This window comes from Aeromonas sp. Lyrl_2 (assembly GCF_051948815.1).
Classification (GTDB): domain Bacteria; phylum Pseudomonadota; class Gammaproteobacteria; order Enterobacterales; family Aeromonadaceae; genus Aeromonas; species Aeromonas veronii.
The window spans coordinates 56672-113301 of sequence record NZ_JAYJLJ010000014.1; the positions used below are offsets into that span (position 1 = coordinate 56672).

Consider the following 56630-nt stretch of genomic DNA (forward strand, 5'->3'; position numbering starts at 1 on the left):
AGAGCGGCAGACGGGACGGTAGAGGACATCACCGATCTCAAGAGGGTCGAGCAGGCGCTGAACGCTATGCGCCGACAGCGAGAAGAGTTGGCCAGCCACGTTCCCGGTATGCTTTACCAATACCGTCTTCGTCCGGACGGCAGCTCGCACTTCCCTTATGCCAGCGCGAGGATACAGGAAATATACGGGGTTGCACCGGAGGATGTTGTTGAAGATGCCACGCCTGCGTTCGCTGCGCTCCATCCTGAAGACCGCGACCGTGTGCATGAAACCATACGGGCGTCGGGGCAGTCACTCGCGCTTTGGCATGACGAGTACCGAGTGCAGTTTCCAGACGGTCGGGTGATCTGGGTCGAAGGCGAGGCGTCGCCTGAAGCCATGCCTGATGGGAGCATCCTCTGGCACGGCTATATCCATGATGTCACCTCACGCAGAATATCCGCGGAAGAGCTTCGCCTTGCGGCTAAAGTTTTTGAGCACGCAGGAGAGGGCATCCTCGTTACCGACGCTCAAGGCCACATAGTCAACGTCAATTGGGCGTTTTCCGTGATCACTGGTTATGCGCGGGAGGAAGTAATGGGTCAGACACCTCGTCTGCTCGAGTCCGATCGCTATGACGATGAGTTCTATCAGACCGTTTGGCAGGCTCTGCGTGAGCACGACTATTGGCACGGAGAGCTCTGGTGCCGACGCAAGAACGGCAGTCAGTTTGCCGCGCTGCTGACGATCAGTGCAGTCCCGGATACGCGGGGCAATATCGAGCATTACGCAGCCATGTTTTCCGACATCACAGGGCTGAAGGAGAACCAGCAACAGCTTGAACGCGTTGCTCATTACGACCTGCTCACCGGCTTGCCCAATCGACTATTGCTTGGAGACCGCCTTAAGCAGGCCATTCGTCAGACACGTCGGCGTGGCATGCACCTGGCGGTTGTCTTCATCGATCTGGATGAATTCAAGAAGGTCAACGACCAGCACGGCCACGGAGTCGGCGACAAATTGCTTTCCGTCCTGTCCAGGCGTATGGCGCAGGTGTTGCGCGAAGACGATACCTTGGCCCGTCTTGGTGGTGATGAGTTTGTCGCTATTCTGGTCGACCTGCCGGATATTTCCGTCAGCGTACCGATTCTCGATCGCCTGATCGAGGTGGCTGTACAGCCCGTACCGATTGGTGACGCACTGTGCGAGGTGAGCGCGAGTATCGGTGTGAGCTACTACCCGCAAGGCGAAGATATCGACGCCGACCAACTGCTGCGGCAGGCAGATCAGGCTATGTATCGTGCCAAGCAAGCCGGCAAGAATCGATATCACGTTTTCGATACGGAGAAGGATTGTACTCTGTGCACCCGTCACGAAGGATTTGACAGCATAAAGAATGCACTTGCCAATGGGCAGTTTCTGCTTTATTTCCAACCTAAGGTCAACATGCGCACCGGTGAGGTGCTGGGCGCCGAAGCCTTGATCCGCTGGCAACATCCGACGCGTGGCTTGTTATCTCCTGCCTCCTTCATACCCATCATTGAGAACCATCCGCTCGGGATTGACGTGGGGGAATGGACCATCGAGGCTGCGCTGACCCAGATCGAAGTTTGGCGCAAGGCCGGCCTTCATGTCCCGATCAGCGTGAATATCGGTGCGCGGCACTTGCTGCAACCGGACTTCATCATGCATCTACGGGGTATGTTGTCACGACATCCCGGCGCCCAGCCGCAAGACCTTGAACTGGAAATCCTCGAAACCAGCGCCGTGGAGGACTTCGTTCAAGTGTCTCAGTTGATGGCGCTGTGCGAGAGGATGGGATTGCGTTTTGCCCTCGACGATTTCGGCAGCGGCTATTCATCGCTGACCTATCTGAAGCGCCTGCCCGCGCACCTGCTCAAGATCGACCAAGGTTTTATACGCGGCATGCTCGAGGATCCGGACGATATCGCCATCCTCGATGCGCTACTGGCACTGGCAAGCTCGTTTGGCAGGAACTGCATCGCGGAGGGAGTCGAATCCATTCAGCATGGTGAAATGCTGCTGCGTATGGGATGCGAGTGGGGTCAGGGCTATGCCATCGGGCATCCGATGCCAGCGCATGAATTCGAGCAATGGCTACACACCTGGCAGGTACCCTTATCCTGGAAGGGATTCAAACCTGACAGTCGCTCCGCGCTGCCCGTGCCGTTCACATACGCCGACCACCGGGTCTGGATTTCCCAGATGATCGACTATCTGTCAGGCAAGGCCCAAGTGCCCCCTCAATCCGAAACACTCCAATACTGGCGGGATCAAAGTGGCCGCCCTACGTTCTTCGGCAAGGATCCTGATGATCAGGTCGATGTCCTGCATCAGAGCATCCAGCAGTTAGCGCACACCCTGAGTGAAATGAAAAATGCCGGCCGTGTCGAGGCATTGAGGGCTGGCATCGACAAGTTGCAACGTTTGCAGGCGGATCTGCTGGGATTGCTGCCGCCAGACCAGAAGCCGAATTGATGCCATGCATGGAACAAAGGTTTGACGTGCAAGAGGCTGATCCACCCATCGGCGGCGCCACGGACGTGCAGGACGTTATGCGCTGGGTGGCTTCGCAATTGCCCCGGCAATCCAGGTGTAATCGAGTCGTCTTCTCGGACTCCCCGTTCCATTAACGTTTCATTGAAAGAGAGAGCAACGCTTATGCATAAAGAATCTGGCCACACGACCCTTGACGAGATGCGCTCCCAGTGGCGGTTGATGACGGTTTACGAGCGCTTCGAGCAGGTCGTCGCCCTCGTTCTGTCGGCGATAATTGCCGTCATCATCGTGGTGTCGCTGTTCCAGCTCATCGCCATCGTCTTCACGCTGCTGGTCCTCGATGCCTTCAATCCCCTGGATCACAAGGTATTCCAGAGTGTGTTCGGCATGATCATGACGCTCTTGATCGCGATGGAGTTCAAGCATTCCATCGTGCGCGTGGCGCTGCGTCGGGACAGCATCATCCAGGTCAAGACCGTGATCCTCATCGGCCTGATCGCGCTGGCACGCAAGTTCGTGGTCCTCGACCCCGACACGAGTCCCGCCAAAATCGCCGCGCTGGCAGGCGCCACACTGGCGCTTGGTACCACTTACTGGCTGCTGCGCGATCGCGACGACCGCGCCGCCGAGACATCTGAGCATGACCCGTCATCATCCCAGTGACCCGCGCGCGGCGTTGTTGCAACACCGCTGGCTCAACCGCCTGCAGACCGGGCTGTTGGTCCTGGCCCTGGTCGGGATCGCAGCCGCCGCAGGAAGCCTGCTGTTCGGGGAAAGCGGCCTGTGGCTCGCGCTGTTTGCCGTTGCAGGCACGCTGCTGCTGGAGCCGGCAGCCGCGTCGGCGCTGACCCTGCGCCTGTATCGCGCGCGGGCACTGCACCCGCACGAAGCCCCGGAAATTTGGGCTCTGTTGCGCGAGCTGTCCGCCCGTGCCGGTTTGCCCGCCACGCCGGTGCCGCACTACGTGCCCAGTGCCGTCGTCAACGCCTTCGCCACCGGCTCCAAGCAGCATGCATCGATCGCCCTCACCGATGGCCTGCTGCGCAACCTGAGTTCGCGCGAACTGGCGGGTGTGCTCGCGCACGAGGTCGCGCACATCGCTAATGAGGATCTGCGTGTCATGGGGCTGGCGGATTCCGTCAGTCGCCTCACGAGCCTGCTAGCGATGGTCGGACAGATCGCTATTGTGTTCAGCTTGCCCGCACTGCTGGCCGGCGCGGTGGCGGTCAATTGGCCTGGACTGCTTCTGCTGATCGCCTCGCCCCAGCTGGCCCTACTCGCACAGCTCGGCCTGTCTCGCGTGCGTGAGTTCGATGCTGACCGCCTCGCGGCGGAACTGACGGGCGACCCGCACGGGCTGGCGTCCGCGCTGGCGAAAATCGAGCGGGTCAGCCGCTCCTGGCGTGCCTGGCTGCGGCCGGGATGGGGCAATCCCGAGCCTTCCTGGTTGCGCACCCATCCGGCAACGCAAGATCGTATCTCACGCCTGCTGACGTTGGCGCCTGGACCCGTAACAGCCTTGCCGTTTCACGCGCCCCATTTCTTGCCGGAATCCGCTGTGACGCCGCGCCCGCCGCGCTGGCGCCCGAGCGGGCTATGGCGCTGATTGCCTATCAACAGGAGACTTCTCATGGCCTACCCTGACCCGTACCCACGCCCCGCACCGGATCCCTTCATCCGGCGCTGGCTCGTCATCACTGCGTGCGTTGCAGCACTCATGCTGTTCTGGCAGTTCCTGCCCGCCATCGAAGCCTGGTTCAGCCCGCGCCAAGCCGCTGAGCGCACCGTCACGCCGCGTGGCGATCTGGCCGCTGACGAACAGGCCACCATCGAACTGTTCGAAAAATCACGCGCCTCGGTGGTCTACATCACCACCGCGCAGCTGGTGCGCGACGTCTGGACGCGCAATGTCTTCTCCGTGCCGCGTGGCACCGGCTCGGGCTTCATCTGGGACGACGCCGGCCACGTCGTCACCAACTTCCACGTTATCCAGGGCGCGTCCGAAGCCACGGTCAAACTCGCCGATGGCCGCGACTACCAGGCCGCGCTGGTGGGGGCGAGCCCAGCGCACGACATCGCCGTGCTCAAGATCGGCGTCGGTTTCCAGCGCCCGCCCGCCGTTCCGGTCGGCACCAGCGCAGACCTCAAGGTGGGACAAAAGGTGTTCGCCATCGGCAACCCCTTCGGCCTGGATTGGACACTCACCACCGGCATCGTCTCGGCGCTTGACCGCACCCTTTCCGGCGACGCCAGTGGCCCGGCCATTGACCACCTGATCCAGACCGACGCCGCTATCAACCCCGGCAATTCCGGTGGCCCGCTGCTCGATTCGGCTGGGCGGCTGATCGGCATCAATACCGCCATCTACAGTCCGTCTGGCGCCTCGGCCGGCATCGGCTTTGCGGTGCCGGTCGATACCGTCATGCGCGTGGTGCCGCAACTCATAAAGACCGGCAAGTACATCCGTCCGGCGCTGGGCATCGAGGTGGATGAGCAGCTCAACGCGCGTCTGCAGGCGCTGACCGGCAGTAAGGGCGTATTCGTATTGCGCGTGACGCCGGGCTCGGCGGCGCACAGGGCCGGGCTCGTCGGCGTCGAGGTCACCGCAGGCGGCATCGTGCCCGGCGATCGCGTTATCAGCATCGACGGTATCGCCGTCGACGACGTCACTACATTACAGGCCCGGCTAGACGACAAGAACGTTGGAGATGTTGTGGTCTTGTTAGTGGAGCGGGCCGGCAAGACTCGCGAGATGCTTGTGGAACTACAACCGGGAGTTTGATGGAAAGTGGGTCATGGATCTGCACAGCGAAGCAGCCAAGCGACTTCAGCCTTGCGCCGAACTACGAGCCCTAGCTAGTGCAGTGGGGGGAAGGCTGTTTAGGTTAAATGGATATAAGGGTGTCATTTTTGATTGTGTTTCCTGATTACCCATGATCTTCAGCCAGCTTCAGCAAGCGGTATGGCATAGGCGGCGTGATCGCCGCAGCAGCCCCAAGCTTGGCGAGCATGCCGCTAAGGTCAAAGCGATTGTTGAAGCGGAAGCAGTATTCAGCGAGATGGCGGGGAATGTGCCTCTGGCCAAGCTTATGGCAGCTCCCGTGAAGCGAGTTTTTGATGTTGCCGAGCATCGTGTTCACCCAGCGAAAGGCGGCGTGATCCAGCAACTCCAAACGCCCGCCCATGGTGAAGCCCAGATGGTTGCAAGTGGCGCGCTCAACCGCTCGAAAGCATTTGAGGCCGTCAGAGATGACCAGACTTCCCGGCCCCAGGTGGCGCTTAGCCCAAGCACCTATCTCTTTGGTTTTGAAACCAGAAACGACCGTCATGCGCATGGCTATCGGGTGTCCAACTTCGTTCAGAGCAACTGCCGCTACAAAAGGTGTCTTGCCTGCCGCCCCTCGTCCTCGTTTGCCACCGCGTCGTTCGCCGCCCCAGTAGGCGTCGTCGAGCTGAATAATGCCGTGCAGAGGATGCCGATCATCCGCTTCTTTCATCGCCTGCAACAGTTTGTGCTTCACCATCCAGGCCGTGTTGTAGTTGACGCCAAGCTGGCGATGCAGCTCCATGGCAGACAGACCGGTCTTGGAGACCGTCAGCAGATGAAGCGCCAGGAACCAGGTGGTCAGCGGCAGCTTGGTGCAGGCGAAAATGCTGCCACTGATCAGCGAGCTCTGGCTGCGGCAACGGTTGCACTGAAGGACGCGGGGACGATGGTGAAGGCGGCAAAAGGTCGTATTGGAGCAGTTTTTACAGACGAAGCCTTGGGGATAACGCCACTTAAAGAGAGCTTTCTCGCACAGCTCTTCCGTGCCGTACTTCTCCAAAAAACCGTTTACGCTCAGACCCTTCTGATACTGAACTTTGTTCTTGGCCATGGCCGTGCTCTCCGCCCGGAAACTGTATGCGCATACAGTATAGGCATGGCTGCATAACATGGGTAATCAGGTTGTGTTTTTAAAAGAAGGTGTTGATTTTTTTGGGTAAGCATTTAGGGCGTCCAAGGGTTGGAGCAGTTGGCACGGATGAGAGAGCTTAATGCTCGCTAGGGATTGGATCTATGTGTTTTTTCTGACTGACTGCTTACGTGTTGGAACGGGCAACATCGGAAAAGGATGAATCTTTATTTTCACCATTTACCGTATTTTTCGAGCCTGGGCGAAAATTAGGATGATACTTTAGCGCCCTTAATCATTCTCCCATGAAAGGCAAAACGATCCAGTCTCGGGTGTAAGTGCTCACAACATACTGATATAAAAGGGATTTTTTATGAATAGGAGAGCGCGCGACGTTTCTCTCTGTTTTTAGGGTTAGGATGAAACTTTATTTGCATCCCACAGCTGCTGGACTTGCGTCTGGCCCAATATCAGCAGCGCAAAATCGCATCGGCAGCCGCCATTTCCCCTGAGCCCTTCACAACTATCCACGATGAGGAACAGGCGCTGGCGCCTGATGGCAAAGCGCGTCAGGTGACCCTGATTTAAGGCTGGCTATCCGATAGCACGATCAGTGTAAAAACCAGCAGTGTGAAAACAATCAAGGCGCCAGTGGCGCCTTGATTGTTTGATGAGATGGTCGGTCACCGCTGGCCATTACCTAAACAGCCATTCCATATCGTCCTCTTCCTCATCCCACCTCATTTGCTTCTGATCCCAGCGGGCCGCCAGATAGGGTTTGAGGGTCTGCAGGGTGGTGATCTCGGCCAGCTGGGCAGTCAGGTGGTCGATATCACGCAGCAAATAGTCCCGATGTTCGGCAAAGGCCTGCTCGGTCTTTTTCTTGGATGATTGCTTGAATTTGTGCAGCACCGCGCCCATTAGCCCGTCTTGCCCGCCGTAGTAGCTGACTTCGAGCTCGCGTAGCTGGCGTTTCAGCATCGGGTTGAGGTAAGCGAGGTTCTCGTCACTGAGCAGGTTATCGAACTCGGGCAGGTGGGTGTGGGCCAGCTGCAACAGGGTGAACATCTCTTTGTTTTCCCAGGCCTGGCTGAGTTGGCCCATGATGCGGGTCTTTTCCGCCTGCATGACGGGGTCGGGTTCCCGATCCGGGTGCAGCGCCAGGGCGAGCTTGCGATAGAGCTGCTTGAGGCTGGATTTGCTGAACAACTGTTCGATGCGCGCCTCTTCCTCTTGCTCACGACGTGTGCGCGCGTGGGCAAAAGCATCTTGCTGCTCAGTGCCGAAGAGAGGCTCATCGGCAAACAACTCATCATCGTCGAAGCGGGCATCCTCTTCTTTATCGACGGTGTTGCACTCTTCGGCCATATGCTGGCGCGCCGCATTCATCATGTACTCGTTCAACCGATCGGGGTTTTTGAGCATCTCGCGCAAGGTATCGATGTCATCGGGGCAGTGGCCACAAGTCTCCATCAGCATCTGGGTAAGAACGTCACACTGATAGTCGAGCTGTTCGTCATCCATGTGCAGGGCGGTATTGGTTTGGATTTGGTGAAAGAGGGGAGCCAAATCCATCTCGCCACGAAACGGATTGGACTCGATATAGCTGATGAGATCGTGGATCCAGTGGTGCAAGGTCTCCCGCTGCCACAGGGTAAAGCTCTTGCGAGCCGTAAAATCGACCAGGCGCTTGGCGAGGGCAAAGATGAGCTCGCACTGTTGACGCTCAAGGGGTTCTATTTCGCTGGTGAAACGCTGATAGATATCGCGGCCGTTGAGGGCTTGCTTGTCGATCTTTGCCTGTAGCTTTTCGAGCGCTTGCCAGTTGCGGTGGAAGAGATCGAGGGCGGGGTTGCCCGTCGCGGGGGAGGGCTGGCGAGCGGGCTGCTTGCGACCCGGATGACGAAGAGACATAAGCCGCCTCCATGGGCGTTAATTGATTCGCTAAAACAAAAAACCGACGCGGGGCCGGTTTATCGCCGCGCATAAATTGCGCGAAGTCTGCCTTGCTGATGAGTTGCCGGCCATATTCAAGCCTTTCATTTCTTTCGCAACAGATAGCAACAACAGAGAAATAATGGGGTGGCTGATGGGGCTCGAACCCACGACAACCGGAATCACAATCCGGGACTCTACCAACTGAGCTACAGCCACCACTGAAATCATCGCCATTTTGTGTCTGCCAAGGCGTGGCCAAGGTCATCTTGAGATAATCTGCCGAATGGACGATAAGTCACACTCTTCGTCAATAACTCAATGATTTAAAACACATTTTAAATGGCGCGCCCTGCAGGATTCGAACCTGCGACCCACGGCTTAGAAGGCCGTTGCTCTATCCAACTGAGCTAAGGGCGCTTTGTATCAACACGTCTTAAGAACGAGTCGATGAACATGGTCGGTGATAAAGGATTCGAACCTTTGACCCTCTGGTCCCAAACCAGATGCGCTACCGGACTGCGCTAATCACCGAAAATCCCTGACCAGCATATCGACATGAGTCGTACTGGGCAACGGGCGGGCATCATAGCCAAGCGTAAGGGCCAGCGTCAACGACTTTTTCCCCCAGTAAATTCAAGTGCCTACTTATTGCCCGCTACAGGTCTGGCGTGCGTCTGCCGCTAACATCCCGGCTAAAAAAATGCGACAATGCGCGGCAGTTGAACACATGGTGAGTGGAGAACGATGTCTGCCAAAATCATAGATGGAAAACAGGTTGCGCAAACGATTCGCAGCCAGGTCGCGGCGCAAGTCCAACAGCGGTTGGCGGCAGGGAAACGGGCTCCAGGGCTGGCAGTCATTCTGGTGGGGGCGGATCCCGCCTCTCAGGTCTATGTCGGCAGCAAACGTCGGGCGTGCGAGGAGGTGGGTTTTCTCTCCCGCTCCTATGATCTGAGTGCAACCGCCAGTCAGGAAGAGCTGCTGGCGCTGATTGACCAGCTGAATGCGGATAGCCACGTAGATGGCATTCTGGTTCAGCTGCCGTTGCCGGATCACTTTGATACCACTCAGGTGCTGGAGCGGATCCAGCCTGACAAGGATGTAGATGGATTTCACCCGTATAACGTCGGTCGTCTGGCCCAACGTATTCCGGCGCTGCGCCCCTGCACTCCGAAAGGGATCATGACACTGATCGAGACCACCGGCGTGAAGACGCACGGTCTGCATGCTGTCGTGGTGGGAGCGTCCAACATAGTGGGGCGTCCCATGACTCTCGAATTGCTGCTGGCGGGCTGCACAACCACGACCTGTCACCGCTTTACCCGGGATCTGGAAGATCAGGTACGCCGTGCCGATCTGCTGGTTGTCGCAGTCGGCAAGCCCAACTTCATCCCTGGGGAGTGGATCAAACCGGGGGCACTGGTGATCGATGTGGGCATCAACCGTCTGGCTGATGGCTCGCTGGTCGGGGATGTAGAGTTTGAGACGGCGCGCAGCCATGCCTCCTTCATTACCCCGGTACCCGGTGGCGTGGGCCCGATGACGGTCGCCAGCCTGATGGAAAATACCCTGATCGCCTGCAGTGAATATCACGACTGATCATGGCTGGTGATAACCCTGTGATCCTGTGAGGAGGCAGGATTCGCCAGAAATCTGACAATAAAAAACCGGTTGCTCAGAGAGGAACCGGTTTTTTATTTATCCAACGGGTGTTATTTACATATTTTGTGCTTCGTTTGGCACAATCACAGAGGCGTGATTTCCTTTTGGCCCCTGTTGCAGTTCAAAATTGACAGCCTGACCCGCTTTCAGGGTCTTGTAGCCCTCCATTTGAATCGTGGAGTAGTGAGCGAATATATCCTCACCGCCCCCTTCCGGACAGATAAACCCAAATCCTTTTGCGTTGTTAAACCACTTAACTGTGCCGGTTGCCATACTTCTACATCCTTTTATTGATTACCCAGAAGTCGTTGAGTAACCTGCGCCAGCCCTTTATAACTAGGGACATGGGCCCATAGCAGACGGGCACAGATTAGCAAGTAACCAATCTAGTCTAACTTTTGAGCGAGTCAAGAAGTTGTTAACAGCTGATGTGATCTGGTTAACAAGTCTATTGACAACCTTGTGTTAGACGGTAGTAATCTAGAGGTACCAAAGCGCGATTATGAGCAAGCAGAAAGAACTCTTTGCTAATGAAGAGATTGCAGAAGCAGAGAAAACAAAGCTGCAGCCGCCACCCATGTATAAAGTTGTGTTGAACAACGATGACTACACCCCGATGGAGTTCGTGGTGGAGGTGCTGCAAAAGTTCTTTGGTATGGATTTGGACAAGGCGACTCAGGTCATGCTGAGTGTGCATTATAGTGGTAAGGGTGTCTGCGGCATGTTTACCGCAGAGATCGCCGAAACCAAGGTTGTCCAGGTCAACACCTATGCACGTAACAACGAACATCCACTGCTCTGTACTATGGAAAAGGCTTGAATCTGATGACTTGATGGCGAGTGTGACACCACATTGTAGCTGTACTAGGGGAGGTGCCTATGTTGAATAAAGATCTAGAAAAGACGCTGAACGAGGCTTTCAAACTGGCCCGTGACGAGCGCCACGAATTCATGACCGTCGAGCACCTGTTGTTAGCCCTTCTGGATAACAGTTCAGCCCATGAGGCGCTGAGCTCCTGTGGTGCCGATGTCGAGCAGATGCGCAAGGAGATCCGCGCATTTATCACCCAAACTACTCCGCTCATACCGCGCGACGATGAAGATCGTGAAACCCAGCCGACACTGGGCTTCCAGCGCGTGTTGCAGCGTGCCGTCTTCCATGTGCAATCCTCCGGCAATACCGAAGTCAGCGGCGCCAACGTGCTGGTCGCTATCTTCAGTGAGCAGGAGTCACAAGCTGCCTATTTCCTGAAAAAAGCCGAGATCAGCCGTCTCGACGTCGTCAATTTCCTCTCCCACGGTGTGCGCAAGGACAGCAAGCCGGATCTCGGCAGCAATAACAATCCCGAGTCTGATGATGATGTCTCGGCCGCACAGATCGAGAGCTTTGCCACCAACCTGAACCAGCTGGTGCTGGAAGGGCGCATCGATCCGCTGATTGGCCGTGATCAGGAGCTCAACCGTACCATTCAGGTGCTCTGCCGTCGTCGCAAGAACAACCCGCTGCTGGTGGGTGAAGCTGGCGTGGGGAAAACCGCCATTGCTGAAGGGTTGGCCTATCGCATCGTCAAGGGGGATGTCCCCGAGGTGATTGCGGGCAGTACCATCTATTCGCTGGATATGGGTTCTCTGCTGGCGGGCACCAAATACCGTGGTGATTTCGAGAAGCGCCTCAAGGTACTGCTCAAGCAGATTGAGCGTCAGGAAGGGGCTATTCTCTTTATCGACGAGATCCATACCATCATTGGTGCCGGTGCGGCATCCGGTGGTCAGCTGGATGCGGCCAACCTGATCAAGCCGCTGCTCTCCAATGGTTTGCTCCGCTGTGTGGGATCCACCACTTATCAGGAGTACGCCCAGATCTTCGAGAAAGACCGTGCGCTGGCCCGTCGCTTCCAGAAGATCGATATTGTCGAGCCGACTATCGATGACACCACTCGCATCCTGATGGGGCTCAAGAGTCGCTACGAAGCCCACCACGGTGTACGCTATACCGCCAAGGCGATCCGTGCAGCTGCCGAGCTCTCCGCCAAGTACATCAATGATCGTCACCTACCCGACAAGGCGATCGATGTGATCGACGAGGCGGGTGCCGGTCAACGGTTACTGCCGGCGAGCAAGCGCAAGAAAGTGATCAATGTGCAGGAAATTGAGTCCATCGTAGCCAAGATCGCCCGCATTCCGGAAAAATCAGTCTCCTCTTCAGATAAAGAAGTACTGAAGAACTTGGAACGCAATCTGAAGATGGTGGTCTTTGGTCAGGATAAAGCCATCGAGGTGCTGACCGATGCGATTCGCCTCTCTCGTTCAGGTTTGGGTAACGAGCGTCGCCCGGTTGGTTGCTTCCTCTTTGCCGGTCCTACCGGTGTTGGTAAAACAGAGGTGACCCAGCAGTTGGGCAAGGCATTGGGTGTCGAGATGCTGCGCTTTGATATGTCCGAGTACATGGAGCGTCACACCGTCTCACGTCTGATTGGTGCGCCTCCCGGCTATGTTGGTTTTGAGCAGGGTGGTCTGCTGACTGATGCGGTGATCAAGCATCCTCATTCCGTTGTGTTGCTTGACGAAATTGAGAAAGCTCACCCGGACGTATTCAATCTGCTGTTGCAGGTGATGGACAACGGCACCCTGACCGACAACAACGGGCGCAAGGCGGATTTCCGCAACGTGATTTTGGTCATGACTACCAACGCCGGTGTGCAGGAGACCCAACGCAAATCGATTGGCTTCCAGCAACAGGATTTGAGCCACGATGCCATGGCGGTGATCAACAAGACCTTCAGTCCGGAGTTCCGTAACCGGCTTGATCACACCATCTGGTTCAACCATCTCGATATGACGGTGATCCATCAGGTGGTCGACAAGTTCATTGTCGAATTGCAGGTTCAACTGGATGCGAAGGGAGTTTCTCTCGAGGTGTCCGAGCGTGCCCGCCACTGGTTGGCAGAGAAGGGATATGACAGAGCCATGGGCGCCAGACCGATGGGGCGGGTAATCCAGGAGCACCTCAAGAAACCCCTGGCCAACGAGATCCTGTTCGGTTCACTGGTTGACGGGGGAATTGTGAAGGTTGAGTTGGTAAATGACAGCCTCAGCTTTGATTTTCAGGTCAATGTTGAAGCTGTTTCCCACTAAGCGTCAGTGATCAGAAAACGACAAAAAACCCCAACCGAAAGGTTGGGGTTTTTTGCTGAATTCCTGGCTTAGCGAGAGCGGAAAACAATACGTCCCTTGGAGAGATCGTAGGGAGTCAGTGCTACCGTTACTTTGTCTCCAGTCAGGATACGAATGTAGTTTTTGCGCATCTTGCCTGAAATATGAGCGATAACCACGTGACCATTCTCCAGTTCCACACGGAACATGGTATTGGGCAGGGTTTCGAGAATAGTGCCCTGCATCTCAATACTGTCTTCTTTAGCCATTGAATCCTCTTGATAAGCCACAACAAAAAACCGCTGGATCATGCCGGATTTAAGGCTATGTGTAAAGTTTACTCGGGCTTGGTGTCGATATTTTTCCATTCCCCCTGAATTAACAGCTCATGAGGGAGGTAATTGCGTTTGTAATTCATCTTGCGACACGCCTCTACCAGATAGCCAAGATAGAGCCAGCTTCGCCCGGTTCGCCTGGCCAGATCGAGCTGGCAAAGGATGGCAAAGGTGCCCAGGGAGCGATCGGCATAATCCGGATCGAAGAAGGTGTACATGGCGCTCAAGGAGTGGGGTAGCAGGTCTGTGGTGGCCACGCCGATAAGACGGCCCTCCTTGCGCATCTCCAGATAGAGTGGCGGCATCCAGTCACAATGGAGAAACCCGCGATACTGGCTGCGGTTGGGGGGATACATGCTGCCATCGTGGTGGCGTTCGCGGATATAGCGTTCGTAGAGCAGGTAATACTCGGGTTTGTCATCGTAGCTCAGGACGATCTCGATATCTTTGTTGAGCTGGCGGATCCGTTTCTGGCCGCGGCTGGGGCGAAAGCGTTCGCTGTGAATACGAAGGGACTGGCAGGCATGGCACGCCGGGCAGTGGGGGCGATAGATGTCGTTGCCACTGCGGCGAAAACCGGCAGTCAACAATCGCTCGTAACCGTTGGCGTTGAGCAGATTGTGATCCATCAGCACCAGCAACTGCTCCTGTTCATGGTCCAGATAACTGCAGGGATGCTTGGGAGTCAGCCCTACTTTTAGGATCACTTCTTCAGTCATAGGCTGATCTCCCCCTCTTGCCAGCAGGAAGCCAACAGTGGTTGATGGCCAAGGCGCGCCAGCTCGGCCAGGAAACGGGCCCTTGGCCACTCCTCGATACCCAGGGTCGCCAGAAACGGGTTTTGCATCTGGCAATCGATGATGGCGCCGCGATGGCGGGCGAAGTGGCGACAGAGTGCCACCATGGCAAGTTTGGCGCCGTTATCAATCCGGCTGAACATGGATTCACCGCAAAACAGTCGGCCGATAGAGAGGCCATACAGTCCCGCTTGCAGCTCTCCCTCCTGCCAGATCTCGATAGAGTGGGCATGACCCAGCCGATGCAACTGCTGGTAGGCCTCGATCATGGGTTGGCTGATCCAGGTGCCATCGGCAGTGCGACGAGGGGCGGCGCAGGCAGTGATGACTTCATTAAAGGCGCGATTGACGGAAATATCGAATGGGGTACGGCGGATAATCTTCTGCAGTGTCCGCCCCACATGGAGTTGGTCGGGACGGATCACCCCGCGCGGATCAGGTGACCACCACAGGGTTGGCTGGTGTGGTTCATTCCACGGGAAGATCCCCTTGTGGTAAGCTGCCAGCAATCTGGCAGGGGAGAGATCCCCGCCGATCGCCAGCAAGCCGTTGGGCTCTTCCAGCGCATGGCTGGGGTCGGGAAACCAGCAAAGCTCATCATCCAGTTGGGTAAGATAGCGAGACATAAGGCAACGAGGTTCATAGATGAAGGCCATTATCCTGATAGTATCCAGCTTGCTCTGCTTTGTCACGGCGCCCGCCGGGGCGGAGGTCTACCAGCGCAATACCGCGCGGCCGGTCAATCAGGTGGTGTTTGGTCAGGTCGAAACGGTGCGCAATATTACCCAGCGCCAGATCCTGGAGTCCGAGCACTCTGGCTGGAAGACGCTGGGTGGTGCCGTGTTGGGCGGCCTGCTGGGCAACCAGTTTGGCGGCGGTCATGGCCGTGAAATCGCCACCGCCGTCGGGGCGCTCGCAGGTGCTGCAGCTGCGCAGCAATACCAGTCCGGGGGAACCGTGGTGGAAAACAAGTTGGTGGAGCTGCTGATCCGCAACGAGCAAAATGCCCTTATCAACGTGATCCAGGATTATGATCCCGCCATGGTCTTTGCCAATGGGGACAAGGTGCGCATTCTCTACTTCGATGATGGGGTGCGGGTCGACAAGACTTACTGACTTTCGATAGTCATGGTGATGGGGAGACTGTGGCAGGGAAGGAACCCGCAGACTCTCCTGCTGGAAAGTCTGTCGGGCGGTAATACACGGGACTGATGCCCTGAGGATTCAGATAGTTATCTCTTGAGAGACTATCTTGTCGCGACCGGTGTTCTTTGCCTGATAGAGCAGCCGATCCGCTACGCTCAGCGCCTCGTCCATGGATATCCGCCCGACGCTGACCACGCCGTAACTGGCGCGAACAAAGAGCGGGGTTTCCGGTGACAAAGGTTGCTGGCGCAGCTGCTGACGCAGCCCTTCAAGACGCTTGATCAACACGGGGACGGTACAGTGAGGCACCATCATGGCAAACTCCTCTCCGCCAAAGCGGGCGATCATGGCATCGGGGAAGAACTGGGTCAGTAGCCGGGTCAGATGGCAGAGCAGTTGATCGCCGATGGCATGGCCCCAGTGATCGTTGACCTGCTTGAAGTGATCCACATCGAGCACACAGAGTGCGAGAGGCGTCTGCTGGCGCTGATGCTCTTCAAACCATTTTTGCCCTTCGTTGAACCAGTAGCGCCGGTTGTAGAGACCGGTCAGGTAGTCACGATTGGCTGATTCCTGAATACTGTTGAACTGCTCAAGGGCTTCCAGATTGTGGCTGACCCGACACTGCAGCTCTTCCGGCTCGAACGGCTGGTTGAGAAAGTCGTTGGCGCCCTGCTTGAGATAGCGAGCAGAGAGACCGCGCTTGTCCGAGACCGAGATCCCGATAATCGCGAGCTGCTGCTTGCTGTAACGCTCTCTCAGCATCCGCACCAGACTGATGCCATCGATATCCGGCATGTAGTAGTCGACCAGTGCCAGCCGGATGTCCGGGTGTTGCTCCAGCATCGCCATCGCTTCACGGGCATGACTGGCCTCATGCACCTGCAACAACTGCTTGCGCAACTGGGCCATGGTGCGGTGACGGGAGGTGCGTGAGTCGTCGACCACCAGCACTTCGATGGACTGGTTGAGATAGAGGCGGTGCACCAGACTGACGGCATATTGCAGCGAGTGGCGCGAATCCTTCATCACATAGTCCAGCACGCCGGTTTCCAGCCAGGCGGCACGTTTATCCTCGCTGATGTCGGCAGTGAGGATCACCACCGGCAAACCTCGAGCCAGCAGCTCGTTGACCGCTTCGCCACGGGGCGCATCCGGCAAGGTCAAGTCCACCAGCGCGACCACATACTCCTCTCCCCGACAGTGACGGGCACCTTCGAGGGTATCGAAGGCGTCAATCTCGAGGCCAGTTTGCTGGGCAATGGCCTGAGTCAGCATACGGCGGATGGTCAGGCTATCTTCGACAATCAATATCTTCTGTTTCATTAGACTCCTTCAAATAAAAAAGGCATACCGACTGGTATGCCTTATATCACAACTGCGCTTATTTATTGCGCGTCGAGGTAGCGTTCGGCATCGAGGGCTGCCATGCAGCCGGTACCGGCAGAGGTGATCGCCTGACGGTAGTTGTGGTCGGCCACGTCGCCGGCAGCGAAGACACCTTCAATGCTGGTCTGGGTGGCAAAACCGTCGAGGCCGCCACGTACCTTCAGATAGCCGTTTTGCATCTCCAGCTGGCCATCGAAGATCTGGGTATTGGGCTGATGGCCGATGGCGATGAAGACGCCCATCAGCGCCAGCTCGCTGGTGCTGTTGTCCTGAGTGTTGCGCAGGCGCACACCGGTGACCCCCATCTGATCGCCCAGCACTTCGTCCAGGGTCTGGTGGGTGTGCAGCACGATGTTGCCGCTCGCAACTTTGTCGTGCAGACGCTTGATCAGGATCTTCTCGGCACGGAATTCGTCGCGGCGGTGGATCAGGTGCACCTTCTTGGCGATGTTGGCCAGATACAAGGCTTCTTCAACTGCGGTGTTGCCGCCGCCGATCACCGCCACTTCCTGATTGCGGTAGAAGAAACCGTCACAGGTGGCACAGGCGGAGACGCCGCGACCCTTGAAGGCCTCTTCGGAGGGCAGACCCAGATACTTGGCGGAGGCGCCGGTCGCGATGATCAGGGCATCGCAGGTGTATTCGCCGTTGTCGCCCTTGAGACGGAACGGGCGCTGAGTCAGTTCGACACTGTTGATGTGATCAAACAGGATGCGGGTATCGAACTTCTCTGCATGGGCTTTCATGCGCTCCATCAGGGCAGGGCCGGTCAGCCCTTCCGGATCACCTGGCCAGTTCTCCACTTCGGTGGTGGTGGTCAGCTGACCCCCTTGCTGCATGCCGGTGATGAGCAGGGGATTGAGGTTGGCGCGGGCGGCATAGACGGCCGCGGTGTAACCGGCCGGGCCTGACCCTAAGATCAGCAATTTGCTGTGAGTGACTTGGCTCATGATGTCATTTCCGGGATGTGATGAGTTTGCGCGATTGTAGGTAATTCGTGATCCGGGGTCAAAGGCTGGTGAGTCGATTGCACTAATCGTGTTCACAAGGGGTGACATGCAAAATAAAGGAATAAAAAAACCGCCCATCGCGGGCGGATTTTCACTCATCTCCAACTGGCGCAGGCCAGCGCAGATCAGTTCAGCAGGGTCAGGGGATCCGTGTAGGCAAGGCCATGTGCCACGGCCACTTCCTTGCAAGTGAGCTTGCCCTCCATCACGTTGAGCCCGTGCAACAGGTTGGGGTCGCTCAGCAGTGCCTGACGATACCCTTGCTGGGCCAGCTTGATGATAAAGGGGAGGGTTGCATTGTTGAGCGCCACGGTCGAGGTGCGGGCCACCGCCCCCGGCATGTTGGCGACACAGTAGTGCACCACCTCATCGACGATATAGGTCGGATCCTGGTGGGTGGTGGCGTGGGAGGTTTCCACACAGCCGCCCTGATCGATGGCCACATCAACGATGGCAGAACCCGGCTTCATGCGCGCAATGTGGTCACGGCGGACAAGTTTTGGCGCAGTGGCACCCGGTACCAGCACACCGCCGATGACCAGATCGGCCGCCAGCAGATGGCGTTCCAGCGTCTCGCTGTTGGAGTAGACCACCTTGGCCGCTCCCTGGAACTCGTTATCGAGACGGCGCAGGGTATCGACGTTGTTATCGAGGATGGTGACATCCGCGCGCAGGCCAATGGCCATGCGGGCCGCATTGGAGCCGACCACGCCGCCACCGATGATCACCACCTTGGCCGGTTCGACACCGGGTACGCCGCCGAGCAGCACACCGCTACCACCGCGCGATTTTTCCAGCGCTTGGGCACCCGCCTGAATAGACATGCGTCCGGCAACTTCTGACATGGGGGCCAGCAGGGGCAGGCCGCCACGGCCGTCGGTGACGGTTTCATAGGCGATACAGATGGCGCCGCTTTTCAGCAGGGCTTCGGTCTGGGGCAAGTCTGGCGCCAGATGCAGATAGGTGAACAGGGTTTGACCCGGACGCAGCATGGCACATTCGACAGGCTGAGGTTCCTTGACCTTGACGATCATCTCGGCTTTGGCGAAAACCTCTGCAGCAGAGGCCAAAATTTCGGCTCCAACAGCGATATAATCTGCATCGCTGAAGCCAATGCCGTTTCCGGCACCGCTTTGGACGAAAACAGTATGGTTTCGTGCTGTCAGTTCACGTACACTGGCCGGAACCATGCCTACGCGGTATTCATGGTTTTTTATCTCTTTAGGTACACCGATAATCATGCTATCCCTCGTCTATAGATTGGTGTTTCATGTTGCCAAAATGTTAACCAACATTTGCGCCTAGTATATTCAGGTATTGACAGGATTTGTGACCATAATTATAAAATGACTGGTGATTCTTACCAAAAAATAGCCAAAGGATGGAATAAAATGATGGAAGCTAAGAGTCGGCTAAAGGATTTGGACAGGATTGACCGCAACATTCTTAATGAACTGCAAAAGGATGGCAGGATTTCGAATGTTGAGTTGTCCAAGCGAGTTGGCCTGAGTCCTACACCGTGTCTGGAACGGGTTCGTCGCCTCGAGCGACAAGGTTATATCGAAGGATATGCCGCTATTCTGAACCCTCATTATCTGGACGCATCTCTGCTGGTGTTTGTAGAGATAACCCTCAATCGCGGGGCGCCTGATGTGTTTGAACAGTTCAACAAGGCTGTTCAGGTACTCGAAGAGATCCAGGAGTGTCATCTGGTTTCCGGTGACTTCGACTATCTGCTCAAGACCCGAGTCAGCGACATGTCGGCTTACCGCCGTCTGTTGGGGGAAACCCTGCTGCGTCTGCCCGGTGTCAATGACACCCGCACCTACGTGGTGATGGAAGAGGTCAAGCAGAGCAGTCGTCTGGTGATCAGCACCCGATAAAGCAGGTTATGCCGTGGTATCTTTTCCATATGAGACACCATGACAGTCAGAAACGAGCGGCCGGTCCGCTCGTTTCTTCTTGTAAAGATAATTGCAAATATGGCCCCGTCCCATCAGGCTCTGGCTGACAATCGATGGGCTTTTCGGGGATACTAGGCCCCCTTATTTCCTGCATTACATGTTTTCAGAAAGGAGCCGGAGTTTGGCCGATAAAAAGCTGTTTACTCCTTTATCAGGTACACAACGGATCTTCGAAGCCGTCTTGATCGCCATCACCCTGATGGCTGCTTATCTTCTGCTTGCCCTGTTGTCCTATCATCCCGCTGATCCCGGCTGGTCCCAGACCTCCTGGCAAGGGGAGGTGAAGAACCTCGCCGGTAGTGCCGGTGCCTGGCTCGCCGACATCACCATGTTTACCTTTGGTGCCTTCTCCTATCTGGTGCCGCCGCTGGTGGTGCTGCTGGGCTGGAGTCTGTTCTGGCGCCCGAGCCGTCTGCTCGATGTGGATTACCTCACCCTGGGGGTGCGGATCATCGGCTTTATCCTGACTGTGCTCGGCATGTCGGCCATTGCCAGCATGAACTTCAACGATATGCAAAACTTCTCCGCCGGTGGTCTGGTGGGGGATGTGATCGCTTCTGCAGTAGTGCCGCTGTTTGGCGGCGTCGGGGCCAACCTGATGCTGCTCTGCTTCGTGGCAACCGGTATCACCCTGTTTACCGGCTGGTCCTGGCTCACCATCGTCGAGCAGATTGGTGCGGCCTGTACCGGTTCGGTCAGCGCTGTTTACCACTTCCCGACCACCCTTGGCCGCTGGCTGACCGGTGGCTGGCGTCAACCCCGCAACGAGGGGCCGGATCCCTTGCTGGAAGGCGGGGTAGGGGCCATCGCGTTTGATGACGAGGAAGATGAGCCGCATACCAGCTGGACTCGCAAGCCCAAGGCCAAGAATCAGAAGGCTGCCGCCGAAGAGTGGCTGCCGGAACTCGACGACGATACCTTCGAGTTCGATCCCCAGTTTGATGATGAAGATGACGAGCCAGCTCCGGCTGCCAAGCCTAAACGTGCGGTGGCGGCCGCCAATGGTCGCCGCCAGCCGGTACTGGCTGTGGCCGATGACGATGATGAGGACGATCTGGATCTGCCCTGGGCCGAAGGGGACGACGAGGTTGCCGCGCCGGTAGCCGTCGCACCGACCAAGCCCAAGCGTCGTCCGCAATCTACGCTGCCGCCGTTGCCGAGTATCGAACTGCTCGACCGTCCACCCGCCAAGACCCAGATGATGAGCAAGGATGAGCTGGATCGCATGGGCCGTCTGGTGGAGGCCAAGCTTGCCGACTACAACGTGCAGGCCAAGGTGGTGGGTGTCTATCCGGGCCCGGTCATTACCCGTTTCGAGCTGGATCTGGCGCCGGGCATGAAGGCGAGCAAGATCACCAACCTCTCGCGCGATCTGGCCCGTTCCCTCTCTGCCAGCAGCGTGCGGGTGGTGGAAGTGATCCCGGGGAAAACCTATGTCGGTATCGAGCTGCCCAACCGGGTGCGCCAGACCGTTTACCTGCGCGAAACCCTCGACTGCGATGCTTTCCGCGATAGCCGCAACCCGCTCACCATGGGCCTGGGTCAGGACATCGCAGGGGAGCCGGTGGTGGTGAACCTGGCCAAGATGCCGCACCTGCTGGTGGCTGGTACCACAGGTTCCGGTAAGTCGGTGGGGGTCAACACCATGATCATCTCGATGCTCTACAAGTCATCCCCCGATGATCTGCGCTTTATCATGATCGACCCCAAGATGCTGGAACTCTCGGTCTACGAAGGGATCCCGCATCTGCTGACCGAGGTGGTGACCGACATGAAGGATGCCGCCAACGCCCTGCGCTGGTGTGTGGGCGAGATGGAGCGCCGTTACAAGCTGATGTCGGCAGTCGGGGTGCGCAACCTCAAGGGCTACAACGACAAGGTACTGGCTGCCATCGAGGAGGGGGAACCCCTGCTGGATCCGTTGTGGCGTCCGGGTGACTCCATGGATCAGATGCCGCCGGAGCTGGAGAAACTGCCCCACATCGTGGTGGTGGTGGACGAATTTGCCGACATGATGATGATCGTCGGCAAGAAGGTGGAAGAGCTGATCGCCCGTATCGCCCAGAAGGCGCGGGCCGCCGGTATTCACCTTATTTTGGCGACCCAGCGTCCGTCAGTGGATGTGATTACCGGTCTTATCAAGGCCAACATCCCGACCCGTATTTCGTTCCAGGTATCGAGCAAGATCGACTCGCGCACCATCATCGATCAGGGCGGCGCCGAATCTCTGCTCGGTATGGGCGACATGCTCTACATGCCGGCCGGTACCTCCAACCCGACCCGGGTACACGGTGCCTTTGTCGATGACCACGAAGTGCACAAGGTGGTGGCGGATTGGAAACTGCGCGGCGAGCCGAACTACATCGAGGAGATCCTCTCCGGTGAGTCGGGTGGCGAAGGTGGCAGCGGCGAATATGGCAGTGGTGGCGATGAAGAGCTCGACCCCCTGTTCGACGAAGCGGTTGCTTTCGTGGTGGAGTCCCGCCGTGGCTCGACCTCCAGCGTCCAGCGCAAGTTCAAGATTGGTTACAACCGGGCAGCCCGTCTCATCGAGCAGATGGAGAATCAGGGCATCGTCAGCTCACCGGGTGGCAATGGTCAGCGCGACGTGCTGGCACCGCCGCCGGTGCGGGACTAAGCCTCACCGTTTCATACTATCCCTGGCCATGCCCTCCGCGGGCGTGGCCTTTTATCGAGAGCGTCTTTATGAAGAGCGTGATGAAAAAACAACTGTTGATGGGTACCGTGCTGCTGATGGCCAGCAGCCAGGTGTGGGCCGATGCGGCCAGTGATCTCAAACAGAAGCTGGCGGGGGTGAGCCTCTTCTCCGCCAAATTTGCCCAGACCGTCTATGACAGCAAGGGCAAGGAGCTGCAAAAGGCCAGCGGCGATCTGCTGGTGCAGCGGCCAAACCGTTTCAACTGGCACACCACCTCGCCGGACGAGAGCCTGATCGTGGCCGATGGTCAGGATGTCTGGGTCTATGATCCCTTCGTCGAGCAGGTCACCGCCCTCAAGCTGAAAGATGCGGTGCTCAACACCCCCTTTATTCTGATCGCCGGCAATGACGACAAGTTCTGGAAGAACTATGACGTGACCCAGCAGGGGGATATCTACACCGTCACCAGCCGCAACAAGGATGAGCTGATCGCCTCCTTCCGTGTCACCTTCGACAGACAAGACAACATCAGTCGTTTCGATGTGAAAGAGGCGCAAGGGCAGTGGAGTGAATTCACCCTGAGCAGCTTCAACCGCAAGCCGGTGCTCAAGGGCAACGAATTTGTTTTCAAGATCCCGAAGGGGGTCGAGCTGGACGACCAGCGCTAATGAGCAAGCGGTCGTTGGATTGCTCGCCACTGCGCCAGTCAAAGGTGTGTGGCGTGACGCTGGGTGGTCAATACAGATGAGTAACTTGTCGCTGGATTTCTCATCGGACTTTCGTCCGCTGGCGGCCCGGATGCGGCCGCAAAACCTCGACCAGTATATCGGTCAGCAACATATCTTGGGGGCTGACAAGCCCCTGCGCAAAGCCATTCTGGCGGGTCACTGCCACTCGATGATCCTGTGGGGGCCACCCGGGACCGGCAAGACCACGCTGGCGGAGTTGATGGCTCACTACTGTCAGGCGGAAGTGGAGCGACTCTCTGCGGTCACCTCCGGTATCAAGGAGATCCGCGCCGCCATCGACAAGGCGAAGGAGAACAGCTGGCGCGGGGTGCGCACCATTCTGTTTGTGGATGAGGTGCACCGCTTCAACAAGAGCCAGCAGGATGTGTTCCTGCCTCACATCGAAGATGGCACCATCACCTTTATCGGTGCCACCACCGAAAATCCCTCGTTCGAACTCAACAACGCACTGCTCTCACGAGCCCGGGTCTATCTGCTCAAGCGGCTGGAGGAGAGCGATATTCTCGCCATGCTCGATCAGGCGATGACCGATCCCCGTGGTCTCAATGATCCGGCACTCACCTTCGCCCCCGGCGTCAAAGAGGCGCTGGCCAAGGCGGTGGATGGGGACGGGCGTAAATCCCTCAACTATCTGGAGCTGTTGGCCGACATGGCCGAAACCGACAGCACAGGGGCGCGGGTGATCGACAGTACCCTGCTCGCCGCCGTGGTGGGGGAGCACGTGGCCCGCTTCGACAAGGGAGGCGATCACTTCTACGACCTCATCTCTGCGGTGCACAAATCCATTCGCGGCTCGGCGCCGGATGCGGCACTCTATTGGTACGCCCGCATGGTGAGCGCCGGTTGCGATCCCCTCTATATAGCCCGCCGCTTGCTGGCGATTGCCTCGGAAGATGTGGGCAATGCCGATCCCCGAGCCATGCAGGTCGCCCTGTCGGCCTGGGATTGCTTCCATCGGATCGGTCCGGCGGAAGGGGAGCGGGCCATCGCCCAGGCGATCGTCTATCTCGCCTGTGCCCCGAAAAGCAATGCGGTCTACACCGCCTGGAAGGCGGCGCTTCATGATGCCAAAAACCTCCCTGACTTCGAGGTGCCGGTGCACCTGCGCAATGCGCCGACCAAGCTGATGAGCGATCTGGGCTATGGCGCCGAGTATCGCTATGCCCATGATGAGCCGGGCGCCTATGCTGCGGGCGAGCAGTATTTCCCGCCCGAGCTGGCGGGCAAGCAGTACTACCAGCCCACCGATCGCGGCCTTGAAAAGCAGATTGGCCAGAAGCTCGATTACCTCCATGAACTGGACAGGCAAAGTCCGCAGCAACGGGGCAAATAGCCCCTTTATTACCTCGCATGGCTGAAAATTGGTCAGGCGTTTGAATATGCAGGACGGTTTGCGTGCCAAAGTCGGTAAAAACGACACAAATAGTCCCTGTTCGGGCGGGGGGGCGGTCTGCTACACTGCCCGTCTGACCCCGCTTGTCTTGGCCTTGCGCCATCTTCTTGATCTCGAAGGCCTGATAGTTAAGGCCCGATTCTGAAGACGATTGGGGTGCGCCAACCGATGTTAACTTCCGGATCTGTTTCCCAGCCCGTCATGACGACTCAGGCCCAGATCCCATTTTAAAAAAGTAGGTAAACCATGCTGGATCCCAAATATCTGCGCAGCGATATCGAAGAGGCTGCCGCTCGTCTGGCGACACGTGGCTACGTTCTGGACGTAGCGGCTGTCAACGCTCTGGAAGAGAAACGCAAGGATCTGCAGTCCCGTACCCAGGAGCTGCAGGCCGAGCGCAACGCCCGCTCCAAATCCATCGGTGAAGCTGCCCGTCGTGGTGAAGATGTTGCCCCGCTCAAGGCCGAAGTGACCAAGATCAACGACGAGCTGGAAACCAGCAAGGTCGAGCTGGATGCCCTGCTGGCCCAGCTGAAAGCCATTGCCGACGCCATCCCCAACCTGCCAAGCGAGACCACGCCGGTGGGCCGTGACGAGAACGACAACGTGGAAGTGCGCCGCTGGGGTACCCCGCGCGAGTTCAGCTTCCCGGTACGCGATCACATCGATCTGGGCGAAGCGGCCAAGGGCGTTGATTTCAAGAACGGCGTCAAACTCTCCGGTACCCGTTTCGTGGTGATGAAGGGTCAGATTGCCCGTCTGCACCGTGCCCTGGCTCAGTTCATGCTGGATCTGCACACCCAGCAGCACGGTTACACCGAGTGCTACGTGCCCTATCTGGTGAACCCGGACAGCCTCTATGGCACCGGTCAGTTGCCGAAATTTGCTCAGGACCTGTTCAACACCGGTATCGAAGGTGAAGGAGAAGAAGAAGGCAAGCTGCGCAAGTTCTCTCTGATCCCGACCTCCGAAGTGCCGCTCACCAACATGGCCCGTGACGAGATCTTTGACGCCCAAGAGCTGCCAATCAAGATGACCGCCCACAGCCCCTGCTTCCGCTCTGAAGCCGGTTCCTACGGTCGTGATACCCGTGGCCTCATTCGTATGCACCAGTTCGACAAAGTCGAAATGGTTCAGCTGGTTCACCCGGAGAAATCCTGGGATGCGCTGGAGGAGATGGTGGGTCACGCCGAGAAGGTGCTGCAACTTCTGGAGCTGCCGTATCGCGTGATGGCGCTCTCTACCGGTGACATGGGCTTCTGCGCTTCCAAGACCTACGATCTGGAAGTGTGGCTGCCGGCCCAGAATACTTACCGCGAGATCTCCTCTGTCTCCAACTGCACCGACTTCCAGGCGCGCCGCATGCAGGCTCGCGTGCGCATCGACGGCAAGCCGCAGCTGCTGCACACCCTGAACGGCTCCGGTCTGGCGGTGGGTCGTACCCTGGTTGCCGTGATGGAGAACTACCAGCAGGAAGATGGTCGCATCGCCATCCCGGCTGCGCTGCAATCCTACATGGGTGGCCTGACCCACATCGGGTAAGCTCACGCCGCTGACCACAACGCCATGGCATTGCCATGGCGTTGTGCATTCTGGCGCCGATCAACCGTTTTAGTGCTGAAAAAATGCGGCTTTTCGGCGTCGCTTTGAACAGTTAACACATTTTTATCAAGCAATGCGCAATCGTTTTTGTTAGACTGCGCCGCAATTTCGCAGGACATCTTTTTCTATGGTCTGGATTGATTACGCCATCATCGGCATCGTCGGTTTCTCTGCTCTCATCAGCCTGGTGCGCGGCTTCGTCAAGGAGGCCATGTCTCTTGTCACCTGGTTCGTCGCCTTCTTTATTGCCAGCCATTTCTATCCCGATCTCGCCGTCTATTTCACCTCCTTCTCCGACGCGCTGGTTCGCAACGGTCTGGCCATCGCGGCGCTGTTTGTGGCGACCCTGATCCTCGGCAGCGTGGTCAACTATGTGGTGGGCCTGTTGGTGGACAAGACGGGTCTCTCCGGTACCGATCGGGTGCTGGGGGTCTGTTTCGGTGCAATTCGCGGGGTGCTGATCGTCAGTGCCCTGCTTTTTTTCATGGATACCTTCACCAGCCTCTCCCAGAGAGACTGGTGGGTGGCGTCCAAGCTGGTGCCGGAGTTCAAGCCGGTGATCCAGTGGTTTTTCGGGTTCATGTTGAACTCATCCAGTTTTCTTAAACAGGTATAGTGACTTCGAGGTAGCAAAGACATGTGTGGTATTGTCGGTATAGTTGGCACCACCCCCGTCAATCAGGCCCTCTACGACGCCTTGACGGTGTTGCAGCACAGGGGACAGGATGCCGCCGGGATTGTGACCATTGATAGTGGAAACTTCCGGCAACGCAAGGCCAATGGCCTGGTGAAGGACGTGTTTGAAGTGCGCCACATGCAGCGTTTGCAAGGGAACATCGGCATAGGTCATGTCAGATATCCCACCGCAGGCAGCTCAAGTGCCGCTGAAGCCCAACCTTTTTATGTCAACTCTCCCTACGGCATGGTGCTGGCCCATAACGGTAACCTCACCAACGCCAAGGAGCTCAAGGAGCAGCAGTTCAAGGTCGCCCGCCGCCACATCAACACCACCTCCGACTCGGAAGTGTTGCTGAACGTGCTGGCCCACGAGCTGGATCGCTGTGACAAGATGGCCCTGCGCCCCGAAGATATCTTCGCCGCGGTGCGCAGAACCCATCAGCAGATCCGCGGTGCTTATGCGGTGGTCTCGCTGGTGATTGGCCATGGTCTCATCGGTTTTCGCGATCCCAACGGCATTCGCCCACTGATCCTCGGTCGTCGTCAGGACGAGCAGGGCCAGGTGGAGTACATGCTCGCCTCCGAGAGCGTGGCGCTCGACGCCATCGGTTTCGAAACGGTGCGGGATATTGCGCCGGGTGAAGCTATCTACATTACCGAGCAGGGCCAGCTCTTCTCCGAGCAGTGTGCGGAGAACCCGCAGATGAGCTCCTGCATCTTCGAATACGTCTACTTCGCCCGTCCCGATTCGTGCATCGACAAGGTCTCGGTCTACGCCGCCCGCCTCAACATGGGTCGCAAGCTGGGTCAGAAGATTGCCCGCGAGTGGGAAGATCTCGACGTCGATGTGGTTATCCCCATCCCCGAGACCTCCTGTGACGTGGCGCTGGAGATCGCCCACACCCTGGATCTGCCATACCGTCAGGGCTTCGTGAAGAACCGCTACATCGGCCGTACCTTCATCATGCCGGGCCAGACCCAGCGCAAGAAGTCGGTGCGCCGCAAGCTCAACGCCATCAGCTCCGAATTCAAGGGCAAGAAGGTGTTGCTGGTGGATGATTCCATCGTGCGTGGTACCACGTCCGAGCAGATCATCCAGATGGCCCGTGAAGCGGGGGCAGCCAAGGTCTACTTCGCCTCGGCGGCGCCGGAAATTCGCTTCCCCAACGTCTATGGCATCGACATGCCCACCGCCAACGAGCTGATTGCCCACGGCCGTGAAGTGGAAGAGGTGTGCAAGCTGATTGGCGCTGACGGTCTGATTTTCCAGGATTTGGAAGATCTGGAAGCCGCCGTACGGGAGATCAACCCGGATCTGCGTCACTTCGAGACCTCGGTCTTCAATGGCCACTACGTCACCTCCGACGTGGACCAGTCCTATCTGGATCACCTCAATGCCCTGCGCAACGATGACACCAAAGCGGTGCGTGAATGGCAGGAAGGCACCAGCAATCTGGAAATTTTTAACGAAGGCAGTTAAACGTTTGCGGTTTTGCCGGATGGGATAGCGAGATGGGGGCCAGTGGCCCCCATTGTCGTTTTTGCCTCGCACCAGCAGAAGGGGTAGGGGGTATCTGTTTGAAAAACATCCGTTTATCTTGCCGGATATGGGCATGGCCAGCGGGATCCGCTAGCATAGGCGGCAACATATATGATCGATACGCTTTTAAGAGACGAGAGTTCAGATGGATGATCTGCTAGCCCCAGTGCGCCAGTTTTTGCAGTGCGAGACCCCGGATGAGTGGGTGGAGATGGCGCGGGATCCGGCCCGTTTACCGACCCTGCTCATCGATCACGCCAACTGCGAGACCAAGGCCGCACTCACTGCCCACAGTCTGGTGCGCCGCTACTGCCTGCCTAAGGGCAAGCGCCATCTGCTGCCCAAGCTGGAGTTCTATCGCGAGCTGGATGCCATTCCGGAGAAGGCCGAGATCCTGGGCAAACGCAGCATGGGGGAGTCTGATCGCACCGTCTTTGCCGAGCTGGAGCGCAATCCACTGCTGTTTCCCATGGTACGGCTCATTCAGGAGGAGCTGCATCACTTCGAGCAGGTGCTGGAGATCATGCAGGCCCGCGGCATCGAATACGGGCCGGTGACGGCCTCCCGCTATGCCCGCCAGTTGATGCAGCATGTGCGCACCCATGAGCCTGCCACCATAGTCGACAAGATGATCATCGGCGCCTATATCGAGGCCCGCTCCTGCGAGCGCTTTGCCAAGCTGGCGCCCCATCTGGACGAAGAGCTGAGCCGCTTCTATGTCTCTTTGCTGCGCTCCGAAGCGCGCCACTATCAGGATTACCTGAGCCTGGCCGAACAGTACGCAGGGGAGGATATCAGCGAACGGGTGGCCTTCTTTGGCAAGCTGGAAGCCGAGCTAATCTGCTCGCCGGATCCGCAGTTCCGGTTCCATAGCGGCCTGCCTGTCACATCTGACAGTTGTTGACGCACAGGGGGCAAACTACTATTGCCCTGTTCCTACTACGAGCGACAAGTAGTTACTTTTGAGCGCAATTCCCGGCCCTGAGCCGGGATCTTTTTTTCTGTCGTACCTCCTTCCTGCTTTTGGCGCTCTATGCTGAATCCCTGGCTATTTTTGCGTCTTCCCCTTGCGATGAAATCCTGTTCGATCAGCCGGTTATTGTGGTGATAAAGTGCTCATTCAAGTGGCTCACCCTTGTAGAAACGGGCGAAACCGTGTACTTTTTTGCCTTCGCAAGATTTGAATAACCAATCAATAGGAGCGTGTATGCGCATTGTTCTGTTGGGGGCTCCGGGCGCCGGCAAAGGTACCCAGGCTCAGTTCATCATGGAAAAACACGGTATTCCCCAGATCTCCACCGGCGACATGCTGCGTGCGGCGATCAAAGCGGGCACCGAGCTCGGTCTGAAAGCCAAAGCTGTGATGGACGCAGGTCAGCTGGTCTCTGACGACATCATCATCGGTCTGGTCAAAGAGCGCATCGCTCAGCCGGACTGCGCCAAAGGCTTCCTGTTGGACGGTTTCCCGCGCACCATTCCCCAGGCGCAAGCCATGAAGGACGCCGGTGTCGTGGTTGATTTCGTGCTGGAGTTCGATGTGCCGGACGAAGAGATCGTCAAGCGCATGAGCGGCCGTCGCGTTCACTCCGGCTCCGGCCGTACCTACCACGTGGTGTTCAACCCGCCGAAAGTGGAAGGCAAGGATGACGTGACCGGTGAAGATCTGGTGATCCGCGCCGACGACGAAGAGACCACAGTACGCAAGCGTCTGGATGTATATCATCAGCAGACCGCGCCGCTGATCGGTTTCTACGGCAAAGAGGCGGAAGCGGGCCACACCCGTTACGTCAAGATCGACGGCACCCAGCCGGTTGATCTGGTCAGCAAGCAGCTTGCCACCATTCTGGGCTGATCTTTGCTGCCGGCACTGTTTCCCGTGCCATCAGATAAATAAAGAGAAGGGCCCTGTCGGGCCCTTTTTGCATAATGACAGATAGACAGGAAGCCAACGTGACCACGAAAACCGGAATATTGCTGGTCAATCTGGGTACCCCAGCCGCACCGACCACCGCTGCCGTCAAAGCGTTCCTCAGCCAGTTCCTGCACGATCCCCGTGTGGTTGACCTGCCCCGCTACCTCTGGTGTCCGCTGCTCCACTTCATCATCTTGCCGACGCGCTCGCCCAAAGTGGCCAAGCTCTATCAGCAGGTGTGGACCGAGCAGGGCTCGCCGCTGATGGTGATAAGCAAGCAGCAGCGCGCCGCGCTGGAGCAGGAGCTCAAGCGGGAGGGGGTCGAGGTGCCGGTAGAGCTGGCGATGACCTATGGTTCCCCGTCAGTGAATGATGGCTGGCAGGCGCTCAAGGCCAAAGGGGTCAACCGGGTGATCCTGTTGCCGCTCTATCCGCAATATTCGGTCAGTACCACCGCCTCGGTCTTCGATGCCTGGGGCAAGGCAATGAAGAAAGAGCGCAATCTGCCGGTGGTGCGGCTTATTCGTGATTATCACGCCCACCCCGAATACATTCAGGCGCTGGCCATGAGCGTGCGCCGTCACTGGGAGCAGCACGGTCAGGGTGATCACCTGCTGATGTCGTTCCACGGCATTCCCGAGCGCTACGAGAACGAAGGGGACCCCTATGGTCACCAGTGTCGCCATACCGCCAGCTTGCTGGCCGAGGCGCTCGGGCTGGAGGCCGGGCAGTGGACGGCCAGTTTCCAGTCCCGCTTTGGCAAGGAGGAGTGGCTCAAGCCCTACACAGACGTGACCATCGCCGGTATGCCAGCTGCGGGCATCAAGCGGCTCGATGTAATTTGTCCTGCCTTTGCCGCCGACTGCCTCGAAACCCTCGAGGAAATTCAGGTACAGAACCGGGAGGTCTTCATGGAGTCCGGTGGCGAGCGGTTTGAATATATTCCGGCCCTCAACAGCGATCAGGCCCACATCAGGATGATGGTCTCGCTCATTTGCCGCGAATTGGCATGAGTGACCGGCAGTCAGTCAAACAAGGAGTCGAGTCATGGTACATATCACGCTGATCTACGCAGGACTGCTGGGGCTGCTGTTTTTGGGGCTATCTTTCTGGGTGGTCAAACGCCGCGCCCAATTCGGGGTGATGATAGGGCAGGGGGAGGCCCCCGAGCTGCTGGCGGCGATCCGGACCCACGGTAATTTTGCCGAGTATGTGCCGCTGACCCTGCTGCTGATGGCGCTGTGCGAGCTCTCCGGTGCCGGTGCGCTCTGGCTGCATGCCGGTGGCGCCATGCTGTTGGTTGGCCGCATCCTGCATGCCATCGGCATCCAGATCCCCAAAGCCCCCAATGTGCCCCGTTTTCTGGGCACCTTGCTGTTCTGGCTCGCTCTAGGGCTCTTCTCGCTGCTGGCTCTGTTGCAAGGCATGGCGGCCGCCTGAAAACCGGCGCTTTTTTATGCTATGGAGCCACCCCGGACGGGGTGGTTTTTTTATGGTAAAAAGGCAAACGTTTTTCCTTGCAAGCCTTGTCTATACTGACTCCATTATTTAAACAGGGCGACTTTTCGGGGCGGCGGATTGTGTTAAAATCCCGCCCCTCTTTCCCCCAGAGCACAGAACATTGCCATGAAATTTCCCGGTCAGCGCAAGTCCAAACACTACTTCCCTGTCGACAGACGCGATCCCCTGGTTCCGCAAAATCCCTTGTTAACCGAACTGGGCAAAGCCTACGTTGTCGGGATTGATCAGACCCTGGTTGATATTGAAGCCCATGTGGATGAAGACTTTCTGACCCGTTATGGTCTGAGCAAGGGGCACTCCGTCGTCATCAACGACGACGTGGCCGAACGGATTTATGACGAGCTCAAGGCCAACAACATGGTAGTGAGCGAGTTTGCCGGTGGCACCATCGGCAACACGGTACACAACTACTCGGTACTGGCCGACTCCCACTCCATCCTGCTGGGTGTGATGAGTCAGGACATTCGCATCGGTTGCTACGCCTACCGTTATCTGTGCAACACCTCTTCCCGCGTCAATCTGGACTATCTGCAGCCGGTGGATGGCCCCATCGGCCGTTGCTTCACTTTCATTACCGAGTGCGGCGAGCGCAGCTTCGGTATCAACGCCGGCAAGATGAACCAGCTGGATGTGCAGCACATTCCGGAGGATGTGATCAAAGGGGCATCTGCCCTGGTGATCACCGCCTATCTGGTGCGTGGTGACGATGGTGATCCGATGAAAGAGGCGGCCATGACCGCGGTGCGTTATGCCCGCGAGGCCGGTATTCCCGTGGTGCTGACCCTGGGCACCCGTTTCGTCATTGACGAAAATCCCCAGTGGTGGCGCGACTTCATTGCCGAAAACGTGACCGTGCTGGCCATGAACGAAGACGAAGGTGAAGCCCTGACCGGTATCGCTGATCCGCTGGGTGCGGCCGACAAGGCGCTCGACTGGGCCGACATGGTGCTCTGTACTGCTGGCCCCATCGGCCTCTACATGGCGAGCTACACCGACGAGGACTACAAGCGCGAGACCACTCATACTCTGTTGCCGGGCGTTATCCCCGAGTTTAACATGTATGAGTTCAGCCGCCCGATGGCCCGTGCCAAGTGCCGCAAACCGGCCCGTATCTACTCCCACATCTCCCCGTACATGGGTGGCCCGGAGAAGATCAAGAACACCAACGGGGCAGGGGATGGCGCCCTTTCCGCCGTGCTGCACGACATGGTGGCCAACTCCTATCACCGGATGAATGTGCCCAACTCCGCCAAGCACATCTCCGAGTTCCTGACCTACTCCTCACTGGCCCAGGTGTGCAAATACGCCAACCGTGTCAGCTACGAGGTGTTGGCCCAGAGCAGCCCCCGTCTTTCCCGCGGTTTGCCGGAGAAAGAGGACAGCCTGGAAGAGGTTTACTGGGAGCGTTGATCTCCTGAATCCGCAAGACGCCTCCATCGGGAGGCGTTTTTGCAGGCAAATGGGAGTTATCCCGGCTTTTTTCCCGGAATAACCCCAATATGCTTGAGTCCATGTCACTTTTACGACACCATTTGGCCATCGTATTGTCGCCCGACAATGCCGCAGCACCCGAAAGAAAGAGAGAATCCCATGAGCATGCTTAACGACAACCTTGACGCCAATTTCCAACTGTTTATCGAACAAGTCCGCGAGTCGGGTCAGGTGTGGGGTCTGCGCTATGGGGAAGACTGGGTCGTCTGCCGCTCCGCCGAATTTGAAGATGCCGACGTGATGCCGCTCTGGTCTGCCGAAGAGGACGCCCGTCTGCACTGCGTCGACGAGTGGGCCGATTACGAGCCGGAAGTGATCGATCTGGAAGAGTTTCTCGATATCTGGATCAACGATCTGGATGAAGATGATGTGCTGGTCGGCCCGAACTGGAACGCCGATCTGGAAGGTCAGGAGCTCGAACCCATCGAGCTGGCCAAGGCTCTGGTTGAACTGGACGCCTGAAAGCGCCTCCATTGATGGCCTGAACGCACAGGCCATCGGGACAAAGACCGGCATCCGTGAGGGGGCCGGTCTTTTTTATGGTCGAATGGCCCGATTGATGAGTTAAAAGCCGATTTGCCTTTGCACCTGTCAGGGGGATGGTCCATCATCAACCTTTTGCCAAGGGAGGAGCGCCATGTTTGTATTCGACGTAACGGGAGCTGCGGGTGAGAAGGCCAGCATTCGGGTGCAGGCGCTGGATTGGGCGCAAGCCGGACCTGTGACCTTCCAGTGCGATGATGATCAGCTGGCGGTCGTGCTCCTGAGCGGTTGTCGTTGCGATGCGGTAGGCTTTTTCAACCTGTTGGCGGGGTGTAAACCGCTCTATATCGAGCAGTGGCTCAGCTATCTGCAGGAGAGTGGTCGCATTGGCAAGTGGAGTCACCAGACCGAGAGTCCCGCCGATGGGGACTATCTGGCCAGAGCAGGTCTGGAGCACGATGAACTCAATGCCCTGCTTGGCCAGGTCTATCAGGTGGCGGGGTTCAATCGCCTGCAAATCAACCGTTACCTCAAAAATCGCCACAACCCCACCACGCTGGCAACCCGTTACGATCAGAAAGAGCTGGAGCGTTATCGCCAGCTCAATGACATCATTCTGACCCTTTTGAAGCTGAAGCATCCTCAGTAAAGAGCCCCAGCTGGCTGATATCCGGTCGCAGCGGTTGCGGCCGGGCGATCAGATAGCCCTGCAAGCCATCCACGTACATCCCCTGCAGCAGCTGTTTCTGGCCAAGCTGTTCTACCCCCTCTGCAATCACCTGACACCCCATCCGATGTGATACATCGACGATCATCCGCACGAACTGCTGGTTGGTCTGATCCTGCTCCAGCCCGGTGATCAGGGCAGGGTCCAGCTTGATATAGTCGGGCTTGAGCTCGCGAAACAGGGTAAAGGAGCCGATCCCTTTGCCGAAATTGGCGATGGCCGAGCGGCTGCCGTTGCGGCGCAGCAGTTCAAACACCCGCTTGGCGCCGGTCAGGTTGCGCTCCAGATGCTCTTCATCCAGTTCGAACACCAGATTGGCGCTGGTATTGGGATCTTTGAGCAGCTGGCGGTCAAGCCAGATCAGGAAGGCGCTGTTTTGCAGCAGGTTGGGGGAGAGGTTGATCCCCCAGCGACTCTGGTTGGCACCAAAGGCCCGGTACTGACGCATGATGTGGGTAATGACCAGCTGCTCCAGCCGCATCACCATATCCAGGCGCTGTGCCATGGCAAACAGGGTGTCGGCGGGCAGGGCGGTGCCGTCATTGCCGCTGAAGCGGGTGTAGATTTCGTTGTAAGCCAGCATGCTGCGGTGCAGGGGCTGGATCGGCTGGTAGGTAAAGCTGAGTCGCTCCTGTGCCAGCACTTCGGTCAGCACGTCGCGCCAGTGGTGTTGCCCCTGTAGCTCGGAGGCGCTGTCATCTTGCTGGATGGCCCAGCCGTTGATGGTTTCGGTCTGGGCGCGAGCCAGTGCCAGATCCGCTCTGGCCAGCACGGCTTCGATTTTTTGGCCGCTGCTGAGCTTGGTCAGCCCCGAGTAACCGGTGCTCTCCAGCTCGTGCTGATCCTGATAGTGATCGAAGGCCACCTTCAAATCCTGCCCCAGCAGATGGGGGGGAATATTGGCCACCGGTTGCACCAGCACGGCGAAATCGGCCCCCGAAATGCGATAGACCTGATTGCCCGGGAAGCGGCTTACCACCCGCTTGATAAGGGCCGCCATGTCCTTGATGTAGGCATCACCAGATTGGAAGCCGCGCTGGGCGTTGATCTTGCCAAGCTCAGTGGCACGGATCAGCACCAGGGTTGCGGTCTGGGTGTCCTGATCCCGCTGCAGCAACTCGGTCATGTCGCGGCGAAACGCGTGGCGGTTGAGTAGCTGGGTCAGCTCGTCGGTGGTGGCCAGGTTGCTGAGCTCGGTCAGCTGGCGATGGGCGCTCTGCTCGGCGCTTTCGAACTGCTCCAGCAGCTGTTGCAGCACCTCCTGGGAGGCGGGCTCATCGAGTTGTGAGGGATCCCGCCCCCTGATCGCCTTGACCCAGGTGAGCTCCTGATGCTGGAGCATGCCATCCATGGTGCGTATGGCCAACATCAACAGCAGGATCATGCCAAGCAGTGTAGTGGCCAGAATAATGGCCAAAGTGAGCGGTGTGCTCTGAAGGGCCAACCAAACTGCTTGCAGGAGCAGCAGGGGTATGGTCACTATGGTGGCGATCAGAAAGAGGGTACGTCCGAGCTTGTGAACCATCTTGTCATCCTTGAAGTGGCTGCTTTGTGGGGGAATTTTAACCAAGCTGGCGGAGCAAAGCATGCTATTCCTCGCAACTCGGTGAAAAGGGTCAATTGAGATCGGTTAAATGTGAGTGAAACCACTTTCACAGGTGCCGAAACAGGCGAAGATGAGTTGAAAATAGATCAAACAAGGCAGAGGTAAATCATGTTGTTAGAGCCCGAAAATAGTGCCAAAGCACGACAATTATTGAACCAGAGTATGGCACTGGTGCTGGCGGGTGGACGTGGTAGTCGCCTGAAGCAGTTGACTGACAACCGCGCCAAGCCTGCCGTTCATTTCGGTGGCAAATTCCGGATCATTGATTTTGTGCTCTCCAACTGTATCAACTCGGGGATCCGCCGCGTTGGTGTAGTCACCCAATACAAATCTCACAGCCTGCTGCGTCACCTGCAATCGGGCTGGTCCTTCCTGCGTTACCAGATGAACGAATTCATCGACCTGCTCCCTGCCCAGCAACGGGTGGACGAGGTGCACTGGTATCGCGGTACCGCCGATGCCATCTATCAGAACGTCGATATCATCCGTGACTACGGCCCCAAATACCTGGTGGTGCTGGCGGGGGATCACATCTACAAGATGGATTACGCCGCCATGCTGCTCGACCATGTGCGCCTTGGCGCCAAGGTGACTGTGGCTTGTATCGAGGTGCCGCGGGCCGAGGCATCGGCCTTCGGGATCATGGATATCGACGAGCAGCGCAAGATCCGCGCCTTCGTCGAAAAACCGGCCAATCCGCCCGCCATGCCGGGTTGCGAAGATCGCTCGCTGGCCTCCATGGGGATCTATATCTTCGAGGCGGAGTACCTCTATCAACTGCTGGAGGAGGACATTCACAATCAGGACTCCAAACACGACTTCGGGATGGATGTGATCCCCCGCATCGTGGAGGAGGGGCTGGCATTTGCTCACCCCTTCAACATGTCCTGTGTCGGGGCGCGCGAGGGGCAAAAGCCCTACTGGCGTGACGTGGGTACGCTGGACTCCTTCTGGGAAGCGAACATGGATCTCGCCTCCGTGTTGCCCGAGCTCGATATCTACGATCAGAACTGGCCTATCTGGACCAGCCAGACCCTGACGCCACCAGCCAAGTTTGTGCAGGACCGCAACGGTCAGCACGGCATGACCATCAACTCCATGTTCTCGGGCGGTACCATCGTCAGCGGGTCGTTTGTGCTCAACTCGGTGCTCTTTACCAATGTGCGGGTGCACTCTTTCTGTACCCTGGATCAGGCCATCATCTTCCCCGGGGTCGAGATTGGCGCCGGTTGCCGTCTGCGCCGGGTGGTTGTGGACAAGGGATGTGTGCTGCCCGATGGGCTGGTGGTGGGCGAGAATGCCGATGAGGATAGCCGCCGCTTCTACCGCTCCGAGCAGGGGATTGTGCTGGTGACCAAGGAGATGCTGGACAAGCTGGTTTGAGGAAACCCCTTGAAACTGTGTCAGACGCTGTAATGCAAAGGGAGCCAATTTGGCTCCCTTTTTCATGCTGGTGAATGGCGAGGATTACTCGCTAACCACTGCTTTGGCGGCCATCACCATGGCGGTGCCGTGCTTGCCACCGGCGGCGGTCACTTGCGATACGCCATCTTCATCGGTGTCGCTGCCGGTACCTTCGATGATGTTCTCACCGGAGTCACCGATCCACTCGGCCATCTGCATGCCACCGTTGACGGTGCCACGGAACCAGCTGACGTACTGACCGGTCAGCTTGGCCAGCTCCAGCTCGGGCGCCTTCTCGGCCCCTTCGTTGCGCAGGTTCAGCATGGCTGAGCGCAGTGCGCCGGAGATGGCAGCCTGGGTCCAGGGAGTGTATTCACCCTGTTTACCCGCCAGCCAGGTGCCCGCCTTGGCATTGAAGTAGGCCTTGTCAGTGGCGATGAACAGCTCGCGGGCAGCGGTGCGGTACTTGGCATCGGAGGTAGCGAGGAAGGCGGCAGTCAGACCACGGATGGCGGCGAACTGTGCATCGATGGAGTGGCCTGCGTCGAGCTTGCCACCCAGGGTGATGCCGTCATGCACCAGACCATTTTTACCCTTGAGGTTGGCAAGGATGAAATCGGCCTGTTTGCGGATAAGCTCGAGCGCCTCTTGACCCTGCTTGGTCTTGAGGTTCAGCTCGCCATTGTCACCGGCGGCGTAACCGACCGGCAGCGCATCCTGAGCGCGCTGGAAGATCTGCAGGGCGACCAGTGCGTAAGCGGCGTCAAAGGTGGTGACGTGCTTACCCTGTTTGCCTGCCTGCCAGCTGTCGACCAGGGTGCCAGCCTTGGCATCAAAGTGCAGGGCCGCCAGGTTCTTGAAGGTGAGGTTGGAGAGATTGATCGCCAGCGAGAAGGCATCGCTGCCCGCGACCGCTTTGCCCAGGTCATTGGTCTTGTTGGCAGCCGGTGCGGCGGCAAACGGCGCACCGTCAAACACGGCGTGGAAGGCCGGGTTCTGGTTGGTGTTGGCGCTGCGCTGATCGCTGAAGGCATAGAACTCGGAGAGCGGCCACAGCATCATCCAGGCATCGCGCAGCTGGGCGGAACCATCCACCACCTCCAGCTTGCCGATGGCACCGGCATCGTTGTTGCTGGTTTCGGTCACTTTCACCTGATGGGGGAAGTAAATCACGCCCTTGGCCGGATCGTACTGCGGGGTGATCTTGGCACCCAGTTGCTTGCCATCGAAGCCGAGCTGGTTCTGCATGATGGCCAGCTTGTCGATGGATTGCTCGGTCAGCATCATGCCGTTGAAACCATCGGCGGCAGAGACGCCCAGCTTGTGTTTGCCATCCTGATCCATGGTGGCGGAGGCGGCTTCTACCTCTTCATCGGTCTCGGCCACGTGCATGCCGCCGAGGAAGTCTTGCGACCACATCACCTCTTTGAGCAGGATACCGCCCACCGCTGCGGGCACCAGCAGGTTGTCGCTGCCGCTCCAGCGCAGGGTGCTGTAGTCGCGGAAGTAGGCTGGCACCTGGGTCTTGACGGTTTTCTCGGTCCCTTTGGCGGTCTTGATGGTGATCTGGTCGCCATTGACCGGGGTGGCGTTGACGGCCTGGGCAAACTCCGGATTGGCGGAGGCGTAGGGCAGGGAGAGGGGATACATGCCCTGCGGCACTTCATCGGCCGGGAAGCCAACGGCGTCGGCCATGGCCAGCACTCGTTGCCCCAGAGAGGCCATGGTGCCACCACGAGCCAGGTTTTGCGGCCCGTTTACCAGATGCGGGCCCATGCCGGATTGGTAGTTGAGGGCGTACATCGCCTCTTCGGAGTATTCGTAGGATTCGATGCCGGCAGCGAAGTCGAACGGGGTCGGCTCATCGGCACGGTTGGCATCCAGCACATCCAGATCCAGCCCCAGCGCTTCGGCCAGCGGCTCACCGGAGAGCTCGAATTCGGTATAGGCCAGCATGTTGGCGGCGGTATTGAATGTCTTGTCTTCGACTTTGACGGCAGCGTGTGCGGCGCCGCTGATCAGTGCGCAGGCAATCGCCTGAACCAGTACGGTTTTTCTCATGTCCCTTCTCACCATTGGTTTTATTATTGACGCTTCTCATGACGAATCTAAATGAGAATGGTCTGCATTATGCTATGTTGAGGGTGACTTGAGAAGTAAAAAACCGCCCTGATCGGTAGCACGTTAAAGCAGACGTGCGCTGTCGAAGAGGACGGTTATCTGTTTATTGCGCTGAAAGTGCCGGTGCGGCGGGGGTCAGAGCAGCTTGAACGGGATGACCAGACGGCCTGGCTCCACCTTGAGGGCTTCGACCTTCTCCTTGATCCTGGCTTCGTTCTTGCGGCTGTTGTCGAGGCGATAGACCGGGGTCTGCGACAGGAACAGGGAGAGCGACTGATTGAAGGTGGGCAGCAGCGGGGTGAGGGCGGCCCCGATATCGGCCGGCTCGGTCTTGACCGAGACCAGCTCAAGGTCGCGCAGATAGATGGCGCCTTGATCGGCCACATAGTCCGGGCGTGCGCTCAGGGCAAAGCGGATCTTCATCTGCTGGCTGCCAAGGGGGCTGCTCACCTGCAGGTCGCCAGCGGCGTCCAGCTCAATGCGATCTGCTTGTTTGCGGCCGATACGGCTCTGCATCTCATCCAGACGGATCTTGCTCGACATGATGCCGGGGATCCCCAGCTGTTTTTCAAAAGAGACCTGATCTTTGAGGTACTGGTTGATTTCGGCCTCGCTGACGTTGTACTGGGTCAGGGAGCAGGCCCCCAGCAGCAAGGCGAGGGGGAGTAACAACAGCTGTTTCAACATGATGGATTCCGCTTGGGCAACTATGATGGCGCTATCTTACGCGATAACGGGCGTGGAATGAGAGCCTCATACCGTGGGAAATCACGGAGTTGCTGCATTCCCGATTGTTTTTTGGCAACCGCCGGGTTCATCATCGAAGGGTGAGCGGAATAGGGCTGAGCTGTTGGCTGCGGGCGCAGGTCTACGCCTGAGCAGAGAGAGAACAGAGAGCGAGAAGAGCACAGAGAACGAGGAGAGCGTAATGGTTCGGATGGGCAAGGTTGGCCGCAGGGCGCTGCTGTGGCTTGGCTGCATGATGGGACTCTGGAGCCCGTCGTTGTGGGCCGAGGTGAAGGTGATCCCGGTCTTCGAGGCGCAGGCGGCGGTGCAGACCCTCAAGGAGATCTATCCCCAGCTTGGGGTCAGCGCCATGGGGAATCAGCTGGTGCTGAGCGGGACGCCAGCCCAGCTGCAGGAGGCCGAAGCCACGCTGGCGCAGATCAACCAGCCACCGCAAAGCCTGCTTATCGAGTGGCGGGTCGATGGTGCCTCCAGCGGTCAGCAACTGGGGGGCTCAATCAGTCGCGACGAGGCCAAGCGGCAGTGGCTGCTCGATGGCAACGCCCAGCAGTACCAGCGCAGCCAGAACGATAGCTGGCAGGTGCGCGGGCTGTCGGGCCGTCCCGTGCTGCTGCAGATGGGCTCCTATCAGCCGGTCACCTTCTATCAGTGGAACGGGGGCACCGTGGTGGGGATGATGCCGCTGGTGAACGGCCTCTATGCCACGGCCACCTTGATTGGCGATCGGGTGCAGATTGCGCTGAGCAGCGAACAGGCGAGGCTGGATCAGGGCACCATCAATCGTGGGCAGAGTGCCACCGAGGTGAGCGGGGCCCCGGGCCAGTGGCTGACGGTGGGGGAGCTCTCGACCAGCTCAGCGGATCAGGGAAGCAGCTTCGGCACCCAGCTACAGGGCGGGCGAGGCAGCCAGAGCGAGCGCCAGACCCTGCAGATCCGGGTCACTCGTCAATAGGTGTCAGCCCCGTCAGTGGGGCTGATCTGCGGCATATTCCCGTAGCTGGCGACTGCGCAGCAGATACCAGAGCGCCCAGAGGCTGGCGACCAGCACCAGTGCGGTGGGCCAGCTGAATGACCACTTCTGCAGATTGAGGCTGTGCAACTGCATCAGCAGGCCGCTGACGGCAGAGCAGAGCAGCAGCAGCGGGCTGTGGCGCCGGAGTCTGGCGCGAATGCTCTGGGTCTGCTGATAGGTGCCCCCGCAGGCGAGCAACGCCAGCATGGCGGGTACGTCGGTCAGCAGGCTGATGTAGAGGGTGATCTTGTCCGGATAAAAGAGGGTCAGGATCTCGCTGCCGCTCTCGCGGGTCACTCCCGCCATCAGAAAGAGCCAGACCGAGCGGGTCAGCAACAGGGCGATGGGCCAGAACCAGAGAGGCGGGCGCAACTGGCCGTGATCGTCATATCGGTGTTCGGGGTAGAGGGTCATGGTTGCCCGTTATCCACTTGAATTGAGTGATGAAGGGGATATGGGGCGACGAAGCGCCCTTTGCAAGGCGTTGGGTGTGGCGCAAATTAATCGGGGGGCCATACCCCCCAATCCGTTTCTTCAGATATCGCAGCGCACCTCGGCGGCGTTACAGCCAGCCTTTGCGCTTGAAGAAGAGGCCGGTGCCGAGCGATGACATAACCATCAGCACCAGTGACATGGGATAACCATACTCCCAGGCGAGCTCCGGCATGCGGCCGAAGTTCATGCCGTAGATACTGGCGATCAGGGTCGGCGGCAGGAAGATCACGGCGGCTACCGAGAAGATCTTGATCACCTTGTTCTGCTCCAGATTGGTCACCCCCATGGAGGCCTCCAGCTGGAAGTTGATCTTGTCGAACAGGAACTGGGTGTGGGGCAAGAGAGACTCCACGTCGTGCAGCATCTCGTCGATCCACTTGTTCTGCTCAAGGCTCATGCGCTGGCGCAGGCTGCGTTTGAGGAAACGCAGGGCGCGGCGGGTATCGTGCAGAGAGAGACGGATCTGGCCGTTGGCCTCTTCCTGTGCCATCAACTCTTTCAGCATGGGGTTGATCTGATCCGGCTCGAAGATCTGATCGGCGGTGTTTTCCAAGGTCTTGTAACCATCTTCGATAAGGTCGGAGAGGTACTCTACCTTGAGGTTCTGCACCTCCAGCAGGATGTCGAGGGCATCCTCCACCTCCAGCCGATCCTGGCGCATATAGTGACGCAGCAGGCGCACCAGCCCGATGTCATCTTCGCGAATGCTGATCAGCAGGTTGTTGCGCAGGGTAAAGGAGACGTGGACACCCTTGGTGTCACGACCGATCCGCTGGGGAAACAGGGAGTGAATGTGCAGACCATCGGTATCCCAGTAAAAACGGGCGGATGCTTCGATGTCGTCGAGCTCTTCCTTGTCGGGGACCTCTTCCAGGAACAGGCCCGTCAACCATTCTCGCTCTGCCGTGTCCGGCTTGTAGGCATCCAGCCAGACCGTGTTGTCAGGTACTATGTCGTCAGGCCCGAGCGTGACTATGTCCAGCACCTTGTTGTTGAGAATGTAGGCGGTGATCATCTGTCCCCCCTTAAAAAGTCATGGGTAATCAGGGATGGTTGCACAGGTCATGCGGCCTTAGATCGCTGCAGAAGGCGATCCCGTGGATAAGCAGATCGGGCCGATGGAAAACCTGAATGCGGCGAACTATACAGTGGCGGGCCGCGCTTGTCAGGGGCTATTCATCAGGGATTCAGCCTGTTTGTTCAAAAAAACAGCGAGGTCGGATCACCTGAGCGGCTATGCGGGGTAGAACCCAGCCTTTGGCTGGGGGAGGGCTAGCTGGGGCTGCTTGTTGCCGCTGCCCCGCTTCATCACATATTCGGATAATTGGGCCCGGATCCCCCCTGTGGCGGCGTCCAGATAATGTTTTGACTGGGGTCCTTGATATCGCAGGTTTTGCAGTGGATGCAGTTGGCGGCGTTGATCTGCAGTTTGGCCGCGCCTTCCATTTCAAGCACTTCAAACACCCCTGCCGGGCAGTAGCGTTGGGCGGGTTCGGCCCAGGTGGGCAGATTGACCTCGACCGGAATGCGCTCGTCCTGCAGCTTGAGGTGGCAAGGCTGATCCTCGTCGTGACTGGTGTTGGCGAGATAGACAGACGAGAGTTTGTCAAAGCTCAGTCTGCCATCGGGTTTGGGGTAATGGATGGGCTCGCAGCGGCTGGCCACGCGCAGCTGACGGTAGTCGTGAGCCTTATCGAGCAGCTTGAAGGGCGAGTTTGCGCCAAACAGCCGTTGCTCCAGCCAGTTGAAGGCACCGCCCAACCAGGGACCATAGCGGTGAAGAGCAGCGCCGAAGTTGCGCGCCGCCTTGAGTTCGCGGGCCAGCCAGCTCTGGTGCAGCTCGTCACCATACTGGGCCAGATCCAGCCCTCCCTCATCGCCCCCCCGCAGCGCCATCGCGACGGTTTTTGCCGCCAGCATGCCGGACTTCATGGCGGTGTGGATCCCCTTGATGCGGGAAAAGTCGAGAGTGCCGGCATCGCAGCCGATCAGCAGTCCACCCGGGAAGTGCATGCGGGGCAGGGCGTGCCAGCCCCCCTTGGTGATGGCGCGGGCGCCATAGCTGATGCGCTCACCCCCTTGCAACACGCCGGCGATAAGCGGGTGATGCTTGAGGCGCTGGAATTCATCGAACGGGCTGAGCCAGGGATTCTGGTAGTTGAGATCGACAATCAGCCCGACCGCGACCTGATCCCCCTCCAAGTGATAGAGATAGAAACCGCCGTGACTATTGCCGCCCCCCTGCTTGCCAAGGGGCCAGCCACTGCCGTGCAGCACCTTTCCCGGGTTGCCCCGACCTGCTGGCAGTTGCCACAGCTCCTTGAAGCCGATGGCATAGTGCTGGGGCTGGGCAGGGCTTGCCAGATTGAATGTGGCGATCAGCTGCTTGCCGAGATGACCGCGGGCCCCCTCGGCAAAGAGGGTGTAGCGGCCGAGCAGCGCCATGCCGGGCACATGATCTGCTTTCGGATTGCCCGCCCGATCCAGCCCCAGATCGCCGGTGATCACCCCCTTGACCCGGCCCGCTTCCATGATAAGTTCGCTGGCGGTAAATCCCGGGTATATTTCGACTCCCAGTTTTTCCGCCTGTTGGCCAAGCCAGCGGCAGAGATTGCCCAGACTGACCACATGGCAACCCTCATTGTGCATCCGGGGTGGCTCCGCCCAGGCGGGGAGTTGCAGGGAACGTTGCTCGCTTTGCAGCAGATGAACCTGATCGTCGCTGACCGGTACGCCGAGCGGCGCTTGCTGCCAGCAATCCGGCAGCAGCTCTTGCAAGGCGACGGGATCAAACAGGGCGCCGGAGAGCAGATGGGCGCCAATTTCCGCCCCTTTCTCCAGCAGACAGACAGAGAGAGTGGCATCCTGCTGTTTCAGGGCGATGGCTGCACTGAGCCCCGCCGGACCGCCGCCGACGATGACGACATCAAATTCCATTGCTTCCCGTTCCATCTTGCCTCTGCGCTCTGGTTGGCCTAGGGTAATGCTGGTAGTTTACGTAAACGTAAAGCAGTTGTAAGCAAAACTGAGCAAGAAAAAGCAAAAAATCAGGGAAGAGCGTACTGCAACAAACGCAGAGGCACACTAATGAATTCAATCCAAAGAGACGAGGCATGACCCCATGAAGCTGCTGGTCGCGATCAAACGGGTAGTCGACTACAACGTCAAGATCCGGGTGAAGGGAGACGGCTCCGACGTGGAGCTCGCCAATGTGAAGATGGGGATCAACCCCTTTTGTGAAATTGCGGTGGAGGAGGGGGTCAGGCTGCGGGAAGCCGGGGTTGCCAGCGAACTGGTGGTGGTGACCTTTGGCCCTGACGCTGCCGCCGAGCAACTGCGCCATGGGCTGGCGCTGGGTGCGGATCGGGCGCTGCATTATGTCACCGATGAGACGCTCACCCCGCTGACTGTCGCCCGCGCCTTGCACAAGGTGTGTGAGCAGGAGCAGCCGGATCTGGTGCTGCTCGGCAAGCAGTCCATCGATTCAGACAACAATCAGGTGGCCCAGATGCTGGCTGCCCTCAATGATTGGCCGCTGGCGACCTGCGCGTCAGCCCTCAAGGTGGAAGCGGGAGAGCTGCTGGTGACTCGCGAAATCGACGGTGGCCTCGAGACCCTCGGCATGCCGTTGCCTGCGGTGGTGAGCGCCGATCTGCGTTTGAATGAACCGCGTTTTGCCTCGCTGCCCAACATCATGAAGGCCAAGCGCAAGCCGCTTGATAGCGCTCCGTTCTCGACACTCGCCGTTGAGGTGGCCAACCAGACCCGTTTGCTCGGGGTGATGGCGCCGCCAGCCCGCAGCGCAGGGATCAAGGTGGGCTCGGTGGACGAGCTGGTGGACAAACTCAAACACGAAGCGAAGGTGCTGCCATGAGCGTGCTGATCATTGCCGAACATCATCAGGGCCATCTGGCCGACAACGTGGCACAACTGGTGACCGCCGCCGGATCCATCGGCGGTCAAGTTGATCTGCTGTTGCTGGGTCAGGGGCTGACCGAGGCGAGTGAACAGGCGGCAGCTCTCGGCGGTGTCGACAAGGTGTTGCTTGCTGAACATCCCCGGCTGGCCGACGGGCTGCTGGATGGGGTGGACAAGCTGCTGGCCAGCTGGTGCGAAGGTTACAGCCACTGCCTGATGGCGGCGAGCACCATGGGCAAGGCGCTGCTGCCACAGGTAGCGGCTCGGCTCGGGGTGGAGATGCTCTCCGAGGTGACGGCTATCGAGAGCAGCGACACCTTCCTGCGCCCCATCTATGCAGGCAATGCCATCGCCAGAGTGGCAAGCTCGGCACCCGTCAAGGTGATGACAGTGCGGGCCACCGCGTTTGCCAAGGCGGCGACGGGCGGGCAGGCTCTCATCGAACGCTTGGCCGTGCCCGAATTCGCTGGTCGTACCCGGTTGGTCGAGCGCCGCGCGGTGCGCTCCAGCAGGCCCGAACTGACCGCCGCCCGGGTGGTTGTCTCAGGTGGCAGGGCACTGGGCTCCAAGGCGCAGTTTGCTTTGATAGAAGCGTTGGCCGACAAGCTGGGCGGCGCCGTGGGGGCATCGCGAGCCGCCGTTGATGCAGGATATGTCGCCAACGATCTGCAGGTGGGGCAGACCGGCAAGGTGGTGGCGCCCGAGCTCTATATCGCGGTCGGTATTTCGGGCGCCATCCAGCATCTGGCGGGGATGAAGGAGTCGAAGGTGATCGTGGCCATCAACAAGGACAGCGATGCCCCCATCTTTCAGGTGGCTGACTATGGGCTGGTGGGGGATCTCTTCACTCTGCTGCCGGAGCTCACCGCCAAACTGTAAATTTGTCAGAAATGGCTGGGCTGTGGTGGTTTATGCGCTCTGCCCGCCATTTCTGTGCATGTTCCCTGCAAGCCCTGACCCGTTCAGGGCTTTTTCTACTGCAAGGGGGACGCAGAGTGACGGTAAAAGGTTGAGCCAGCTCCCAAAAAGCCTTTGATCCTGTGGCGGCTCTTGTGTAAAACCTGACAAGTCATCGATTACTCTCATCCACTCACGGAAAGCGTCATGAGCAAACAGATTTACAACTTCTGCGCCGGCCCCGCCATGCTGCCGGTTGAAGTCATGGAGCGCGCCCAGCGCGAATTTTGTAATTTTCAGGGGCTGGGAGCCTCGGTCATGGAGCTTTCCCATCGCGGCAAGCCCTACATGGTGGTTGTCGAGAAGGCAGAAGCGGATCTGCGCGAACTGCTGGTGGTGCCGGACAACTACAAGGTGCTCTTCATGCACGGTGGCGGCCGCGGTCAGTTCTCCGCCGTACCCATGAACCTGCTGGGCGGCGCCAACAAGAAAGCGGACTTCCTGCTGACCGGTGTCTGGTCCCAGAGCGCTGTGGATGAAGCCAAAAAGTATGGCGATATCCAGACCTTCCAGGGGGTTGCCAAGAACGAGCGGGGGATCTCTCACCTGTTGCCGACCCCGGCGTTTCGCGCCGATGCGGCCTATGTTCACTACTGCCCGAACGAAACCATTGATGGCATCGAGATGTTTGACATCCCGGCCACTGGCGAGGTGCCGCTGGTAGCAGATCTCTCCTCCACCATTCTCTCCCGTCCTCTCGATGTGAGCCGCTTTGGCATCATCTATGCCGGTGCCCAAAAAAATATCGGGCCGTCCGGGCTTGCCATTGCCATCGTGCGCGATGATCTGCTGGATCAGGCCCGCGCTGATGTACCCTCGATTTTTGACTACAAGCTCACTGCCAAGAACGACTCCATGTTCAACACGCCGCCCACCTACGCCTGGTATCTGGCCGGTCTGGTGTTCGAGTGGCTGAAAGAACAGGGTGGCCTCGAAGCGATGGAGGCGCGCAACAAGGAGAAGGCCGACTTCCTCTATGACTATCTCGATCAGTCGAGCTTCTATGGCAATCAGGTGGATGTCAGCTGCCGTTCGCGGATGAACATCCCGTTCCAGCTGAAAAATGCCGAGCTGGACAAGCAGTTCCTGGCCGAATCGGAAGCGGCTGGCCTGCTGGCCCTCAAAGGACACCGCATTGTCGGTGGCATGCGCGCCAGCATCTACAACGCCATGCCGCTGGAGGGAGTGAAGGCCCTGGTCAGCTTTATGGATGGCTTTGCCAAGCGCCACGGCTGAAAAGAGAGTACATACATGCTTGCTGGCGGCCTCTCGTGACAACCCGTGAGCCGCTTCCAGCTATTGCAGTGATTCAAGACGCCGGGGATACCCCGGCGTCTTTTTTTCAACAGAACCAGCTCGCTGGCGTTTACCGTGCGATTTCCCCTGAAAGTGCCCTTGCCGAGCGGGACGCAGGCTGTTAACGTCCGGACAGGCGTTTATTTTTGAGATAGCACAGGAAGTCTATGAATTCGTTGCGTTTGGAACCCATTTCTCGTGTGGCCGGTGAGGTCAATCTGCCCGGCTCCAAGAGTGTCTCTAACCGTGCGCTGCTGCTGGCGGCGCTGGCCCGTGGCACCACCCGTCTGACCAACCTGCTCGACAGCGATGACATTCGTCATATGCTTGCTGCGCTGACCCAGCTCGGGGTCAAGTACAAGCTCTCCGCCGACAAGACCGAGTGTACCGTGCAGGGTCTGGGTCGCAGCTTCGCGGTGAAAGAGCCGGTCAATCTGTTCCTTGGCAACGCCGGTACTGCGATGCGTCCGCTCTGCGCCGCGCTATGCCTAGGTTCCGGTGAATATACCTTGGGCGGCGAGCCGCGCATGGAAGAGCGTCCTATCGGCCATCTGGTGGATGCCCTGCGTGAAGCGGGTGCCCATATCCAGTACCTGAAACACGATGGTTATCCGCCACTGGTGGTGGATGCCAAGGGGCTGTGGGGCGGCGATGTGCACGTTGATGGCTCCGTCTCCAGCCAGTTTCTGACCGCCTTCCTGATGGCGGCGCCGATGGCGGCCGGTGATACCCGGATCCACATTAAGGGGGAGCTGGTCTCCAAGCCCTACATCGACATCACCCTGCACATCATGAAGCAGTTCGGGGTGGTCATCGAGCACGACAACTACAAGCTGTTCTACATCAAGGGCAACCAGACCTATATCAGTCCGGGTGATTTTCTGGTGGAAGGGGATGCCTCCAGCGCCTCCTACTTCCTCGCGGCGGGCGCCATCAAGGGCAAGGTGCGGGTCACCGGTATCGGTAAGCACAGCATTCAGGGTGATATCCACTTCGCCGACGTGCTGGAGAAGATGGGCGCGCGCATCACCTGGGGTGATGATTTCATCGAGGCGGAGCAGGCACCGCTGCACGGAGTGGATATGGACATGAACCATATTCCCGATGCGGCCATGACCATCGCCGTTGCCGCGCTGTTTGCCGAGGGGCCGACCTCCATTCGCAATATCTACAACTGGCGGGTGAAGGAGACCGATCGTCTGCACGCCATGGCGACCGAGCTGCGCAAGCTGGGCGTTGAAGTGGAGGAGGGGCATGACTTTATCACCGTGACCCCGCCGACCCAGCTCAAGCATGCCGAGATCGATACCTACAACGATCACCGTATCGCCATGTGCTTCTCGCTGGTGGCGCTGTCGGATACCCCGGTCACCATCAATGATCCCAAGTGCACCTCGAAGACCTTCCCGGATTACTTCGACAAGCTGGCCAGTATCAGCCAGCGTGGCTGATCACTGAAAAAACCGTCATCACCGACGCTTCGGGCCCGCGCTGAGCGGGCCTTTTTGCCTTCCTCATCCGCACTTCCATTTTGCTTAGCATCATTTCAATAACTTGCAAGATTGATATATAAAATAGTTTTGTGATTGCTGTAATTTCCTATTTACACATGCCCTGTCGCGGGCTATGTTGAGATTTCCTAATCGCAGTCATCTAGCAGGAAGCCTTGTCATGCAGCATCAAACCGACGACGTTCGTATCAGTGAAATCAAAGAGTTATTACCCCCGGTTGCGGTGCTTGAGAAGTTTCCGGCTACCGAGGTTGCCTCGTCCACCGTTTTTGAATCCCGTCAGGCCATTCACAATATCCTGGCCGGCGAAGATGATCGTCTGCTGGTGGTGATTGGTCCTTGCTCCATCCATGATCCGGTCGCCGCGCTGGAGTACGGCAAGCGCCTCAAGGCGCTGCGCGACGAGCTGAAAGATGAGCTGGAGATCGTGATGCGGGTCTACTTCGAAAAACCGCGTACCACAGTGGGTTGGAAGGGGCTGATCAACGATCCGTACCTCGACAATAGCTGCAAGATCAACGATGGTCTGCGCATTGGTCGCAAGCTGTTGCTGGATCTCAACGACATGGGGCTGCCAACTGCCTCCGAGTTCCTCGACATGATCACCCCGCAATATGTGGCGGATCTGATGAGCTGGGGCGCGATCGGCGCCCGTACCACTGAATCCCAGGTACACCGCGAGCTGGCCTCCGGTCTCTCCTGTCCGGTGGGCTTCAAGAACGGCACTGACGGCACCATCAAGGTTGCCATCGATGCCATTGGCGCTGCCAGTGCGCCGCACCACTTCCTGTCGGTCACCAAATACGGTCACTCCGCCATCGTGGCGACCCGCGGCAACCCGGACTGTCACATCATTCTGCGTGGTGGTCGTGAGCCGAACTACAGCGCGGCTCATGTCAGCGAAGTTGTGAAGGGGCTGGAGAAGGCCGGTCTGCCTCAGAAGGTGATGATCGACTTCAGTCACGCCAACAGCAGCAAACAGTTCAAGAACCAGATGGTGGTGGCCGAAGACGTAGCAGGTCAGCTGCGTGCCGGCAGCAAAGCGGTGTTTGGTGTGATGGTGGAGAGCCATCTAGTAGAAGGCCGTCAGGATCTGGTGGAAGGGTGTGAACTCACGGTCGGCCAGAGCATCACCGATGCCTGCATCGGTTGGGCTGATACCGAAGTGCTGCTGCGCAACCTAGCGGATGCCGTCGCAACCCGTAACGCCCGTTAAAGCTATCCTGGTGGCGCTGTTAATCGTCAACGCGCCGCTGGAACAACAACGATGCCGTTCGGGCAAGTCGAATCCATAAAGCAAAAGCGCGACCCTCGGGTCGCGCTTTTTCGTTGGTGAAGTGGATTACCAACGGTAGGTTTTCAGCAGAGCCTCCAGTTTCTGGCACTGCTCTACCAGCTGAATGCTGGCGAGATTGGCGGCGTGCGCCTGACCCAGGGTGTCGTTGGAGGTGTTGCGAATATCGCTTACCGAGCTGTCAACCTCATGGCAGACCCTGTCCTGCTCTTCGGCCGACTGCGCCATCTGGGCGTTGAGGTCGTTGATGCGGGCGATGCGCTCGATGATGTTCTGCATGGCTGCCAGGGTCGCTTCGGTCTTGCTGATGCTCTCATCGGCTTTGCTTTTTGCATCCCCGATCACCGTAACTGCGCTCTGGGCCTCATTTTGCAGGGCGGCGATCATCTGGGAGATCTCTTCGCTGGCGGCGCGGCTGCGGTTGGAGAGGGCCCGCACTTCATCGGCCACCACCGCAAAGCCACGGCCTTGCTCACCTGCCCGCGCCGCTTCAATCGCAGCGTTGAGGGCCAGCAGGTTGGTCTGATCGGCAATCCCCTTGATCACCTCGAGCACACCGTCAACCGCAAGACAGCGGCTGTCGAGTTGCTGGATCACCTGATCCACCCGATCGATCTCTGCCGACATCTCGCCCATATCGGTGATGGAGTGCTGGGCGAGGCGGCTGGTGTCGGCGGCATCCTGATTGGTGAGGGCGGAGAGCTCGGCGCTGTGGCGGGCATGTTCGCGCACTTCATGAGAGCTGGCGGCCAGCTCGCTGACGGCGGCGGCAACCTGGGTGGTCATCCCCTCTTGCTGGCGGGCCGAGTTTTCGGTCTGGGTCGCGACCTGACGGATCTGGTTCGACTCCTGATAGAGCTGGTGGGTCGCCCCTTCCACCTCCTGCAGGCTGTGGCGGAATCCCTGCACCATGTCATTGACGGCGCGGGTCATCTGGCCCAGTTCATCCCGGCTGTGATTGACCAGGGGGAGGGCGAGGTCGCGCTCTTTGGCCATCCGGATCATGGTGAGCTGCAGCTGGCGCAGTGGGTGTTTCACGTAGCGTTGCAATACCCACCAGAGCAAGCCGAAGCCGAGGCTGAAGACGGCGGCCAGGCTGCCGCTCAGGATCAGGTTGTTGTGGCGGATCTCGCCGAAGGTGTGGCTGAGGTCATAACTGATCCGCACCGCCCCCATCACGGTCCCCTCATTGACCTGGTGACAGGTGAGGCACTGGGTACCGCGATACTCCTTGTAGGCTTTGAACGGTTTGATCAAGGTGAGCAGGTTGCCCTGCTGCTCCAGAATGGCTTCACCCTGATTGATGGCACGCTCATCGAGGGGATCCTGCGCTTTCTGATCCGGATGACCCGGGCCAAACAGGTTGCTGACGGCCGGCGCGCGCACCAGACGGGCCTCAACGATGCCCGCTTCACTCTTGAGTTTGGTCTGCACTATCTGCCGGTTGGCCATGCCACCGGTCATCATCAGCACGTTCACCTGATCCATATAGGTGTTGGCCATGCTCTCAACTTTCTCCTCTGCCAGCCGGATGGCGAGATCCCGTTGCAGCCAGGCGGAGAGTTCGAAGCAGAGGCCAAAGGTGGTGCTGATGACCAGCGCAAGAGGGAGGAATATTTTCCAGTTCAAGGAGAGGTTATGCATTTTGGGCAAGTTCCATGCGCTTGGTGTTGTTATGTGATCCCGTATCATCTTGATCGTAGACGAAGAAACGGCGGGAGATGGTTCTCTATCGGCACACGATAACCACTCTTGAGTAAATAATCTGTTAAGCAGATCGGTAATGCAGGTTGCCAAAATGGCTTTCAGGAGGGGGGCTGCTCCTCGGGTTGATCCAGAACAAATTGCCAGTAACGATAATTGTTATCATTGTCATTATTTGCTGATAATAGTGACCATCATGAATCTGACCACTTCCATGACCGGTATTGCCACGCCGGATCCCCTCAAGTTTGCTTTTAGCGCCAAGACCTCGGCTCACGCCAGTCGGGGAGGGATGGGCCCCTTCCCGCTGGATGAGGCTGGCTGGCAGAGCTGGTGGCAGCGAGAGAGTGAAGCTGAGGAGCGCGCCCTTTACATCCATATTCCGTTTTGCCGAAAGCGCTGCAGCTTCTGCAATTTCTTTGAAAATGGCGCCAATCCGGCGCGGATCAACCGCTATGTCAACGCCCTCTGTACCTCTCTTGCGCAGGCGGCTGACACCCCGCTGGCGCAGAGCATGCCGTTTTCAGCCGTCTATGTAGGGGGCGGTACGCCGACCGACATGAGCGCCGACGAGCTGGCCATGCTGGCCGCCGTGATCCGCCGTTTTCCGTTGTCGGCCGATGCCGAGGTGACGCTGGAGGGGCGGCTCAACGGCTTTGATGATGAGAAATGGCAGGTGGCGCTGGCGGGGGGCTTTAACCGCTTCTCCTTCGGGGTGCAGAGCTTTGATACCCGGGTGCGTCAGCAGGCGGCCCGTTTCGATGACAGGGAGACGCTGCTGACCCGTCTGGGTGATCTGACCCGGGATGATGCGGCTGTGATCGTGGCGGATCTCATCTTTGGTCTGCCCGGTCAGGATGATGCCGTGTGGCAGCAGGATATCCGCGATGTGATAGCGAGTGGTGTACACGGGGTCGATCTCTACCAGCTCATCGCCATGCAGGGCACAAATCTGGAGCGGGCGCAGGAGAAGGGCACTCTGGATTGGCTCGCCGATGGCCAGCAGCGGGCGGCCATGTATGCCTATGGCGGGGCGCAACTGGAAGCTCACGGCTGGGAGCGTCTCTCTTGCAGTCACTGGCGGCGCAGCCCGGCCGAGCAGAGTCGTTATAACCAGATGGCCAAGCGCGGTGCGGAGATCCTCCCCTTTGGCGCCGGTGCTGGGGGCAGCATTCTTGGCCACGGCTTGATGTATGGACGGGATCTGGCCCCCTGGCATGACGCGTTGGCCAGTGGCAAGCGGGCGCCCGGGATGGTGATGGGACGCAATCCCAATGCAAGGATGGACGGTCTGCTGCGTGGCGCCCTCGACAGCGGTGTGCTGGCGCTGGATCGTCTGCCAACGCCTTTGCTGACCCATCTGATGCCGCTTTTTGCCGCCTGGCAGCAGCACGGGCTGGCCGAGATCGAGAGCACACGGTTGCAACTCACCCTCGCCGGACGCTTCTGGAACGTCAATATGCAGGCTGGCTTGTTCGAGTTCTTGCAGCTCAATCCGCTCGATGGTTCAGCGCCGCCCAGCCATGGTACTGCCGAGGTACGCCATTCGCTGGTTTGAGCCCGAGTGGAGCATTTGCACGACTCCGTGCGATCCATAACGAAAGAGGGAGCCTTGCAGGCTCCCTCTTTTGGCTTGACTGTCAGCGTCGCGCGAGCTTACTCGTCGCTGCTCTCCTGATAGCTGTCGCGCATTGCTTTGGGCAAGCGGCGCATTGGCGCAAAGCCGATATCCTCACCCACTACTTCCCGCTTGCGGGACTTGTTTTGAGGAGACTGGGCGGGATTTTTGCTGGCGTCACCCTTGGCTTTGCCCTTGCCCGCGGCTGGCTTGCCCTTGGCATTGCTGCTCTTGGCGTTGGCATGGCCGCGAGCCCGAGGCGGGTTCTGCACCGGCTTGCTGCCAGGCAGAGTCTGGCGACTCGGCTTGCCGCTTGGCTCATACCCTTCCAGGATCTCCACGGTCAGGGATTGGCCGATCAGGGCTTCGATAGCCTTGAGCTGACCCAGCTCGTCCTGACTGACCAGCGAGATGGCCTCGCCGCCACGACCGGCGCGGCCGGTACGGCCGATACGGTGGATGTAATCCTCCGCCATCTGGGGCAGTTCAAAGTTGATCACGTAGGGCAGTTGATCGATGTCCAGACCGCGGGCGGCGATATCGGTCGCTACCAGTACCCGCACCTCGCCACTGCGAAAATCGGCCAGCGCCCGGTTGCGGGCACCCTGGCTCTTGTCACCGTGGATCGCCACGGTATTGAGGCCATCTTTTTGCATCTGCTGGGCGAGGCGGTCGGCGATCTGCTTGGTGCGAACAAACACCAGTACCCGCTGCCAGTTGCCACGGCCAATCATGTGGGAGAGCAGCTCGCGGCGGCGTTCCCGATCCACCTGAATGATGCGCTGGGTCACCTGCTCGGCAGCAGTATTGCTGGGATCCACCTCGATGAGTGTAGGGTCGTTCAGCAGGTCATCCGCCAGCGCCTTGATGTCGTTTGAGAAGGTGGCAGAGAAGAGCAGGGTTTGCCGCTCTGCAGGCAGCGCCTTCATGATGCGGCGGATGTCGACGATAAAGCCCATGTCGAGCATGCGATCCGCTTCATCCAGCACCAGTACTTCCAGCTGGCTCAGGGTCAGGGCGCCCTGGGTCAGCAGATCCAGCAGACGGCCCGGGGTGGCGACCAGAATGTCCACCCCCAGCTTGATGGCGTCCAGATTGGGCTTGATGCTGACACCGCCATAGGCGATCAGAGTCTTGAACGGCAGGTGGTGGGCATACTTGATGATGCTCTCGCCCACCTGTGCCGCCAGTTCGCGGGTCGGGGTCAGTACCAGTGCGCGCACCTGACGACGGCCACGACCGTGGTTGGCCAGCAGACGCTGCAACATCGGCAGGGTGAAACCGGCCGTTTTGCCTGTGCCTGTCTGAGCGCCGCCGAGCACATCCTGACCGGCCAGAATGGCCGGAATCGCTTGCTGCTGGATGGGGGTTGGCTGTTCGTAACCCAGCTCCTTGACGGCCCGCAGAATATGCGGAGACAGACCCAGTTCGTTGAATGACATGTTCGAGAGAAACTCCTGAGATGAGCCTTTGGCTCAACGGGCAGCCAGCGTGTTGGGGCCAGCCACGATATGGAAAAGATAGTGGGGCTGTAATATAGCAAAAGAGCGGCCGCTGCGCAGTAGCTGTCGCACCGGCCGCCATACAATCGTTCAACGCAGTGGCGTAAAACGGTGCGGGAGCATCAGAGCATCTCGCGGATCTGCTCGGCCAGACTCTCCGGTTTGGCCTGGGGGGCGAAACGCTCTACCACATTGCCATCGCGGTCGATCAGGAACTTGGTGAAGTTCCATTTGACGCTTTCCAGCCCAAGAAAGCCCGGTTTCTGTTGCTTGAGCCACTGGTAGAAGGGGTGGGCATGCTCACCGTTGACATCGCACTTGGCCATGATGGGGAAGGTGACCGGATAGTCGAGGGAGCAGAAGCGGGCGATCTCGTCCGCATCCCCCGGCTCCTGATTGCCAAACTGGTTGCAGGGGAAGCCCAACATCACCAGCCCCTTGGGGCCGAGCTCCCGATAGAGCGTTTCCAGCCCTTCATATTGGGGAGTAAAGCCGCAGCGACTGGCCACATTGACCACCAGCACCACCTTGCCCGCCAGTTGAGTCAGCGGGTAGGGGGTACCATCCAGTCGTTGCAAAGTGAGATCGGGCAGAGGCATAAGAAGCTCCTTTCGTGGGTGATGCGCGGGTTGTGCCGTGAGTGGTTCGGTCGGTGACAGAGACAAGCGCCGGATGAACAGCAACATGGCGATGCGGATACGGTATCGGCTGGCTCTTGGCACCGCAAGGAGGCCGCGGCGCCTCCTCGTCCCGATTGCAAGGGCCATCACAGTTTCGACAGCCAATACGCTCTTTGGCAGGGCGGGATCACAACTGGCGACAAAAATGCGGGGAGGCGGGCAGCAACTCACGTATTGATGTCGGGACTTCTCAAGAGAAGCAAACCGGTTTGTGACTTTGC

Annotated in this window: 50 protein-coding genes and 3 tRNA genes (1 of these 53 cut by a window edge); 31 read left to right on the forward strand and 22 right to left on the reverse strand. The window is 58.5% G+C overall.

Going from position 1 to position 56630, the window contains the following annotated elements; translation table 11 throughout:
* The 4 genes from VF684_RS13615 to VF684_RS13630 form a co-directional block, all read left to right on the forward strand.
* Positions 1-2478: the 3' portion of a sensor domain-containing protein gene (locus VF684_RS13615; protein ID WP_139737420.1), read on the forward strand. 330 nt of this gene lie to the left of the window's left edge; the window shows 2478 of its 2808 coding nt (coding positions 331-2808); its start codon lies off the left edge, out of view; it ends in the stop codon at positions 2476-2478.
* Positions 2479-2697: 219 nt separating this feature from the next.
* Positions 2698-3162 carry a phosphate-starvation-inducible PsiE family protein gene (locus VF684_RS13620; protein WP_425888261.1) on the forward strand — a complete coding sequence of 155 codons (465 nt, stop codon included), beginning with the start codon at positions 2698-2700 and terminating at the stop codon, positions 3160-3162.
* Positions 3140-4105, forward strand: a complete 966-nt coding sequence (locus tag VF684_RS13625; RefSeq protein ID WP_031755014.1) for a zinc metalloprotease HtpX — start codon at positions 3140-3142, stop codon at positions 4103-4105. Before VF684_RS13620 ends, VF684_RS13625 begins: the two co-directional genes overlap by 23 nt.
* A gap of 24 nt (positions 4106-4129) precedes the next feature.
* On the forward strand, positions 4130-5281 hold the full coding sequence (locus VF684_RS13630; RefSeq protein ID WP_111896944.1) for a S1C family serine protease: 1152 nt from the start codon (positions 4130-4132) through the stop codon (positions 5279-5281).
* Positions 5282-5426: 145 nt separating this feature from the next.
* On the opposite strand, the gene VF684_RS13635 is transcribed toward VF684_RS13630, so the two are convergent.
* On the reverse strand, positions 5427-6377 hold the full coding sequence (locus VF684_RS13635) for an IS1595 family transposase (protein ID WP_111896943.1): 951 nt from the start codon (positions 6375-6377) through the stop codon (positions 5427-5429).
* A 471-nt stretch (positions 6378-6848) separates the two neighbouring features.
* Here VF684_RS13635 and VF684_RS13640 point away from each other — a divergent pair, with 471 nt between their 5' ends.
* Complete coding sequence (locus tag VF684_RS13640; protein WP_273545546.1) at positions 6849-6983, forward strand: hypothetical protein; 135 nt, start codon at positions 6849-6851, stop codon at positions 6981-6983.
* 108 nt (positions 6984-7091) lie between these two features.
* Here the strand turns inward: VF684_RS13640 and VF684_RS13645 are convergent, their stop codons facing one another.
* The 4 genes from VF684_RS13645 to VF684_RS13660 form a co-directional block, all read right to left on the reverse strand.
* Complete coding sequence (locus VF684_RS13645) at positions 7092-8309, reverse strand: J domain-containing protein (protein ID WP_109422568.1); 1218 nt, start codon at positions 8307-8309, stop codon at positions 7092-7094.
* 164 nt (positions 8310-8473) lie between these two features.
* Positions 8474-8549, reverse strand: a tRNA-His gene (locus tag VF684_RS13650).
* Between the two features lie 124 nt (positions 8550-8673).
* Positions 8674-8750 (reverse strand) — tRNA-Arg (locus VF684_RS13655).
* Positions 8751-8787: 37 nt separating this feature from the next.
* Positions 8788-8864 (reverse strand) — tRNA-Pro (locus VF684_RS13660).
* Positions 8865-9077: 213 nt separating this feature from the next.
* Between VF684_RS13660 and folD the strand changes: the two genes are divergently transcribed.
* A complete protein-coding gene (gene folD / locus VF684_RS13665) occupies positions 9078-9932 on the forward strand; it encodes a bifunctional methylenetetrahydrofolate dehydrogenase/methenyltetrahydrofolate cyclohydrolase FolD (RefSeq protein WP_005346435.1) in 855 nt (284 codons plus the stop codon).
* Positions 9933-10049: 117 nt separating this feature from the next.
* Here the strand turns inward: folD and cspD are convergent, their stop codons facing one another.
* On the reverse strand, positions 10050-10268 hold the full coding sequence (cspD, locus tag VF684_RS13670; protein ID WP_005300025.1) for a cold shock-like protein CspD: 219 nt from the start codon (positions 10266-10268) through the stop codon (positions 10050-10052).
* A 229-nt stretch (positions 10269-10497) separates the two neighbouring features.
* Here cspD and clpS point away from each other — a divergent pair, with 229 nt between their 5' ends.
* Together clpS and clpA are read left to right on the forward strand one after the other, a co-directional pair.
* Positions 10498-10815, forward strand: a complete 318-nt coding sequence (gene clpS, locus VF684_RS13675) for an ATP-dependent Clp protease adapter ClpS (protein WP_005337111.1) — start codon at positions 10498-10500, stop codon at positions 10813-10815.
* A gap of 59 nt (positions 10816-10874) precedes the next feature.
* Positions 10875-13130 (forward strand): ATP-dependent Clp protease ATP-binding subunit ClpA, encoded by a 2256-nt coding sequence (gene clpA, locus VF684_RS13680; protein WP_005337110.1) that lies wholly within the window; start codon positions 10875-10877, stop codon positions 13128-13130.
* A 68-nt stretch (positions 13131-13198) separates the two neighbouring features.
* On the opposite strand, the gene infA is transcribed toward clpA, so the two are convergent.
* The 3 genes from infA to aat all read right to left on the reverse strand — a co-directional run bounded on the left by infA (position 13199) and on the right by aat (position 14906).
* Positions 13199-13417, reverse strand: a complete 219-nt coding sequence (gene infA, locus VF684_RS13685) for a translation initiation factor IF-1 (protein WP_005300033.1) — start codon at positions 13415-13417, stop codon at positions 13199-13201.
* Between the two features lie 68 nt (positions 13418-13485).
* Entirely contained in the window at positions 13486-14202 is a 717-nt protein-coding gene (locus VF684_RS13690) for an arginyltransferase (protein WP_040066402.1), read from the reverse strand.
* Positions 14199-14906 carry a leucyl/phenylalanyl-tRNA--protein transferase gene (gene aat / locus VF684_RS13695; protein WP_440174311.1) on the reverse strand — a complete coding sequence of 236 codons (708 nt, stop codon included), beginning with the start codon at positions 14904-14906 and terminating at the stop codon, positions 14199-14201. The genes VF684_RS13690 and aat overlap by 4 nt, the downstream gene beginning before the upstream one ends.
* 19 nt (positions 14907-14925) lie before the next feature.
* Between aat and VF684_RS13700 the strand changes: the two genes are divergently transcribed.
* A complete protein-coding gene (locus tag VF684_RS13700) occupies positions 14926-15396 on the forward strand; it encodes a glycine zipper 2TM domain-containing protein (protein ID WP_005337104.1) in 471 nt (156 codons plus the stop codon).
* A gap of 108 nt (positions 15397-15504) precedes the next feature.
* Here VF684_RS13700 and VF684_RS13705 read toward each other — a convergent pair whose 3' ends face one another.
* From VF684_RS13705 to ald, 3 genes are all read right to left on the reverse strand, one after another.
* Positions 15505-16752, reverse strand: a complete 1248-nt coding sequence (locus tag VF684_RS13705; RefSeq protein ID WP_376898491.1) for a diguanylate cyclase — start codon at positions 16750-16752, stop codon at positions 15505-15507.
* A gap of 62 nt (positions 16753-16814) precedes the next feature.
* The gene (gene trxB, locus VF684_RS13710) at positions 16815-17765 is read right to left on the reverse strand and encodes a thioredoxin-disulfide reductase (protein ID WP_111900030.1); all 951 of its coding nucleotides are present in this window, start codon (positions 17763-17765) and stop codon (positions 16815-16817) included.
* A gap of 185 nt (positions 17766-17950) precedes the next feature.
* Positions 17951-19066, reverse strand: coding sequence for an alanine dehydrogenase (gene ald / locus VF684_RS13715; RefSeq protein WP_005337098.1), 1116 nt, complete (start codon positions 19064-19066; stop codon positions 17951-17953).
* Between the two features lie 150 nt (positions 19067-19216).
* Between ald and lrp the strand changes: the two genes are divergently transcribed.
* The 5 genes from lrp to serS all read left to right on the forward strand — a co-directional run bounded on the left by lrp (position 19217) and on the right by serS (position 26132).
* Entirely contained in the window at positions 19217-19708 is a 492-nt protein-coding gene (gene lrp, locus VF684_RS13720) for a leucine-responsive transcriptional regulator Lrp (RefSeq protein WP_005300047.1), read from the forward strand.
* Positions 19709-19910: 202 nt separating this feature from the next.
* Positions 19911-22427 carry a DNA translocase FtsK gene (locus VF684_RS13725; RefSeq protein WP_376898489.1) on the forward strand — a complete coding sequence of 839 codons (2517 nt, stop codon included), beginning with the start codon at positions 19911-19913 and terminating at the stop codon, positions 22425-22427.
* A gap of 80 nt (positions 22428-22507) precedes the next feature.
* Entirely contained in the window at positions 22508-23116 is a 609-nt protein-coding gene (gene lolA / locus VF684_RS13730; RefSeq protein WP_139440995.1) for an outer membrane lipoprotein chaperone LolA, read from the forward strand.
* Positions 23117-23192: 76 nt separating this feature from the next.
* The gene (locus VF684_RS13735; protein WP_139440996.1) at positions 23193-24530 is read left to right on the forward strand and encodes a replication-associated recombination protein A; all 1338 of its coding nucleotides are present in this window, start codon (positions 23193-23195) and stop codon (positions 24528-24530) included.
* 306 nt (positions 24531-24836) lie between these two features.
* Positions 24837-26132 (forward strand): serine--tRNA ligase, encoded by a 1296-nt coding sequence (gene serS / locus VF684_RS13740; RefSeq protein WP_005351225.1) that lies wholly within the window; start codon positions 24837-24839, stop codon positions 26130-26132.
* A gap of 2 nt (positions 26133-26134) precedes the next feature.
* Here the strand turns inward: serS and VF684_RS13745 are convergent, their stop codons facing one another.
* A complete protein-coding gene (locus tag VF684_RS13745; protein WP_155395816.1) occupies positions 26135-26311 on the reverse strand; it encodes a hypothetical protein in 177 nt (58 codons plus the stop codon).
* Between the two features lie 8 nt (positions 26312-26319).
* Between VF684_RS13745 and VF684_RS13750 the strand changes: the two genes are divergently transcribed.
* From VF684_RS13750 to VF684_RS13790, 9 genes are all read left to right on the forward strand, one after another.
* Complete coding sequence (locus tag VF684_RS13750) at positions 26320-26808, forward strand: CvpA family protein (protein WP_257724838.1); 489 nt, start codon at positions 26320-26322, stop codon at positions 26806-26808.
* 21 nt (positions 26809-26829) lie between these two features.
* Positions 26830-28350: an amidophosphoribosyltransferase gene (gene purF / locus VF684_RS13755; RefSeq protein WP_005351229.1), complete on the forward strand. Its 1521-nt coding sequence runs from the start codon at positions 26830-26832 to the stop codon at positions 28348-28350.
* A 205-nt stretch (positions 28351-28555) separates the two neighbouring features.
* On the forward strand, positions 28556-29314 hold the full coding sequence (gene miaE / locus VF684_RS13760) for a tRNA isopentenyl-2-thiomethyl-A-37 hydroxylase MiaE (protein WP_005346385.1): 759 nt from the start codon (positions 28556-28558) through the stop codon (positions 29312-29314).
* Positions 29315-29617: 303 nt separating this feature from the next.
* Positions 29618-30262: an adenylate kinase gene (gene adk / locus VF684_RS13765; RefSeq protein ID WP_005337083.1), complete on the forward strand. Its 645-nt coding sequence runs from the start codon at positions 29618-29620 to the stop codon at positions 30260-30262.
* Positions 30263-30360: 98 nt separating this feature from the next.
* Positions 30361-31335 (forward strand): ferrochelatase, encoded by a 975-nt coding sequence (gene hemH / locus VF684_RS13770; RefSeq protein WP_201913274.1) that lies wholly within the window; start codon positions 30361-30363, stop codon positions 31333-31335.
* Positions 31336-31369: 34 nt separating this feature from the next.
* Complete coding sequence (locus VF684_RS13775; RefSeq protein WP_201913273.1) at positions 31370-31762, forward strand: MAPEG family protein; 393 nt, start codon at positions 31370-31372, stop codon at positions 31760-31762.
* Between the two features lie 186 nt (positions 31763-31948).
* On the forward strand, positions 31949-33253 hold the full coding sequence (locus VF684_RS13780) for an inosine/guanosine kinase (protein ID WP_005337079.1): 1305 nt from the start codon (positions 31949-31951) through the stop codon (positions 33251-33253).
* A 180-nt stretch (positions 33254-33433) separates the two neighbouring features.
* Positions 33434-33796 carry a DUF2750 domain-containing protein gene (locus tag VF684_RS13785; RefSeq protein WP_005337077.1) on the forward strand — a complete coding sequence of 121 codons (363 nt, stop codon included), beginning with the start codon at positions 33434-33436 and terminating at the stop codon, positions 33794-33796.
* Positions 33797-33971: 175 nt separating this feature from the next.
* Complete coding sequence (locus VF684_RS13790; protein ID WP_005337075.1) at positions 33972-34466, forward strand: hypothetical protein; 495 nt, start codon at positions 33972-33974, stop codon at positions 34464-34466.
* Here VF684_RS13790 and VF684_RS13795 read toward each other — a convergent pair.
* Complete coding sequence (locus tag VF684_RS13795; RefSeq protein ID WP_376898484.1) at positions 34429-36069, reverse strand: EAL domain-containing protein; 1641 nt, start codon at positions 36067-36069, stop codon at positions 34429-34431. The genes VF684_RS13790 and VF684_RS13795 overlap by 38 nt on opposite strands.
* A 189-nt stretch (positions 36070-36258) precedes the next feature.
* On the opposite strand from VF684_RS13795, the gene glgC reads away from it, so the two are divergent.
* Positions 36259-37533, forward strand: coding sequence for a glucose-1-phosphate adenylyltransferase (glgC, locus tag VF684_RS13800; RefSeq protein ID WP_139429679.1), 1275 nt, complete (start codon positions 36259-36261; stop codon positions 37531-37533).
* 84 nt (positions 37534-37617) lie between these two features.
* Here the strand turns inward: glgC and VF684_RS13805 are convergent, their stop codons facing one another.
* The gene (locus VF684_RS13805) at positions 37618-39615 is read right to left on the reverse strand and encodes a hypothetical protein (protein WP_376898482.1); all 1998 of its coding nucleotides are present in this window, start codon (positions 39613-39615) and stop codon (positions 37618-37620) included.
* 195 nt (positions 39616-39810) lie between these two features.
* Positions 39811-40362, reverse strand: coding sequence for a lipoprotein (locus VF684_RS13810; RefSeq protein ID WP_150388961.1), 552 nt, complete (start codon positions 40360-40362; stop codon positions 39811-39813).
* Positions 40363-40654: 292 nt separating this feature from the next.
* On the opposite strand from VF684_RS13810, the gene VF684_RS13815 reads away from it, so the two are divergent.
* A complete protein-coding gene (locus VF684_RS13815; RefSeq protein ID WP_372592597.1) occupies positions 40655-41374 on the forward strand; it encodes a hypothetical protein in 720 nt (239 codons plus the stop codon).
* 12 nt (positions 41375-41386) lie between these two features.
* Here VF684_RS13815 and VF684_RS13820 read toward each other — a convergent pair whose 3' ends face one another.
* The 3 genes from VF684_RS13820 to VF684_RS13830 form a co-directional block, all read right to left on the reverse strand.
* Entirely contained in the window at positions 41387-41848 is a 462-nt protein-coding gene (locus VF684_RS13820) for a DUF2919 domain-containing protein (protein ID WP_042023947.1), read from the reverse strand.
* Positions 41849-41996: 148 nt separating this feature from the next.
* Positions 41997-42944, reverse strand: a complete 948-nt coding sequence (gene corA / locus VF684_RS13825) for a magnesium/cobalt transporter CorA (protein WP_005337059.1) — start codon at positions 42942-42944, stop codon at positions 41997-41999.
* A gap of 293 nt (positions 42945-43237) precedes the next feature.
* Positions 43238-44881 (reverse strand): electron transfer flavoprotein-ubiquinone oxidoreductase, encoded by a 1644-nt coding sequence (locus VF684_RS13830; protein WP_376898480.1) that lies wholly within the window; start codon positions 44879-44881, stop codon positions 43238-43240.
* Between the two features lie 169 nt (positions 44882-45050).
* On the opposite strand from VF684_RS13830, the gene VF684_RS13835 reads away from it, so the two are divergent.
* The 5 genes from VF684_RS13835 to aroG all read left to right on the forward strand — a co-directional run bounded on the left by VF684_RS13835 (position 45051) and on the right by aroG (position 50827).
* On the forward strand, positions 45051-45803 hold the full coding sequence (locus VF684_RS13835; RefSeq protein ID WP_069553891.1) for an electron transfer flavoprotein subunit beta/FixA family protein: 753 nt from the start codon (positions 45051-45053) through the stop codon (positions 45801-45803).
* Entirely contained in the window at positions 45800-46726 is a 927-nt protein-coding gene (locus tag VF684_RS13840; protein ID WP_201913269.1) for an electron transfer flavoprotein subunit alpha/FixB family protein, read from the forward strand. The genes VF684_RS13835 and VF684_RS13840 overlap by 4 nt, the downstream gene beginning before the upstream one ends.
* Before the next feature lie 225 nt (positions 46727-46951).
* Positions 46952-48040: a 3-phosphoserine/phosphohydroxythreonine transaminase gene (gene serC, locus VF684_RS13845; RefSeq protein WP_201913268.1), complete on the forward strand. Its 1089-nt coding sequence runs from the start codon at positions 46952-46954 to the stop codon at positions 48038-48040.
* A 227-nt stretch (positions 48041-48267) separates the two neighbouring features.
* On the forward strand, positions 48268-49551 hold the full coding sequence (gene aroA, locus VF684_RS13850; protein ID WP_005351267.1) for a 3-phosphoshikimate 1-carboxyvinyltransferase: 1284 nt from the start codon (positions 48268-48270) through the stop codon (positions 49549-49551).
* 220 nt (positions 49552-49771) lie between these two features.
* Positions 49772-50827, forward strand: a complete 1056-nt coding sequence (gene aroG, locus VF684_RS13855; protein ID WP_019445546.1) for a 3-deoxy-7-phosphoheptulonate synthase AroG — start codon at positions 49772-49774, stop codon at positions 50825-50827.
* Between the two features lie 126 nt (positions 50828-50953).
* On the opposite strand, the gene VF684_RS13860 is transcribed toward aroG, so the two are convergent.
* On the reverse strand, positions 50954-52549 hold the full coding sequence (locus VF684_RS13860; RefSeq protein ID WP_019445547.1) for a methyl-accepting chemotaxis protein: 1596 nt from the start codon (positions 52547-52549) through the stop codon (positions 50954-50956).
* A gap of 256 nt (positions 52550-52805) precedes the next feature.
* On the opposite strand from VF684_RS13860, the gene hutW reads away from it, so the two are divergent.
* Positions 52806-54167: a heme anaerobic degradation radical SAM methyltransferase ChuW/HutW gene (hutW, locus tag VF684_RS13865; protein WP_376898476.1), complete on the forward strand. Its 1362-nt coding sequence runs from the start codon at positions 52806-52808 to the stop codon at positions 54165-54167.
* A gap of 98 nt (positions 54168-54265) precedes the next feature.
* On the opposite strand, the gene VF684_RS13870 is transcribed toward hutW, so the two are convergent.
* Both VF684_RS13870 and VF684_RS13875 read right to left on the reverse strand, forming a co-directional pair.
* Positions 54266-55669: a DEAD/DEAH box helicase gene (locus VF684_RS13870; RefSeq protein ID WP_021230569.1), complete on the reverse strand. Its 1404-nt coding sequence runs from the start codon at positions 55667-55669 to the stop codon at positions 54266-54268.
* A 182-nt stretch (positions 55670-55851) separates the two neighbouring features.
* Entirely contained in the window at positions 55852-56328 is a 477-nt protein-coding gene (locus VF684_RS13875) for a glutathione peroxidase (protein WP_440174312.1), read from the reverse strand.
* Positions 56329-56630: the final 302 nt, after the last annotated feature.

What these genes read in the sequence shown, in the direction of transcription:
- hutW (WP_376898476.1), top strand. Translation starts at nt 52,806, where the DNA reads ATGAATCTGACCACTTCCATGACCGGTATTGCCACGCCGGATCCCCTC.
- purF (WP_005351229.1), top strand. Translation starts at nt 26,830, where the DNA reads ATGTGTGGTATTGTCGGTATAGTTGGCACCACCCCCGTCAATCAGGCC.
- VF684_RS13735 (WP_139440996.1), top strand. Translation starts at nt 23,193, where the DNA reads ATGAGTAACTTGTCGCTGGATTTCTCATCGGACTTTCGTCCGCTGGCG.
- aat (WP_440174311.1), bottom strand. Translation starts at nt 14,906, where the DNA reads ATGTCTCGCTATCTTACCCAACTGGATGATGAGCTTTGCTGGTTTCCC.
- VF684_RS13750 (WP_257724838.1), top strand. Translation starts at nt 26,320, where the DNA reads ATGGTCTGGATTGATTACGCCATCATCGGCATCGTCGGTTTCTCTGCT.
- serC (WP_201913268.1), top strand. Translation starts at nt 46,952, where the DNA reads ATGAGCAAACAGATTTACAACTTCTGCGCCGGCCCCGCCATGCTGCCG.
- infA (WP_005300033.1), bottom strand. Translation starts at nt 13,417, where the DNA reads ATGGCTAAAGAAGACAGTATTGAGATGCAGGGCACTATTCTCGAAACC.
- VF684_RS13875 (WP_440174312.1), bottom strand. Translation starts at nt 56,328, where the DNA reads ATGCCTCTGCCCGATCTCACTTTGCAACGACTGGATGGTACCCCCTAC.
- trxB (WP_111900030.1), bottom strand. Translation starts at nt 17,765, where the DNA reads ATGAGCCAAGTCACTCACAGCAAATTGCTGATCTTAGGGTCAGGCCCG.
- ald (WP_005337098.1), bottom strand. Translation starts at nt 19,066, where the DNA reads ATGATTATCGGTGTACCTAAAGAGATAAAAAACCATGAATACCGCGTA.
- VF684_RS13635 (WP_111896943.1), bottom strand. Translation starts at nt 6,377, where the DNA reads ATGGCCAAGAACAAAGTTCAGTATCAGAAGGGTCTGAGCGTAAACGGT.
- VF684_RS13690 (WP_040066402.1), bottom strand. Translation starts at nt 14,202, where the DNA reads ATGACTGAAGAAGTGATCCTAAAAGTAGGGCTGACTCCCAAGCATCCC.
- VF684_RS13705 (WP_376898491.1), bottom strand. Translation starts at nt 16,752, where the DNA reads ATGAAACAGAAGATATTGATTGTCGAAGATAGCCTGACCATCCGCCGT.
- VF684_RS13625 (WP_031755014.1), top strand. Translation starts at nt 3,140, where the DNA reads ATGACCCGTCATCATCCCAGTGACCCGCGCGCGGCGTTGTTGCAACAC.
- lrp (WP_005300047.1), top strand. Translation starts at nt 19,217, where the DNA reads ATGATGGAAGCTAAGAGTCGGCTAAAGGATTTGGACAGGATTGACCGC.
- VF684_RS13835 (WP_069553891.1), top strand. Translation starts at nt 45,051, where the DNA reads ATGAAGCTGCTGGTCGCGATCAAACGGGTAGTCGACTACAACGTCAAG.
- miaE (WP_005346385.1), top strand. Translation starts at nt 28,556, where the DNA reads ATGGATGATCTGCTAGCCCCAGTGCGCCAGTTTTTGCAGTGCGAGACC.
- VF684_RS13790 (WP_005337075.1), top strand. Translation starts at nt 33,972, where the DNA reads ATGTTTGTATTCGACGTAACGGGAGCTGCGGGTGAGAAGGCCAGCATT.
- adk (WP_005337083.1), top strand. Translation starts at nt 29,618, where the DNA reads ATGCGCATTGTTCTGTTGGGGGCTCCGGGCGCCGGCAAAGGTACCCAG.
- VF684_RS13830 (WP_376898480.1), bottom strand. Translation starts at nt 44,881, where the DNA reads ATGGAACGGGAAGCAATGGAATTTGATGTCGTCATCGTCGGCGGCGGT.
- VF684_RS13805 (WP_376898482.1), bottom strand. Translation starts at nt 39,615, where the DNA reads ATGAGAAAAACCGTACTGGTTCAGGCGATTGCCTGCGCACTGATCAGC.
- glgC (WP_139429679.1), top strand. Translation starts at nt 36,259, where the DNA reads ATGTTGTTAGAGCCCGAAAATAGTGCCAAAGCACGACAATTATTGAAC.
- VF684_RS13745 (WP_155395816.1), bottom strand. Translation starts at nt 26,311, where the DNA reads ATGTCCTGCGAAATTGCGGCGCAGTCTAACAAAAACGATTGCGCATTG.
- VF684_RS13815 (WP_372592597.1), top strand. Translation starts at nt 40,655, where the DNA reads ATGATGGGACTCTGGAGCCCGTCGTTGTGGGCCGAGGTGAAGGTGATC.
- aroA (WP_005351267.1), top strand. Translation starts at nt 48,268, where the DNA reads ATGAATTCGTTGCGTTTGGAACCCATTTCTCGTGTGGCCGGTGAGGTC.
- VF684_RS13700 (WP_005337104.1), top strand. Translation starts at nt 14,926, where the DNA reads ATGAAGGCCATTATCCTGATAGTATCCAGCTTGCTCTGCTTTGTCACG.
- VF684_RS13620 (WP_425888261.1), top strand. Translation starts at nt 2,698, where the DNA reads ATGCGCTCCCAGTGGCGGTTGATGACGGTTTACGAGCGCTTCGAGCAG.
- VF684_RS13810 (WP_150388961.1), bottom strand. Translation starts at nt 40,362, where the DNA reads ATGTTGAAACAGCTGTTGTTACTCCCCCTCGCCTTGCTGCTGGGGGCC.
- VF684_RS13795 (WP_376898484.1), bottom strand. Translation starts at nt 36,069, where the DNA reads ATGGTTCACAAGCTCGGACGTACCCTCTTTCTGATCGCCACCATAGTG.
- clpS (WP_005337111.1), top strand. Translation starts at nt 10,498, where the DNA reads ATGAGCAAGCAGAAAGAACTCTTTGCTAATGAAGAGATTGCAGAAGCA.
- VF684_RS13820 (WP_042023947.1), bottom strand. Translation starts at nt 41,848, where the DNA reads ATGACCCTCTACCCCGAACACCGATATGACGATCACGGCCAGTTGCGC.
- VF684_RS13630 (WP_111896944.1), top strand. Translation starts at nt 4,130, where the DNA reads ATGGCCTACCCTGACCCGTACCCACGCCCCGCACCGGATCCCTTCATC.
- VF684_RS13860 (WP_019445547.1), bottom strand. Translation starts at nt 52,549, where the DNA reads ATGCATAACCTCTCCTTGAACTGGAAAATATTCCTCCCTCTTGCGCTG.
- clpA (WP_005337110.1), top strand. Translation starts at nt 10,875, where the DNA reads ATGTTGAATAAAGATCTAGAAAAGACGCTGAACGAGGCTTTCAAACTG.
- VF684_RS13785 (WP_005337077.1), top strand. Translation starts at nt 33,434, where the DNA reads ATGAGCATGCTTAACGACAACCTTGACGCCAATTTCCAACTGTTTATC.
- folD (WP_005346435.1), top strand. Translation starts at nt 9,078, where the DNA reads ATGTCTGCCAAAATCATAGATGGAAAACAGGTTGCGCAAACGATTCGC.
- cspD (WP_005300025.1), bottom strand. Translation starts at nt 10,268, where the DNA reads ATGGCAACCGGCACAGTTAAGTGGTTTAACAACGCAAAAGGATTTGGG.
- VF684_RS13780 (WP_005337079.1), top strand. Translation starts at nt 31,949, where the DNA reads ATGAAATTTCCCGGTCAGCGCAAGTCCAAACACTACTTCCCTGTCGAC.
- lolA (WP_139440995.1), top strand. Translation starts at nt 22,508, where the DNA reads ATGAAAAAACAACTGTTGATGGGTACCGTGCTGCTGATGGCCAGCAGC.
- corA (WP_005337059.1), bottom strand. Translation starts at nt 42,944, where the DNA reads ATGATCACCGCCTACATTCTCAACAACAAGGTGCTGGACATAGTCACG.
- aroG (WP_019445546.1), top strand. Translation starts at nt 49,772, where the DNA reads ATGCAGCATCAAACCGACGACGTTCGTATCAGTGAAATCAAAGAGTTA.
- serS (WP_005351225.1), top strand. Translation starts at nt 24,837, where the DNA reads ATGCTGGATCCCAAATATCTGCGCAGCGATATCGAAGAGGCTGCCGCT.
- VF684_RS13775 (WP_201913273.1), top strand. Translation starts at nt 31,370, where the DNA reads ATGGTACATATCACGCTGATCTACGCAGGACTGCTGGGGCTGCTGTTT.
- VF684_RS13870 (WP_021230569.1), bottom strand. Translation starts at nt 55,669, where the DNA reads ATGTCATTCAACGAACTGGGTCTGTCTCCGCATATTCTGCGGGCCGTC.
- VF684_RS13840 (WP_201913269.1), top strand. Translation starts at nt 45,800, where the DNA reads ATGAGCGTGCTGATCATTGCCGAACATCATCAGGGCCATCTGGCCGAC.
- VF684_RS13645 (WP_109422568.1), bottom strand. Translation starts at nt 8,309, where the DNA reads ATGTCTCTTCGTCATCCGGGTCGCAAGCAGCCCGCTCGCCAGCCCTCC.